Annotated in this window: 50 protein-coding genes, 2 tRNA genes, 1 other RNA gene and 1 other annotated feature (1 of these 54 only partly in view); of the genes, 27 read left to right on the top strand and 26 right to left on the bottom strand. The window is 44.5% G+C overall.

The genetic code is table 11. The annotated features are described in order from the left end of the window. Window positions 1–59: 59 nt before the first annotated feature. From F6X55_RS00260 to F6X55_RS00270, 3 genes are read right to left on the bottom strand one after another with little or no spacing between them, the layout of a single operon-like run. Complete coding sequence (locus tag F6X55_RS00260) at window positions 60–263, bottom strand: DUF951 domain-containing protein (protein ID WP_153461457.1); 204 nt, start codon at window positions 261–263, stop codon at window positions 60–62. Window positions 264–266: 3 nt separating this feature from the next. Beyond that, window positions 267–1,163 (bottom strand): mechanosensitive ion channel family protein, encoded by an 897-nt coding sequence (locus tag F6X55_RS00265; protein ID WP_337189808.1) that lies wholly within the window; start codon window positions 1,161–1,163, stop codon window positions 267–269. 44 nt (window positions 1,164–1,207) lie between these two features. Further along, window positions 1,208–2,227: a YkvI family membrane protein gene (locus tag F6X55_RS00270; RefSeq protein ID WP_026568908.1), complete on the bottom strand. Its 1,020-nt coding sequence runs from the start codon at window positions 2,225–2,227 to the stop codon at window positions 1,208–1,210. A gap of 134 nt (window positions 2,228–2,361) precedes the next feature. Between F6X55_RS00270 and yyaC the strand changes: the two genes are divergently transcribed. Further along, the gene (gene yyaC, locus F6X55_RS00275) at window positions 2,362–2,952 is read left to right on the top strand and encodes a spore protease YyaC (RefSeq protein ID WP_153461459.1); all 591 of its coding nucleotides are present in this window, start codon (window positions 2,362–2,364) and stop codon (window positions 2,950–2,952) included. Between the two features lie 133 nt (window positions 2,953–3,085). Here yyaC and F6X55_RS00280 read toward each other — a convergent pair whose 3' ends face one another. From F6X55_RS00280 to rpmH, 12 genes are all read right to left on the bottom strand, one after another. Continuing rightward, window positions 3,086–3,799, bottom strand: a complete 714-nt coding sequence (locus tag F6X55_RS00280; protein ID WP_153461461.1) for a DUF554 domain-containing protein — start codon at window positions 3,797–3,799, stop codon at window positions 3,086–3,088. A gap of 123 nt (window positions 3,800–3,922) precedes the next feature. Then, entirely contained in the window at window positions 3,923–4,759 is an 837-nt protein-coding gene (locus F6X55_RS00285) for a ParB/RepB/Spo0J family partition protein (protein ID WP_026568911.1), read from the bottom strand. Further along, window positions 4,731–5,513, bottom strand: a complete 783-nt coding sequence (locus F6X55_RS00290; RefSeq protein WP_153461463.1) for a ParA family protein — start codon at window positions 5,511–5,513, stop codon at window positions 4,731–4,733. The genes F6X55_RS00285 and F6X55_RS00290 overlap by 29 nt, the downstream gene beginning before the upstream one ends. Before the next feature lie 206 nt (window positions 5,514–5,719). Then, window positions 5,720–6,583 (bottom strand): nucleoid occlusion protein, encoded by an 864-nt coding sequence (gene noc / locus F6X55_RS00295; RefSeq protein WP_026568913.1) that lies wholly within the window; start codon window positions 6,581–6,583, stop codon window positions 5,720–5,722. Between the two features lie 583 nt (window positions 6,584–7,166). After that, entirely contained in the window at window positions 7,167–8,213 is a 1,047-nt protein-coding gene (locus F6X55_RS00300; protein ID WP_153461464.1) for an ATP-grasp domain-containing protein, read from the bottom strand. 744 nt (window positions 8,214–8,957) lie between these two features. Then, window positions 8,958–9,674, bottom strand: a complete 717-nt coding sequence (gene rsmG, locus F6X55_RS00305; protein ID WP_153461467.1) for a 16S rRNA (guanine(527)-N(7))-methyltransferase RsmG — start codon at window positions 9,672–9,674, stop codon at window positions 8,958–8,960. A gap of 26 nt (window positions 9,675–9,700) precedes the next feature. Further along, a complete protein-coding gene (mnmG, locus tag F6X55_RS00310) occupies window positions 9,701–11,590 on the bottom strand; it encodes a tRNA uridine-5-carboxymethylaminomethyl(34) synthesis enzyme MnmG (protein WP_153461468.1) in 1,890 nt (629 codons plus the stop codon). Between the two features lie 51 nt (window positions 11,591–11,641). Beyond that, entirely contained in the window at window positions 11,642–13,018 is a 1,377-nt protein-coding gene (mnmE, locus tag F6X55_RS00315; protein ID WP_153461471.1) for a tRNA uridine-5-carboxymethylaminomethyl(34) synthesis GTPase MnmE, read from the bottom strand. A gap of 461 nt (window positions 13,019–13,479) precedes the next feature. Then, the gene (gene jag, locus F6X55_RS00320; protein WP_026568919.1) at window positions 13,480–14,103 is read right to left on the bottom strand and encodes an RNA-binding cell elongation regulator Jag/EloR; all 624 of its coding nucleotides are present in this window, start codon (window positions 14,101–14,103) and stop codon (window positions 13,480–13,482) included. After that, window positions 14,103–14,885, bottom strand: coding sequence for a YidC family membrane integrase SpoIIIJ (gene spoIIIJ, locus F6X55_RS00325; protein ID WP_153461473.1), 783 nt, complete (start codon window positions 14,883–14,885; stop codon window positions 14,103–14,105). Before spoIIIJ ends, jag begins: the two co-directional genes overlap by 1 nt. A gap of 96 nt (window positions 14,886–14,981) precedes the next feature. Continuing rightward, complete coding sequence (gene rnpA / locus F6X55_RS00330; RefSeq protein WP_026568921.1) at window positions 14,982–15,323, bottom strand: ribonuclease P protein component; 342 nt, start codon at window positions 15,321–15,323, stop codon at window positions 14,982–14,984. Window positions 15,324–15,633: 310 nt separating this feature from the next. Next, window positions 15,634–15,768 carry a 50S ribosomal protein L34 gene (rpmH, locus tag F6X55_RS00335; RefSeq protein ID WP_019377820.1) on the bottom strand — a complete coding sequence of 45 codons (135 nt, stop codon included), beginning with the start codon at window positions 15,766–15,768 and terminating at the stop codon, window positions 15,634–15,636. Window positions 15,769–17,180: 1,412 nt separating this feature from the next. On the opposite strand from rpmH, the gene dnaA reads away from it, so the two are divergent. The 8 genes from dnaA (at window position 17,181) to F6X55_RS00375 (ending at window position 27,599) form a co-directional block, all read left to right on the top strand. After that, a complete protein-coding gene (gene dnaA, locus F6X55_RS00340; protein ID WP_026772081.1) occupies window positions 17,181–18,533 on the top strand; it encodes a chromosomal replication initiator protein DnaA in 1,353 nt (450 codons plus the stop codon). A 229-nt stretch (window positions 18,534–18,762) separates the two neighbouring features. Continuing rightward, on the top strand, window positions 18,763–19,905 hold the full coding sequence (gene dnaN / locus F6X55_RS00345) for a DNA polymerase III subunit beta (protein ID WP_153461475.1): 1,143 nt from the start codon (window positions 18,763–18,765) through the stop codon (window positions 19,903–19,905). Window positions 19,906–20,103: 198 nt separating this feature from the next. Beyond that, window positions 20,104–20,325: a S4 domain-containing protein YaaA gene (gene yaaA / locus F6X55_RS00350; protein ID WP_026568924.1), complete on the top strand. Its 222-nt coding sequence runs from the start codon at window positions 20,104–20,106 to the stop codon at window positions 20,323–20,325. 40 nt (window positions 20,326–20,365) lie between these two features. Next, window positions 20,366–21,478, top strand: a complete 1,113-nt coding sequence (gene recF, locus F6X55_RS00355; RefSeq protein ID WP_026568925.1) for a DNA replication/repair protein RecF — start codon at window positions 20,366–20,368, stop codon at window positions 21,476–21,478. Between the two features lie 15 nt (window positions 21,479–21,493). After that, the gene (gene remB, locus F6X55_RS00360; RefSeq protein WP_026568926.1) at window positions 21,494–21,778 is read left to right on the top strand and encodes an extracellular matrix regulator RemB; all 285 of its coding nucleotides are present in this window, start codon (window positions 21,494–21,496) and stop codon (window positions 21,776–21,778) included. A gap of 41 nt (window positions 21,779–21,819) precedes the next feature. Beyond that, window positions 21,820–23,736: a DNA topoisomerase (ATP-hydrolyzing) subunit B gene (gene gyrB / locus F6X55_RS00365; RefSeq protein ID WP_026568927.1), complete on the top strand. Its 1,917-nt coding sequence runs from the start codon at window positions 21,820–21,822 to the stop codon at window positions 23,734–23,736. A gap of 129 nt (window positions 23,737–23,865) precedes the next feature. Beyond that, complete coding sequence (gyrA, locus tag F6X55_RS00370; protein ID WP_035426417.1) at window positions 23,866–26,409, top strand: DNA gyrase subunit A; 2,544 nt, start codon at window positions 23,866–23,868, stop codon at window positions 26,407–26,409. 104 nt (window positions 26,410–26,513) lie between these two features. After that, a complete protein-coding gene (locus tag F6X55_RS00375) occupies window positions 26,514–27,599 on the top strand; it encodes an HD-GYP domain-containing protein (RefSeq protein WP_153461477.1) in 1,086 nt (361 codons plus the stop codon). A gap of 44 nt (window positions 27,600–27,643) precedes the next feature. Here the strand turns inward: F6X55_RS00375 and F6X55_RS00380 are convergent, their stop codons facing one another. Next, window positions 27,644–28,600 carry a YaaC family protein gene (locus tag F6X55_RS00380; RefSeq protein ID WP_153461480.1) on the bottom strand — a complete coding sequence of 319 codons (957 nt, stop codon included), beginning with the start codon at window positions 28,598–28,600 and terminating at the stop codon, window positions 27,644–27,646. Between the two features lie 236 nt (window positions 28,601–28,836). On the opposite strand from F6X55_RS00380, the gene guaB reads away from it, so the two are divergent. The 11 genes from guaB to proC all read left to right on the top strand — a co-directional run bounded on the left by guaB (window position 28,837) and on the right by proC (window position 42,181). Then, window positions 28,837–30,306 carry an IMP dehydrogenase gene (gene guaB / locus F6X55_RS00385; RefSeq protein ID WP_026568930.1) on the top strand — a complete coding sequence of 490 codons (1,470 nt, stop codon included), beginning with the start codon at window positions 28,837–28,839 and terminating at the stop codon, window positions 30,304–30,306. A 423-nt stretch (window positions 30,307–30,729) separates the two neighbouring features. Beyond that, a complete protein-coding gene (locus F6X55_RS00390; RefSeq protein ID WP_026568931.1) occupies window positions 30,730–31,740 on the top strand; it encodes a TAXI family TRAP transporter solute-binding subunit in 1,011 nt (336 codons plus the stop codon). Window positions 31,741–31,896: 156 nt separating this feature from the next. Further along, window positions 31,897–32,418 carry a DUF1850 domain-containing protein gene (locus tag F6X55_RS00395; RefSeq protein WP_153461482.1) on the top strand — a complete coding sequence of 174 codons (522 nt, stop codon included), beginning with the start codon at window positions 31,897–31,899 and terminating at the stop codon, window positions 32,416–32,418. Further along, complete coding sequence (locus F6X55_RS00400; RefSeq protein ID WP_153461484.1) at window positions 32,408–34,510, top strand: TRAP transporter permease; 2,103 nt, start codon at window positions 32,408–32,410, stop codon at window positions 34,508–34,510. Before F6X55_RS00395 ends, F6X55_RS00400 begins: the two co-directional genes overlap by 11 nt. Before the next feature lie 385 nt (window positions 34,511–34,895). Continuing rightward, complete coding sequence (locus F6X55_RS00405; protein WP_026568934.1) at window positions 34,896–35,579, top strand: uracil-DNA glycosylase; 684 nt, start codon at window positions 34,896–34,898, stop codon at window positions 35,577–35,579. A 179-nt stretch (window positions 35,580–35,758) separates the two neighbouring features. Then, on the top strand, window positions 35,759–37,096 hold the full coding sequence (locus tag F6X55_RS00410; protein ID WP_026568935.1) for a serine hydrolase: 1,338 nt from the start codon (window positions 35,759–35,761) through the stop codon (window positions 37,094–37,096). A 108-nt stretch (window positions 37,097–37,204) separates the two neighbouring features. After that, complete coding sequence (gene pdxS, locus F6X55_RS00415) at window positions 37,205–38,089, top strand: pyridoxal 5'-phosphate synthase lyase subunit PdxS (RefSeq protein ID WP_026568936.1); 885 nt, start codon at window positions 37,205–37,207, stop codon at window positions 38,087–38,089. Window positions 38,090–38,217: 128 nt separating this feature from the next. Next, on the top strand, window positions 38,218–38,808 hold the full coding sequence (pdxT, locus tag F6X55_RS00420) for a pyridoxal 5'-phosphate synthase glutaminase subunit PdxT (RefSeq protein WP_026568937.1): 591 nt from the start codon (window positions 38,218–38,220) through the stop codon (window positions 38,806–38,808). A 30-nt stretch (window positions 38,809–38,838) separates the two neighbouring features. Further along, window positions 38,839–39,046 (top strand) — a binding site (T-box leader). 280 nt (window positions 39,047–39,326) lie between these two features. After that, on the top strand, window positions 39,327–40,601 hold the full coding sequence (gene serS, locus F6X55_RS00425) for a serine--tRNA ligase (protein WP_026568938.1): 1,275 nt from the start codon (window positions 39,327–39,329) through the stop codon (window positions 40,599–40,601). Between the two features lie 117 nt (window positions 40,602–40,718). After that, window positions 40,719–40,811, top strand: a tRNA-Ser gene (locus tag F6X55_RS00430). A 527-nt stretch (window positions 40,812–41,338) separates the two neighbouring features. After that, complete coding sequence (gene proC / locus F6X55_RS00435; protein ID WP_153461485.1) at window positions 41,339–42,181, top strand: pyrroline-5-carboxylate reductase; 843 nt, start codon at window positions 41,339–41,341, stop codon at window positions 42,179–42,181. Between the two features lie 344 nt (window positions 42,182–42,525). Here the strand turns inward: proC and F6X55_RS00440 are convergent, their stop codons facing one another. Continuing rightward, on the bottom strand, window positions 42,526–43,206 hold the full coding sequence (locus tag F6X55_RS00440) for a deoxynucleoside kinase (RefSeq protein WP_026568940.1): 681 nt from the start codon (window positions 43,204–43,206) through the stop codon (window positions 42,526–42,528). Then, a complete protein-coding gene (locus F6X55_RS00445; protein WP_026568941.1) occupies window positions 43,203–43,844 on the bottom strand; it encodes a deoxynucleoside kinase in 642 nt (213 codons plus the stop codon). The genes F6X55_RS00440 and F6X55_RS00445 overlap by 4 nt, the downstream gene beginning before the upstream one ends. Window positions 43,845–44,060: 216 nt before the next feature. Between F6X55_RS00445 and F6X55_RS00450 the strand changes: the two genes are divergently transcribed. Then, a tRNA-Arg gene (locus tag F6X55_RS00450) sits at window positions 44,061–44,133 on the top strand. Window positions 44,134–44,180: 47 nt separating this feature from the next. On the opposite strand, the gene F6X55_RS00455 is transcribed toward F6X55_RS00450, so the two are convergent. The 5 genes from F6X55_RS00455 to F6X55_RS00475 form a co-directional block, all read right to left on the bottom strand. Then, window positions 44,181–44,342 carry a hypothetical protein gene (locus F6X55_RS00455; protein WP_153461486.1) on the bottom strand — a complete coding sequence of 54 codons (162 nt, stop codon included), beginning with the start codon at window positions 44,340–44,342 and terminating at the stop codon, window positions 44,181–44,183. A 1-nt stretch (window position 44,343) separates the two neighbouring features. After that, window positions 44,344–45,594 carry a Ger(x)C family spore germination protein gene (locus F6X55_RS00460; protein WP_153461487.1) on the bottom strand — a complete coding sequence of 417 codons (1,251 nt, stop codon included), beginning with the start codon at window positions 45,592–45,594 and terminating at the stop codon, window positions 44,344–44,346. After that, complete coding sequence (locus F6X55_RS00465) at window positions 45,591–46,688, bottom strand: GerAB/ArcD/ProY family transporter (RefSeq protein ID WP_237648566.1); 1,098 nt, start codon at window positions 46,686–46,688, stop codon at window positions 45,591–45,593. Before F6X55_RS00465 ends, F6X55_RS00460 begins: the two co-directional genes overlap by 4 nt. An 8-nt stretch (window positions 46,689–46,696) precedes the next feature. After that, complete coding sequence (locus F6X55_RS00470) at window positions 46,697–48,172, bottom strand: spore germination protein (protein WP_153461488.1); 1,476 nt, start codon at window positions 48,170–48,172, stop codon at window positions 46,697–46,699. A 314-nt stretch (window positions 48,173–48,486) separates the two neighbouring features. Beyond that, window positions 48,487–49,020, bottom strand: coding sequence for a YceI family protein (locus tag F6X55_RS00475; RefSeq protein WP_026568945.1), 534 nt, complete (start codon window positions 49,018–49,020; stop codon window positions 48,487–48,489). Window positions 49,021–49,365: 345 nt separating this feature from the next. Between F6X55_RS00475 and acsA the strand changes: the two genes are divergently transcribed. The 3 genes from acsA (at window position 49,366) to F6X55_RS00490 (ending at window position 52,713) form a co-directional block, all read left to right on the top strand. Then, window positions 49,366–51,081, top strand: coding sequence for an acetate--CoA ligase (acsA, locus tag F6X55_RS00480; RefSeq protein WP_153461492.1), 1,716 nt, complete (start codon window positions 49,366–49,368; stop codon window positions 51,079–51,081). Window positions 51,082–51,360: 279 nt separating this feature from the next. After that, window positions 51,361–51,873, top strand: coding sequence for a type 1 glutamine amidotransferase domain-containing protein (locus F6X55_RS00485; RefSeq protein WP_026568946.1), 513 nt, complete (start codon window positions 51,361–51,363; stop codon window positions 51,871–51,873). A gap of 81 nt (window positions 51,874–51,954) precedes the next feature. Beyond that, complete coding sequence (locus F6X55_RS00490) at window positions 51,955–52,713, top strand: DUF3891 family protein (RefSeq protein ID WP_153461494.1); 759 nt, start codon at window positions 51,955–51,957, stop codon at window positions 52,711–52,713. A gap of 1 nt (window position 52,714) precedes the next feature. On the opposite strand, the gene F6X55_RS00495 is transcribed toward F6X55_RS00490, so the two are convergent. The 3 genes from F6X55_RS00495 to F6X55_RS00505 form a co-directional block, all read right to left on the bottom strand. Then, complete coding sequence (locus F6X55_RS00495) at window positions 52,715–53,332, bottom strand: DUF421 domain-containing protein (RefSeq protein ID WP_237648567.1); 618 nt, start codon at window positions 53,330–53,332, stop codon at window positions 52,715–52,717. 126 nt (window positions 53,333–53,458) lie between these two features. Further along, window positions 53,459–54,748 (bottom strand): glycoside hydrolase family 18 protein, encoded by a 1,290-nt coding sequence (locus tag F6X55_RS00500; protein WP_026568948.1) that lies wholly within the window; start codon window positions 54,746–54,748, stop codon window positions 53,459–53,461. Window positions 54,749–54,819: 71 nt separating this feature from the next. Further along, window positions 54,820–55,353 carry a cysteine hydrolase family protein gene (locus F6X55_RS00505; protein ID WP_026772095.1) on the bottom strand — a complete coding sequence of 178 codons (534 nt, stop codon included), beginning with the start codon at window positions 55,351–55,353 and terminating at the stop codon, window positions 54,820–54,822. Window positions 55,354–55,429: 76 nt separating this feature from the next. On the opposite strand from F6X55_RS00505, the gene tadA reads away from it, so the two are divergent. The 3 genes from tadA to dnaX all read left to right on the top strand — a co-directional run. Continuing rightward, a complete protein-coding gene (tadA, locus tag F6X55_RS00510; RefSeq protein WP_026568949.1) occupies window positions 55,430–55,906 on the top strand; it encodes a tRNA adenosine(34) deaminase TadA in 477 nt (158 codons plus the stop codon). Between the two features lie 94 nt (window positions 55,907–56,000). Next, an RNA gene (gene ffs, locus F6X55_RS00515) (signal recognition particle sRNA large type) lies at window positions 56,001–56,266 on the top strand. Window positions 56,267–56,394: 128 nt separating this feature from the next. Continuing rightward, window positions 56,395–57,671, top strand: partial view of a DNA polymerase III subunit gamma/tau gene (dnaX, locus tag F6X55_RS00520; RefSeq protein WP_026568950.1) — the 5' portion only. It continues 415 nt past the right edge of the window; 1,277 of the gene's 1,692 nt are visible here — the first part of the coding sequence; its start codon is at window positions 56,395–56,397; the stop codon falls past the right edge of the window.

Raw genomic sequence — 57,671 nt, forward strand, 5'->3', positions numbered from 1 at the left:
TATACAAACAACAACCATCGTTTATCATCCGATTTTTGATTTGTTTCACGTGAAACAAATCATTCTGTTTCTTCCTGTCTTTCCAACACTTTTTTCATTTTGCTATTGAACTTCTTTCGGGGAATCATCACGCTGTGGCCGCAGCCTTCGCACTTAATCCGGATATCCATGCCCATTCTGATGATTTTCCAGCGATTTTCCCCACAAGGATGGGGCTTTTTCATCTGTACAACATCATGTAATTGATAGTCTTTTTCCTGCATCGTTTACTCCCCTCTTTCTCCTTGATTTTGATTGGAAGATTCCTGTTCCCGACTGTACATGACCATCCGTGGCAAAGGAATGTCAATTCCATGGCGTTCCAGCCTTCCTTTGATTTCCCTTCTCATCACTCTTGCGATCATCCAGTGCTCCATCGGCACCACTTCTGCAATCACCCGAATCACAACATGCGAAGTTTCCATTGTCTGTACGCCTAGCAACTCGGGCACTGTAATCATTTCCGGATATTGTGCCGGAAGTTCCGGAAGCAGCTGCTCAATGATTCTTTCCGCAGTCGGAATGTCCGCTTCATACGGGATATTGACATCCACTACTGCAATGCTGTTATGGATGGAATAGTTGGTCACCTGGTCGACGCTTCCATTGGGGACGATATGCAGCTCACCTGTCCAGCTCAAAATTTTTGTCGTCCTTAAGCCAATTTCTTCAACTGTCCCTTCTATCCCCGCAGTTTGTATATAATCGCCGACTGAAAATTGATCCTCGAAAATGATGAAAAAACCGGTAATCACGTCACGAACCAAGTTTTGCGTTCCAAACCCGATTGCCAATCCGGCGACACCGGCACCGGCCAACAGTGCGCCGATCGGAATGGTCATCGCGTCCAGAATCATGATGAAGGCCGTGAAATAGACAACATAGGTCAACGTGTTTTGGACTAGCTTTTTCAAAGTGTTTTCTCTTCGCTCGCTGATCCGGAACGGCCCTCGCTCCCGTTTACGGAAAATCCGGTTGATCAAAGTGGTACCGATCCGGATGATGAGTGCAGAGATAATCAGGATCATGATGATCTGCAGGATGACATATCCCACTTGCATCCAAAACTCCGGTCCCATCAGGCGTTTCACCCATTCAGCCCACTCTTGTTGTATTTGTTCCACTTTTTGTCCTCCAAAATTGATGGTAGTAATCATTTTACCATTTTTCATTCTATTTTGTACCTATTAACTATTGGATAGACGATAATACACGATAATACATAGAGATTGAGAACCCCATATAGTGGGTATAGGTATTCTATCAAGGTTGAGAAGCCTATGCTGGTCAGCGGAACCATAAGAAGCACGAGAATGGTAGCCAGCACCCAAAGCGGATAATTCAATTTGTCTCTCACTCTTGTAACCAGACCGAGTGTTCCGGAAACGGCAGTCGTGAAAATTGCCAGCCAGAGAAGCACCGAAATAAACAAAAACATGACATAAGGGTAATTCTTCAGTATTGCAAAAAGTGGAATTTCATAGAGCAAAACTTCGTCGGATATTTGGATGAGACTGTTGTTATAGATATAAGAAATAACACCGAGCACTATTCCGCTGCCGACGCTGGCGATCCATATCTCTCCCCTGCCCTTCATCTCGTTTCCGATGGCCCCGAGAACCGCAATGAGCGGCAGAATGTTAAGGGCGGTGAATGGAAAAGCTGCTGTCCAATTTCTTTGTTTCGATATGTCCGGCAAGAAGGAAAGTTGCTGATGAAAAGAAAAGATAAGCAATGTTGCTAATAGACCGGTAATCAACAATGGCAGGATGAAACTGTTCAAGGATAATACACCTTTTATGTCCCAAATAAAAACGCCAATCAACGGCAAAACGATCGCTGTGATGCCCCACCACGCCGGAAAACTGAAAGCATGCCAGGTAGCACCGCTGCCAGCCAGCATGATCACCGTGGTTGAAAATAAATAGACAATGATCATGCCATCGTACAAAAAAGACAGCTTTTTTCCGACGATGGTTTGCAGGACCGGCAAATAATGAGTCGATTGGCTTGTATAACTGATTTGCAGTACAACATAACAACTTATCGAGAAAAGAATCGTGAACAGCAGGATGGCTAGTCCACTTTCATGGCCAAAAAATTGCCAAAGCTCTCGTCCCGATGCATATCCTGCACCAATCATGGTGCCTACTATTAAAAACATCCATTTAAAACCTGATTTCCACATATTGATCTGCCACCTTTTCACCCGGTCAATGTTTGACAGGTTTTTTTACTGGACCTTTATGTAACACATTTGCACAGGTATAAAAGTATTAAAAATTCGTATACTAATACCAATATGTTTCTGGAGGAACAGCTATGAATCTAAAAAAGAGAATTTCCGGTAAAAAAGAAGGGCGTTTCCATTATGAAGATGTATTATTCTCCCAGAATATGCGGCAAGGTCTAACAGAATTACTGCCGTTTTATGCAAAGGAAATCGTTGTTGTCTGTATTGGCACGGATCGTTCAACGGGGGACTCGTTAGGACCTTTGACAGGCACCCTGTTAAACGAAAAAGCCAATCAAAGATTATCGGTATATGGCACTCTGTCAGATCCGATTCATGCCGTGAATTTGGAAGAAAAAATGGAAATGATCGAACAACGACACCCAGAAGCCTTTATTATCGCAATAGATGCCTGTCTGGGACGGATAGACTCTATCGGCACGGTAACCCTATCCCCTGGACCGTTAAAACCGGGAGCGGCTTTAAAAAAGCCCCTGCCGGATGTTGGAGATATACATCTGACAGGAGTAGTCAATATCAGCGGTTACATGGAGTTTTTAGTTTTGCAAAACACGAGACTGAACATTGTAATGCAAATGGCAAGAAAAATAACCGATTCCCTTCATCTTTTAGATTTGGAACTGTCAAAGCAGCAGGCTGTGCCCTTCCGGGTTAAGTAAGAACGATACTTAACATAGGGAAAAACAAAGAAACCCGTCCTTCATAACCGTGGACGGGTTTCTTTGCGATTCAATTGTCATTTCAAAAAATAAATCTCACAATCGCTGCCTTGACTGTATCGAGTGTGTCCATTCATCCTGCAATCAATCCATAAATGTAATATACAACGCCTACAGTCACCAGGGCAGGCAGCAGGTTGGCGACACGGATTTTTGTTAGTTTAAGCAGGTTCAAACCAATAGCAACAATCATCAGTCCTCCCACTGCCGTCATTTCAATGATAAATCCATCGAAAAACGATTGAGGGAACCAGCTGTCGATTTGTGTTGCCAAAAGCGCAATTCCTCCTTCATAAAACAAAACAGGTAAAACGGAAAATATGACACCCAACCCCATTGTAGTGGTCAGCACTAATGCGACAAATCCATCAATGAATGCTTTCGTGATCAATACGCCATGATCACCGCGTATGCCACTGTCCAATGCCCCGATGACAGACATGGCTCCGATGACAAATATCAAGGATGCGGTGATGAAGCCTTGTGCTACACTAGTCTTCCCCTTACCTTTTCCAGCAAACTTCCTTTCAATCCAGTAACCGGCATTGTTCAATTTTTCCTCAAGGTGCAGGGCTTCCCCTGCAATGGCCCCAGTAAGGAGTCCCAACAGGACCACGACAATGTTTTCGGAAGTCAAGGCCATTTGCAGCCCGATTAACAGGACCGCCAAGCCGATTCCATGCATGACGGTTTCTTTATATCTTTCAGGTATGTTCGCGAAAAACAAACCGATAAGTGATCCTATGATAATACAAATTACGTTTATCATCGTTCCAAGCAAAACCATATGTCCATCTCCACTCTTTTCCCTTGCGCTTCTTCTTTTTACCTTGTTTCACGTGAAACAAGATAAAAAATAAGCCCGGCCGTCAGGATGGGTATCCTGCTGGACCAGGCCTTGTTGGCACTGTTATTGAAATTTGCCAAGAATTCGATCTAAATCCTCATTCGAGAAAAATTCGATTTCTATTTTCCCTTTCCGCTTGCCACGGTGTATGGTGACACCTGTTCCCAAGTGGTCACGCAATTGGCTCTCCCTCTCCGAAATAAATATATCCTTTTTCGGCTTTTCCTTTTTCTTCTGGGGTGCCTTTTCGTTCAACTGGATAATCAGTTGTTCCACCTGCCGGACGTTTAAGCCTTCTTTTCGGATTTTATCAACCAGTGGATTCAGTTTTTGTTTATCCTTCAGGCCTAGTAAAGCACGTCCATGCCCCATTGTCAGTTCTCCATTGTTGATCAATGCGCTGATTTGGTCTGGCAAGCTTAACAGGCGGACCAAATTCGCAATGTGTGGCCTGCTTTTACCCAGCCTCCGAGCCAACTCTTCTTGGGTAATGTTTAATTCTTTCATCAAATTTGCATAAGCTGAAGCTTCTTCAATCGGAGATAAATCTTCCCGCTGCAGGTTTTCCAGAAGTGCCAGCTCCATCATTTTATCATCTGTCAACTCTTTGATGATGACAGGGATTGTTTTCAAGCCTGCTTCTTTGGCAGCCCGGAATCTCCTTTCGCCAACCACAATTTCATAGCCTTTGATGCTTTTTCTAACAATTAATGGCTGGAGAATACCATACTCCAAAATGGAATCCTTCAATTCTTCAATCGCATCTGCATGGAATGTTTTCCTTGGCTGATATGGATTCGGCCTGCATTCTTTCACCGAAATTTCCTGAACAGATTCCTCTTCCTTTGTTTCCAACTCAGGAAAAAAAGCATTAATACCTTTCCCCAACCCTCTCGCCATTAGCGATCACTTCCTTTGCTAAGTCTAGATAAACATCTGCGCCTCTAGATTTGGGATCATAAATGATAATCGGTTGTCCATGGCTGGGCGCTTCTCCAAGCCTGATATTTCTTGGAATGATGGATTGATAAACTTTATCCTGAAAGTACTTTTTGACTTCTTCGATTACCTGGATGCCTAAATTTGTTCTGGCATCAAGCATCGTCAACAACACACCTTCGATCATCAGTTCCTTGTTCAAATGTTTTTGCACAAGTCTGATGGTGTTTAACAGCTGACTTAAACCTTCCAAGGCATAATACTCACACTGTACAGGAATAAGGACAGTATCTGCTGCTGTCAGTGAGTTAATCGTCAATAATCCTAGAGATGGCGGGCAATCGATAATCACGTAATCATATTCATCCTTGACACTGTCGATTGCCTTTTTCAATCTGACTTCCCTGGATATAGTCGGTACCAGCTCTATTTCAGCGCCGGCAAGTTGTATGGTTGCGGGTATGATATCTAAATTTTCTACGGTTGTAGGAACACATACTTTTTCAGCTTCTAAATCTTCCACCAGCACATTATAGATGCACTGCTCCATATCCGCTTTATTTATTCCTACGCCACTCGTTGCGTTTCCTTGCGGGTCAATATCGACAAGCAGGACTTTATAGTTTAAGTATGCGAGACATGCACTAAGATTCACTGCTGATGTAGTTTTTCCTACGCCACCCTTCTGATTAGCAATGGCGATTACTTTTCCCATGGTGTCACCTACCTACTCTAAAACTTCTAACTCTTTTATTTTATCACTTATTTTACTCTATGAATGCGAAAAAAAGATAGTTTTTTAAAATGTTAGCTTTTTGTAATCATCTTATGAATCAACGCATCAACGATTCAACCGCCTGCGGTGTTCCACATGGAACAAAAGAGTGCTAAAAAACACCCATCTTTATTAAAAAGATGGGACTAGCCTTGATTATTCTTTTTCGGAATTTTAATCGTGATTTGATAGTAATTCTCATGGTCTTCTTCATCGGTTTCTAAATCGATTCCGGTATCAGAAACCATGGTCAGTGATTGGCGAATCGTATTCATTGCAATTCGCATATCTTTATTCACGCCTTTTAATTTTGCTTTCTTTTGCTTCGGTTTGTCGGCAGATAGTTTGGCGATCCGCTCTTCTGTTTGCTTGACATTCAAATCCTTTTCCAGGATTTCAGCGAGGATTTTTTCCTGTTTTTCAGGATCCTTTAAAACGATTAAGGCGCGTGCATGCCTTTCGGTGATATGTTTTTCAAGTAATGCCTGCTGAACGGATTCAGGCAGTTTCAACAGACGCATTTTGTTGGCTACAGTCGATTGGCTTTTCCCCAGGCGTTGGGCAAGCGCTTCCTGGGTAAGTCCATGCAACTCCAATAAGCGCTGATAAGCCATCGCTTCCTCGATGACAGTCAGCTCTTCTCTTTGTAAATTTTCTATTAAAGCAACAGAGGCTGTTTCTGTATCGTTCATTTCTCTAATGATGGCAGGAACATTTTCCCATTGTAAGTACTGTACCGCCCGCCATCTTCTTTCTCCCGCAATTAGCTCGTACCCTTCCTCTTCCTTGTCCAGTTTACGGACGACGATTGGTTGAATCATCCCGTGTGTATGTATCGTTTGGGCTAATTCTTCAATCTTTTCCTGTGTGAAAATGGATCTCGGCTGATAGCGGTTCGGTTCTATCTGATTGACAGGAATTTGGATTACTTCATCCGGATGATATTCCTCTTGGACTTCTGAGTCTGATTTCTCACCTAGGCCAAATATACGGCTGAACGGGTGTAACATAGTCAGACACACCACCTTTACTAAACGGTCATTGGCTATATCGTATCGATTCTATTTGCGATGTTCCACGTGAAACAGGGAAAAATAGAAAACAGAAAATGCGCTGCAGTGAGAAGCTGCTGCGCATTGATAGCCATTTCAGTTTCCAATTATTATTTTATCATAGATTTGGCAAGAAAAGTATCGTTCTGGATTGTTTATTTTATAAAAATTGTCTATTTGCCGGCTTATCGTCATAAACACGGGGCCGAGACAAAAGCATGGCCATCAAAACAAAAACCGAGCGAATTTGACTGATCAATCAAATTCGCTCGGTTTTTAATAGTTGTGTTTCTTAGAAAGACTTCTTATTACCCTGTTGTTTGATGCGTACTTGTATGTTACGGCAAGGTAAGCAGACTCCAGCGGTATTTAGCTGAAGCCATGCCCGCGGAAAGCGAAGTACCTTGCCGGAGTGGAGTGTGCTCTTTAGATAAGTGAATGTTAGAACGGTTTACTTTTTTAAACCAAAAAAACCGAACGAATGATGGAATCGTTCGGTTCTTGTTTTGACCACGATACGTTTGTCCCAGCCACACTTCCTTTACTCTGCCTGGTTATGCAGTTTTTCTTCATTGATTTTGGTGACCAAGTCATAACGTGCCAGTTCCATTTCCGGAGTCGATGTCAACCACTCAAAGTCAACCGGCTTTCCTGCTGCCAGAGCGATAAAGGCTGCCGGAATGTCGGCTCCAGCAGCGTGTGAAAAAGCATAACCGCCGCCAAACCGCGGGTTGATGTCAATGATATAATAATCCTTTCCATCATAAAACACATCGGTATTCAAATAGCCTTTATGCTTAAAGTGGTCTCCGATCTTTTTACCGATTTCCACCAAAGGCTTATCATGGCTGGTAATCGTACGATCGACATCTCCCCCACGCATAGCCAGCTGTTTTCTTGCCAGTGAAGTAAGGAATTTTCCTTCTAAATCGTTGACAATATCCAGACTGTATTTTTCTCCTTCAATGACTTCCTGGATGATGACATTGTCTTCCGGATCCTTTTCTGTATCGAAACGAAGCGGTGATTGCTCTATTTTATGGACTGCCAATTGGTATGCTGACTTCAACTCCTCCATATTGTTGACAATCTCTATCCCGATAGACGCAGAGCCATTGCGTGGTTTTACAATAAATGGAAAGTAGCTTTCCCCGTTATTTACACCTGCTTGGACGTCTTCAATCGTAAAGTATGAAACCGGGGCTTTTAAACCGATTTCGCCCAGCAGTTCTTGATATCTTCCTTTGTCCCTTACCTTGGTCACTACTTCAAGATCCGGGATGAACAACTTCACTCCTAGTTCATCAAAAGCAGCCTTGTTCTCAGCTAATTTCGGAACCTCCCAGTCATTCAAAGGAATCAACATTTCAATTTTATCTTCCTTGCAAATTTCCAGTATTTTTTCGGCATATTTATCATCGGTCTGATGCGGAATGATATAGGAACGGTCCGCTACCTGCAGCGATGGTGCGTTATAGTCCGGGTCTGCAACAATCACATTCCCCAGAATCCCCGCTTCTTTCAGTGCTTCTTGAAAAAAACCGATAAAATCTATTCTTCTCGCACCGGATGTCAGTAAAATATTCATATTTGCTCCTCCAAATCGCTGTATTTTTCTGCTTTCCATGGTGAGTAGTTGTTATATGCCCAGATAAGCCGCAGGACAAACCTATGTAACGTAATAGTTAATAAATTGTATTACTTTGGGATTGCCACCAAAACAAAAAAACCGAACGGATTCCAAAATCGTTCGGGGATGCTTGCCCCCTTGCCTTTGTCACAGCTACTGCATTATCCGTTGCTACTTTTCTTTTTATCTTTTTTATCAGACCACCAAAAGAGCAATGCAAAAACAAGGGCTATAATGCTGGTATAGGTGGTCAACTCCTCTCCTCCTGTAACTGTAAAGCAAAGCATTAGTATAGCGAAAAAAATCACTGTGAATTGGAAAATCCATGTTGTAGTTGAAATGAATATCACCTTCTTTTTTCTTTTGAGGGAGAGAGATAATTCATTTTGGTAGACGTTACTACAATGAATTTCTTCACATTTTCGTATTCTTCATTAGGTGATATTTCTCCTTTTTAAGAGTCAATCATTTTTCCCGGATTACGTTTCCTCTACTTTTTTAAGATGAAGAAAGACCGAGCGTTTAGACACAAAAAAGCTGTCCACAGCAAAGGGACAGCTTTTTTCAACAGAATGGAAACTATAAATTTCTGTGAGAGTCTGATTACAATGCCCTCCCCCTTGAGGTCTAAAGCAAAGCCTCTGTGGGGCAAAGACAGCCATCACGAGGTTTTGCTTAAAGCTTGGAGGGGCACCCTATTTTTCAGGAAATAGGAGTTCTGTTCGGAACCCCTGGCTTCCTCGGGTATTTGTTCGGCGTTTTTCTTTTCTTTTGAATAATGGCGATATTCCGTTCGCCATTGTCACCAGGTAATGCAAATGTATGCGTATCGACCGGTTCCCCGCCAAGTACCGTAATGGCCGTTCCCGCATCCGACATTTCCTCGGTCAGCTGAGGCCCCTTCATGGCAAGGAACGTACCACCCGTTTTGCAAAGCGGGAGGCACAACTCTGCCAATACCGACATACGTGCCACTGCCCTTGCTGTTACGACATCATACTGGCCGCGGAACTTATCGTTTTTCCCGAATGTTTCCGCCCGGTCATGATAGAATGCCACATCGCTCAAACCGAGTTGGTTTGCCAAGTGGTTCAAAAAAGTTATCCGCTTTTTCAACGAGTCGACGATGGTCACTTTCAATTCCGGAAAACATATTTTTAACGGCAGGCTCGGGAAACCTGCGCCGGCCCCGACATCACAAACGTGGAGCGGGCCAGTAAAGTCATGGTAGAAAGCGGCGGAAATGGAATCAAAAAAGTGCTTTGCATATACCTCTTCCCGGTCTGTAATGGCCGTCAGGTTCATTTTTTCATTCCATTCCACCAGCGTTTTAAAATACGTGTCAAATTGATCGATTTGACGATCGTTTAGCGTTATTCCATGTTTTTTTAATTCTGTTAGAAAGGTTTCCTGATTCATCGATAAATCCTTTCTTTTCCTATATTTTATTGATTGGCAACGCGGGAAACATTTCCTTGCTCGATATAGACTAGCAAGATGGAAACGTCAGCTGGATTGACTCCGGAAATACGGGAAGCCTGACCGACAGACAATGGTTTGACGCGCTTCAGTTTTTCTCTCGCTTCCGTCGCTATACCGCTGATCGCATCATAATCGATATTTTCCGGTATTTTTTTGTTTTCCATTTTTCTCATCCGCTCAACTTGTTGATTGGATTTGTCAATATAGCCTTGATACTTGGTCTGGATTTCGACTTGTTCTTTCACACCAGCCGGCAATTCTATGGCTGCAGGCGTTATTTTTTCCAACAGTTCGTACTTCATTTCCGGGCGTTTCAACAGATCAGCAGCTTTGACTGCCTCTTTTAAAGCAGTACCGCCCGCTTCCTCGATAATCTCCTGTACTTCTGCTTCTGGTTTTAAAATAACTTTGGACAGGCGTTTTCTTTCCTGTTCGATCAACTGCTTTTTCTCTGTGAATCGGTCATAGCGCTCCTGCTTGATGGTCCCTAGCTTATAGCCGATTTCCGTCAACCGCAAATCAGCGTTGTCATGACGGAGCAGAAGCCGATACTCGGCCCGGGAAGTCAACAGGCGGTAAGGCTCGTTTGTACCTTTTGTCACCAAATCATCGATCATGACACCGATATAAGCTTGTGACCGATCCAGAATCAATGAATCGACATCAAGTGCTTTGGCTGCCGCATTGATACCAGCCATGATTCCTTGCCCGGAAGCTTCTTCATAACCGGATGTACCATTGATTTGCCCAGCAGTGAACAATCCTGGAACAGCTTTGAGTTCCAGTGTCGGCCACAACTGTGTCGGTACGACCGCATCGTATTCAATGGCATAACCGGCCCGCATGATTTCCGCATTTTCCAAACCAGGAATGGTTTGCAGCATTTCTTTTTGAACGTATTCTGGAAGGGAAGTCGACAGTCCTTGGACATACACTTCTTCGGTGCTTCTTCCTTCCGGCTCCAGGAAAATCTGATGGCGCGGTTTGTCGTGGAAACGCACGACCTTGTCCTCAATGGACGGACAGTAGCGCGGACCTGTACCTTTGATCATTCCTGAGTACATGGCCGACAGACTTAAATTATCATCGATGACCTTATGGGTGAACTCATTCGTATAAGTCAACCAGCATGGAATTTGGTCGGTAATGATTTCTGTCGTTTCATAAGAAAAGCTTTGCGGGTTCTCATCCCCTGGCTGAATTTCCGTTTTCGAGTAATCGATCGAATGGCTGTTCACTCTTGGAGGGGTTCCTGTTTTGAAACGTACCAGTTCGATCCCGAGTTCTTCTAAATGCTCGGACAAAGATACAGAGGCACGCTGGTTGTTCGGTCCGCTTTCATAGGATAAATCCCCGATAATCACTCTTCCGCGCATGAACGTACCTGTCGTGATAACGACCGATTTCGCATAATAAGCTGCCTTGGTTTCGGTGACGACTCCCTTGCACTCGCCATCTTCGACGATCACTTTTTCGACCATGCCTTGGCGCATCGTCAGGTTTTCCTCATTTTCCAACATCCATTTCATTTCCTGAATATACAGCGGTTTATCCGCTTGAGCACGTAGAGCCCGTACAGCCGGGCCTTTTCCAGTATTCAACATACGCATTTGAATATATGTTTTATCGATGACCTGTCCCATTACACCCCCGAGGGCGTCGACTTCTCTCACCACTACACCTTTGGCAGGTCCGCCGACCGAGGGGTTGCAGGGCATGAAGGCAACCATGTCCAGGTTCATCGAAAGCATCAAGGTCTTTGCTCCCCGTCTCGCCGAAGCAATCGCAGCTTCACACCCCGCATGGCCGGCTCCTACTACGATCACATCATAATGTCCAGCATCATATGTCATTTGCTGTCTCTCCTTTTATAAAAAGCTGTCAGTACCAGCTATCTTTTATCATTATTTACCTAAGCAGAATTGGGAAAACAATTGGTCGATCAAGCTGTCATGGACAGTATCCCCGATTATCTCTCCAAGAATCTCCCACGTCCTCGTAACATCAATCTGGACCAAATCTATCGGCATTTGATTTTCCATGCCGTCCATCGCATCGGACAATGCTTGCAACGCTTGTTTTAGCAGCTGAATATGCCTTACATTGGACACATAAGTCAGATCGCCTGCATCCAAATCGCCTTCAAAGAACGTATCCGAAATTGCTTTTTCCAGATCATCGATGCCTTTTTCTTCTATCAAGGCTGTCGTAATCACAGAATGATCCTTCGCCAATTCTTTTACTTTCTCTATATCGATTTTTTGCGGCAAGTCGGTTTTATTTACAATCACGACAACTTCCAGACCTTCTACCGCTTTGAATAAATTGAGATCCTCCTGGGTCAGTTCTTCCCCATTGTTTAGCACAAGCAGAATCAAATCCGATTCTTTTAAAACCTGCCTTGATTTTTCCACCCCGATCCGCTCGACGATATCTTCTGTTTCCCGGATTCCCGCTGTGTCGACCAGACGCAAAGGAACTCCGCGTACGTTGACATATTCCTCGATGACATCCCTGGTCGTACCGGGGATTTCGGTAACGATTGCCTTATTTTCGTGGACCAGCGCATTCATCAACGAGGATTTACCGACATTCGGCCGGCCGATGATAGCAGTCGACAAGCCCTCACGTAAAATTTTGCCCTGCTTGGCAATTTCCAGCAGGCGCTCGATTTCACGATATACCTCTTTCGTTTTGCTGATCATCATTTGATGCGACATTTCTTCCACATCGTCATATTCAGGATAATCGATATTCACTTCTACATGCGCCACCGTTTCCAGCAGTTCCTGGCGCAGTTTTTGAATCAGCTGGGACAGACGACCATCCATTTGTTTGAGGGCCACGTTCATCGCTCTGTCGGTTTTTGCTCTGATTAAGTCCATCACCGCTTCTGCCTGTGACAAATCGATCCGGCCATTCAAGAAGGCGCGTTTAGTAAACTCTCCCGGTTCAGCAAGGCGTGCACCTTGGGCAAGGACTATTTCTAGCAAGCGATTCACCGAAACCAAGCCACCATGACAGTTAATCTCCACGACATCTTCCCTGGTAAATGTTTTGGGTCCTTTCATGACAGTCACCATTACTTCTTCTGCAACTTCGTTGGTAGACGGTTCGATGATTTTCCCGTAATGGATCGTATGGGACTCCACTTCAGTGAGTGGTTTTCCATCGAACAATTTGTTCGCAATCCCTATCGCTTCCGGTCCGCTCAATCGGACGATAGCGATGGCACCCTCCCCGATCGGTGTCGATATCGCGGTAATCGTATCTGTTTCCATCCGTTTCACCTCCAACTATTCTAAATTCCATCTATATATAGTGCCCATTAAATTTATCACCAATTAGCGACCGATTATTGCTGTAGTCACTAACTTATTAGCATATCATAATCTGACACATTTGAAAATATCCACAAGCGGTTTTCTCCAATTCGGTTATCCACATGTGTATAATTTCATTTTCTTCTGGCCTTGTGTTTTCTATCCACAGCCTTTTCCGAAAGCTTATTTTAACACTTATTGGGGATAATACCTAGAAGAATGGCTGATTTTCCTCTTATACAATTTAAAGATTTCTCCTTGATTGGCGGTACATCCTCATACGGGACGACGGAATTATCGAAAAAGATGGAGTGGCGGCGGATAGAAGGGAGCAAGCGGCAAAGAAAGGACGCCGCGTTTATTCCTGCAGGCAGCAAAAAATCCGGCTGTCGATGAAAGTTCCGACAGCCGGACTTGGATTAAGAGTATGATGGTTTGATGACTACGTGCCGGTTTGGTTCCACGCCGGCGGAAGTAGTGTTTACCTTTTTATGTTGTTGCAATGCTGTATGGATGATTTTCCTTTCATAAGAAGGCATCGGTTCCAGCGTGACTTCTCTATGAGTATTGATCGCTTTGTCTGCCATTCTTTCAGCAAGATTGATCAACGTTTCTCTACGTCGGCCCCGATATCCTTCCGCATCCACTACAACGGTAAAACGCTTGTCTGCGTAGCGATTCAACACGAGTTGAACCAAATACTGCAACGCATTCAACGTTTGTCCCCGTTTGCCGATTAATATTGCAATCTTATCGCCGGAAAGATCGAAGGTTACCTGTTTGTCTGTGACAATCGTCTCGACTTCTACAGATACTCCTAATTCTGCGATTATCTCCTTTAAATACGCTTCTGTTTTTTGTATCGGATTTTGTGCAACGGATACTTTGACAATTGCCGGTTTAGAACCGAAAATTCCCAGGATTCCTTTTTTTCCTTCATCAATAATATCCAAGTCAACTTGGTCCCTCGAGGTGTTTAACTGCTTCAATGCTGATTGGACCGCATCTTCAACTGTTTGTCCAGTAGCAGTTACTTGTCTCACTATTTCGTTCCTCCTGTTTGAGCATCCTTATCCTTCATCATCGGCTTTCTGATGAAAACTGTCTGGGCTACCATGAAGATGTTACCCACTACCCAGTACAACGCCAGCGCCGACGGGAAGAAAATAGCTACAACCCCAATCATGATCGGCATCATGTAAAGCATCATCGTCATCTGCGGCATCATCGCATTTTGACTTGTATTCGTACCTGCCATCATCAACTTTTGTTGTAGGAAGGTCGCTCCGGCAGCTACGATTGGCAGGATGTAGAAAGGATCCGGTTCGCCTAATTGGAACCAAAGAAAGCTATGCTCTTTGATTTCCGCCGTTCTCATGATCGCCTGGTAAAAGGCAATCAAAATCGGCATTTGGACGATCAACGGCAAACAGCCTGCTAGCGGATTGACGCCGTTTTTCTGGAACAATTCCATAGTCTCCTGCTGCAGCTTCTGCTGCGTATTGGCATCTTTCGAACTGTATTTTTCCCGGATTTTTTGCAATTCCGGCTGGATATCCTGCATCGCTTTCGAGCTTTTCAGCTGCTTGATATTCAGCGGCAGTAAAACCAATCTAATTAAAATAGTAACTAGAACGATCGAAAGACCGTAATTTTCATTAAACATGTTCGCTACATAGGTGATCAGCTGTGACAAAGGCCATACAAACCAGTTATTCCAAAAGCCTTCGCTGTCTGCTGTAATATCCTGGTTTACCTGTGTACAACCGGAAAGCAAGCCTAGTACCAGTGTCAAGGCCATTAGCAATAAGACCTTTTTACGCAATATACTTCCTCCTTACTTCTCTACCATCATCGATGTTAGTTATCTAATTGTATTCTACCATGTATTTTACAGGTGTTCTATATAAAATAGAGCAACCTACCTGGCAAGCAGTCTTGACTTGGACAACACATGCATCAAGCTTTTCTTGATCTGGTGAAAGTCCATGTCCTTCGCAGGTTTGCGAGCAATGACGATGATATCGTAGGTATCCGCCACCTGCTCGTCCAACTCCAAAAATGCCTGCCTCAGATAGCGCTTTATCCGATTGCGAACCACTGCATTACCGATTTTCTTGCTGACAGATAAACCGATGCGGTAATGCTCCTGACCTGTTTTAGCCAGATAATAAATAACCAGCTGCCTATTGGCAAATGATTTTCCTTTTTTAAATACAAGTTGAAATTCTTCATTTTTCTTCAAACGATACGCTTTTTTCATGTGAAATCTCCTCCAACTGAAGGTAAGCACGGTGCAGACCTCAGAGGATCAGTGAAGTAATCGGTAATCTGCAGGCAAATAAAAACTGCTGCCCTTATATGGAAGTGCAGCCGATCCTGTCTCCTATCGTTTCCGGAAAGACGGCAGAAAAAACGTGCTCCACATCATTATTCAGTAAAAGGCCGTGTTTATGTATGGCTAAAAATATCAAAAACAGGTGGTAAAGCCTTTTTTATCTGATTCTATTATAGATAGAGCTACGAATTTTCGGCCAAAAGTGGAAAAAAGACCACTGAAAATCTTCAGTGGCCTATGCAGATAATACTTTTCTTCCTTTACGGCGACGACGAGCTAGAACTTTGCGTCCGTTTTTCGTGCTCATGCGTGTACGAAAGCCGTGAACTTTTTTACGTTTACGATTATTTGGTTGAAATGTACGTTTCATCTATAACACACCTCCCTGAGGATGAAAAAATTCTTCTAATCAAGACAGTCCCATTCATTATACGGAATAGTGGTTTCATCTGTCAACTTGTTTTCAGACAATCCAGCCATCCAACCATTGCCAATTTTTCAAGATCCCCTTCCCCCGCTTTCCTCTCGTTTGAACACCCGCGCATTTAATATAAACTGCGACATAGTTTGGATGCGACTTCCTGAACTTACTTTTGTTGAGTTGGAATTCGACGCTGCGAAAATACCCTGCGCTTTCCGCGGGCGGCTGGTGAGCTTCCTCGAGCTGGCGCTCTGCGGGATCTCACCGAGGCCTTTCCTCCCGCAGGACAAGGAAGGCTGCGGCAGCGATGCATCGTACGAAGAAAATTGTTTTGTATTTTCGAGGAGTCTCCAGGTATTTTCTTCGCTAGGAACAGCTTTCTGTTAAAAAATGCGTGTACTAGACATTTTTTATCCATGTTACTCCAAGCATCGTATCATCAAAAGATTGCCGGAAAACAAGTAGAAAGTCCAAGAACAGGATAATAAATGGAACTTCAACTATCTATTTATGAAAAGAAGTACACATTTCCTGACAAAAGCTTTTAAGATGGCTTGTTGGAACTCAAAGAAAAAGTCTCTAGGTTTGCGATAACACCATGCTTCTTAGCGTAGGTAGCATGCGTAGACTCCAGCGGGAACAGCGCGAGCTGAAGATTCATTAGGTAAAGCGGTTTACTTTACCTAGTTAGCTGAGGCCGTGCCCGCGGAAAGCGAAGTATGCTACCGAAGCGTTGGTTAGCACGCTTTTTGAATAGAACATTACAGTTACTGCGCATTTTCTATCCACATCAAAGTAAGAGCACTCTACTAATATCAACCTAACTGTTATATCACAAGCTGTTATACCACAGCCCTTCTCAACAAAAAACCTTCCGCTCGGTCCCTATCCGAAAACAGACTTTGACAGTTATCCACATAGCCTGTACACTCTTTTTTCATGAACAAATCTTTTTCCACATCGGTTATCGACAAATTAATCACAAAATATAGTGCTGTGGATAGTTTTTGTCTACAACCTGTAGTTTTTGTGGATAACTGTCGAAAAACCATTGCGCCATCCCGATTTATTTGATATTATATTTGTGTTTTAACAGTTGAAAACTGACCGTGCATATTATTTTTATCCACAGATTGTGGATAGCGTGTGGACATTTACACACATTCTTGTTTTTAAAGTTATCAACAACATTGTGGAATACTTCGATAATCGGATCTATCCCCTGCAATGACCGTATCTTTTTATCCACATTTACTTCGTTATAATTCTCATACCTTTCGATCTTTCTCTCGACATAGATCCAAGAAAGATTGCGAGAGGTTTTTTATTTCTCTTAACTTACTGAAAGGGGTGACGACGGGTTGGAGAACATCCAAGAGTTATGGACAAACACGCTGAAATCCATCGAACAAAAAATTAGCAAACCAAGCTATGATACATGGTTGAAAAACACCAAGGCAGACCAACTGGACGATGATACGTTAGTCATTTCGGCCCCTAACGAATTCGCACGGGATTGGCTGGAGAGCCGTTATACCAATTTGATTTCCGATGCTTTATTCGAAGTTACCGGTGCCGAATTAAAAACAAAGTTCATTATTCCAGAAACGGTTCACGAGCCGGACGACGTCAAACCGCCTGTTAAGAAAGTCCCTGATATCAAAAACAACGATAATGGGGAATCACCGAAGTCGATGCTGAATTCGAAATACACCTTCGATACCTTTGTAATCGGATCAGGCAACCGTTTCGCCCATGCCGCTTCCCTCGCTGTGGCGGAAGCACCGGCCAAGGCCTACAACCCGTTATTTATCTACGGTGGTGTCGGATTAGGAAAAACCCACTTGATGCATGCGATCGGCCATTATGTATTGGATCATAATCCAGCAGCCAAAGTGGTCTATTTGTCTTCCGAAAAATTCACGAATGAATTCATCAATTCCATTCGTGACAACAAGGCAGTGAATTTCCGGAACAAGTACCGGAATGTCGATGTGCTATTAATCGATGATATTCAATTCCTGGCCGGAAAAGAACAAACCCAGGAAGAATTTTTCCATACTTTTAATACCTTGCATGAGGAAAGCAAGCAAATTGTCATTTCCAGCGATCGGCCGCCGAAGGAAATCCCGACATTGGAGGATCGTCTTCGTTCCCGATTTGAATGGGGGTTGATCACAGACATTACCCCGCCGGACTTGGAAACCAGAATTGCCATTTTGCGTAAAAAAGCAAAGGCAGAAGGTTTGGATATTCCGAACGAAGTCATGCTTTATATTGCCAATCAAATCGACACCAACATCCGTGAACTGGAAGGTGCATTAATCAGAGTGGTGGCCTATTCTTCATTGATCAACCAGGATATCGATGCTTCACTGGCTGCCGAGGCGCTGAAAGACATCATTCCGAGCTCGAAGCCCAAAGTCATTACGATTGACGGCATTCAGGAAATTGTAGGAGAACGTTATAACGTCAAGCTTGAGGATTTTGCGGCTAAAAAGCGGACAAAGTCGATTGCCTTTCCTAGACAAATTGCTATGTATTTAACAAGAGAATTGACCGACTATTCTTTGCCTAAAATCGGAGAAGAATTTGGCGGACGAGATCATACCACGGTTATCCATGCCCATGAAAAAATTTCAAAGATGATCAGCCAGGATAACCAGTTGCAAAAAGAAATCGAAGAAATAAAGGAACAGCTAAAATCCCTGTAAACAGCACTCTTCTCTTTTTATTTTCGGAAACGGGGGCTGTCCTTCTGTTTTTTCCACATGTGAATAACGTGAATAACCATACAAACTTACTAACACTCTATCCACAGCCAGATAAGCTTTACTTCCTGGGAAGAATTTGAGTTATCCACATAATCACATGCCCTATTACTATTACTACGATTTTTTATTAAAAAAAATATATAATATACTTCCCCTAGGAGGATTATTGATGAAATTTGTAATTCAGCGTGATGAATTGATGAATAGCGTACAACATGTCATGAAGGCTGTATCTTCCAGAACGACTATCCCGATATTGACAGGAATAAAGGTAGAAGCGGGAGAAGAAGGCATTAAATTGACGGGAAGTGATTCTGATATATCAATCGAATCCTTCATTCCCAAAGAAGAAGACGGAATTGTCTACGTGGAGCAAATAGAACAAGGCAGTGTTGTATTGCAGGCAAAATATTTTCCGGATATCGTCCGTAAACTTCCGGAAAAGACAGTGGAGATCGAAGCTGATAATCACTTGAAAGTCACCATCCGTTCTGGGGGATCGGAATTCCATTTGAACGGGCAAGATGCGCAAGAATATCCACAACTGCCCCAACTTCATACGGAAGACAGTTTTGAGTTACCCACAGATTTATTGAAAAACTTGATCAAACAAACTGTTTTCGCAGTATCCACAGTGGAAACCCGTCCGATTTTGACAGGTGTGAACATGAAGGTGGAAGAAGGTCACTTGAATTTTATCGCTACGGACAGTCATCGACTTGCGTCAAGAAGAATACCGTTGGAAGAAGCCAATTCCCAAGTGAAATTTTCCAGTGTCGTCATCCCGGGTAAAAGTTTGATTGAATTGAATAAAATTCTGGAAGGCAGCGAGGACTCGATTCAAATCAGTGTAACGGAAAATCAAGTATTATTCCGGACGAAGCATTTGTATTTCCTTTCCCGCCTGTTGGACGGAAATTATCCGGAGACATCCCGGTTGATTCCAGAACAAAGCAAAACAGTTGTCCACAGCGCCACTAAAGAACTGCTTCAATCGATTGACCGTGCTTCGCTGTTGGCAAAAGAAAGCAAGAACAATGTGGTTCGGCTCATGACAAAAGAAAACAATCAAGTTGAAATAAGCAGTAACTCCCCTGAGGTAGGAAATGTGACAGAGGAGGTTGCCGCCCAATCCATCGATGGGGAAGAGTTAAAAATCTCCTTCAGTGCCAAATATATGATGGATGCATTAAAAGCAGTCGACAATGAGCAGGTAAGAATCGAGTTCACCGGTGCTATGCGGCCATTCATCATCCGGCCGATCGACGATGACCAGATTCTGCAATTGATTTTGCCTGTAAGAACTTACTAAACGTTGGGAAAACAAACTTTTTAAACTCTTGCCGGAGTGTCCTGGCAAGAGTTTTCCCTTTTATAACAGTTTTTTGGCAGGATATGCTCTGCAAGGAGAAGGAATACTAACTGACAACGCTCTAGCTTTTGGATGGCGCTTTTCATATTCCGAAATGTTTAGTAAAATAAAAAGAAGGCATAAAAGTCAGGTGATAACATGAACGAAGAAATTGAAATCAATACTGCGTATATCCAACTAGGTCAGTTTTTGAAACTGGCCAATATTTTGGAAACCGGCGGTATGGTAAAATTGTTTCTGGCCGAGTATCACGTTTTGGTGAACGGCGAGCCGGAAAATCGCAGGGGTAGAAAACTATATCCCGGCGATACGGTTGAAATAGAGGAAGTTGGTTCTTTTACTGTGGCTAAGCAAAAGTGACGGTTTTTCCTCATGAACCAGGAAAAGAAAGGGAATTCGGATGCATATTAACCAACTAGCCCTTAAGAATTACCGGAATTATGAGCAAATGCAATTAACCTTTGATGATAAAATCAACGTCATAATCGGCGAAAATGCCCAAGGCAAAACGAATTTGATGGAGGCTATCTATGTACTTGCCTTCGCGAAATCACACCGGACGCCGAGAGACAAAGAACTTGTCCAATGGGAGAAAGAATATGCTAAAATAGAGGGGAATGTCTCAAAAAGAAACAGAAGCTTCCCCCTGGAAATCATCATCTCTTCCAAAGGCAAGAAAGCCAAACTGAATCATCTTGAGCAGCGGCGCTTGAGTGACTATATCGGAGCGATGAATGTAGTCATGTTCGCACCTGAAGACTTGAACCTGGTAAAAGGCAGTCCACAGGTCCGCAGGCGCTTTATCGATATGGAAATCGGACAAATTCAGCCCACCTATATCTATCATCTAGTTCAATACCAAAAAATCGTCAAACAACGGAATCATTTGTTGAAAGGTTTACAAAGAAAACAGCAGGCCGACCGGACGATGCTCCAAGTATTGACAGAGCAGCTGATTGAGCATGCTGCCTTTATCATAGAAAAACGATTTACCTTCCTGGAATTGTTAAGGAAGTGGGCGGATCCCATTCACCAGGGAATCAGCCGCGGGATTGAACGACTCGAAATTAACTACCAGGGCACGATTGAGGTATCAGAAGACAGTAATAGGGAAAAAATAACAAGTATGTACCAGCAGCGTTTTGCGGAAGTGGAGAACAAGGAAATCGATAGAGGGACGACGCTTGTCGGACCCCACCGCGACGATCTGCTGTTTCTTGTCAATGGCAAAGATGTGCAGACATATGGATCACAGGGGCAGCAGCGCACCACCGCTCTTTCGTTGAAGCTGGCTGAAATAGAGCTGATTTACAATGAAGTCGGTGAGTATCCTATCCTGCTGCTTGATGATGTGCTTAGCGAACTGGACGATTACCGACAATCTCACTTGCTGAACACGATACAGGGAAAAGTACAAACATTTGTATCGACCACCAGTGTGGACGGCATAAAACACGAAACACTGGAAAAGGCAGAACTATTCCACATAGAAAATGGAAAACTCGTCACGTAGAAATGGGGGAAAACGTTGTTTATTCATATTGGAGATGATAACGTCATTCGTTCAGAGGAAGTGGTCGCTATTATCGATCATCAGCTAGTAGCTTCCTCTACGATCAATGAGCAGATGCTTTTCAATCAGCGCAAAAACAAAAACGTGCTGGACCCCTCGGAGGAAGGGACGAAATCAATAGTCATCACAACAAATCATATTTATTACAGTCCCTTGTCCGTATTGACATTGAAAAAGCGTGCGAGCATGATTTCGACGATTAGTAAATTAGAAGACTATTCGGAGTCTTTTGAAGAATAGAACCCAAAGGATCAAACCCTTGAGAAGTGTAGGTGAAAGAGTTGGCAGATAATATAGTAAATGAGCAAACGTATGACGAAAGCCAAATTCAGGTGTTGGAAGGTTTAGAGGCTGTCAGGAAAAGACCTGGCATGTACATTGGATCCACGAATGAACGCGGCTTGCACCACTTGGTGTGGGAAATCGTCGATAACAGTATCGACGAGGCTCTTGCCGGTTACTGTGATACCATCCAAGTCTTCATTGAGAAGGATAACAGTATTACAGTGACGGATAATGGACGCGGAATTCCAGTCGGGATTCAGGAAAAAACGGGTCGTCCGGCAGTCGAAGTAATCATGACCGTGTTGCATGCCGGAGGAAAATTCGGCGGGGGCGGTTATAAGGTATCGGGCGGTCTCCATGGTGTAGGGGCATCGGTCGTAAATGCCTTGTCGACGGAATTGAATGTGTATGTGCACCGGGACGGTAAAATCCACCATCAAAGTTTCCGTCGCGGCGTACCGAATGGCGACTTGGAAGTTATCGGGGAAACGGAAACAACTGGTACCCGCACCCATTTCAAACCCGATCCGGAAATTTTCGATACTGTCAGATATAACTATGATACGCTGGCTCAGCGCCTTCGTGAATTGGCCTTTTTGAACAAAGGGCTTACCATCACCATCCAGGACAAGCGCGAGGACAGTGAACCGGAAACCTTTTTCTATGAAGGCGGAATAAAATCATATGTAGAGCATTTGAATAGATCCAGAGAAGTATTGCACGAACCTTTCTTTGCGGAAAAAGAAGAAGAAGAAATAACAGTGGAAGTGGCATTGCAATACAACGACGGCTTTGCCAGCAATATTTATTCCTATGCCAATAATATCCACACCTATGAGGGCGGAACCCACGAGTCCGGGTTCAAAACTGGTCTGACACGGGTGATCAACGACTATGCCCGTAAAAACAGCATGTTCAAAGAAAATGATCCGAATTTATCGGGAGATGACGTCAGGGAAGGTCTGACTGCCATCATTTCCATCAAGCACCCCGACCCTCAATTTGAAGGGCAGACGAAAACAAAATTGGGCAATGGCGAGGCAAGGGCGATCACCGACCAGGCCTTCAGCGAAATGTTCTCTAAGTTTTTGTTTGAAAACCCTGATTCAGCAAAGGCGATTGTCGAGAAGGGGTTGATGGCTTCACGAGCCAGAATAGCAGCCAAAAAAGCGAGAGAGCTGACCAGACGCAAAGGGGCGTTGGAAATTTCCAATCTGCCCGGAAAGCTGGCCGACTGCTCTTCTAAGGATGCCTCCATCAGCGAATTATATATCGTAGAGGGGGACTCTGCCGGAGGGTCTGCAAAACAGGGAAGAGATCGTCATTTCCAGGCAATCCTGCCTTTAAGGGGAAAGATCCTCAACGTAGAAAAAGCGCGTCTGGATAAAATCTTATCCAATAACGAAATCCGTACGATCATAACAGCACTTGGAACGGGAATCGGCGAAGACTTCGACATTTCCAAAGCGCGTTATCACAAAATCGTGATCATGACAGATGCAGATGTCGACGGTGCCCATATCCGTACGTTATTATTGACGTTCTTTTATCGTTATATGCGTCCGTTGATTGAAAATGGATATGTTTATATTGCCCAGCCGCCTTTATATAAAATCCAGCAAGGTAAAGCTGCATATTATGCTTACAACGATAAAGAAATGGAGCGTATCCTCAGCGAAATTCCAAAGGCCCCGAAACCTGGATTGCAGCGTTATAAAGGGTTGGGTGAAATGAACGCGACCCAGCTATGGGAAACGACCATGGATCCAGACAGTAGAACATTGCTTCAAGTAGGCTTGGAAGATGCAATGGATGCCGATCAGATTTTTGATGTATTAATGGGGGACAAGGTCGAACCGAGACGGAATTTCATCCAGGACAATGCCCAATACGTCAAGAATCTCGATGTCTGATATTGAACACTTCAGGTAGCCAGATAGAGAAACAATTTGCAGAGACGGATTTGTATTGGAAAGCAGCAACGACTTTTTTGTCTTTCCATATCCAGTCTCTCTTCCTCATTTTGATTAGGAGGTAATCCCATGGTGGATCAACAACGTCCGCAAGTTCAAGAAGTAAATATTAGCCAGGAGATGAGAACCTCATTTTTGGATTATGCCATGAGTGTTATTGTCTCACGCGCCCTTCCCGATGTCCGGGACGGTTTGAAACCAGTACACAGACGTATTTTATATGCGATGAATGATTTAGGCATGCACTCCGACAAGGCTTATAAAAAGTCGGCGAGAATCGTCGGGGAAGTTATCGGTAAGTACCATCCGCATGGTGACTCTGCCGTGTACGAAGCAATGGTAAGAATGGCACAGGATTTCAGCTATCGTTACATGCTCGTAGACGGACACGGCAACTTCGGGTCTGTCGATGGAGACTCTGCAGCTGCCATGCGTTACACAGAAGCAAGGATGTCAAAGATATCGATGGAGTTACTGCGGGATATTAACAAGGATACCATCGACTACAACGACAACTATGATGGATCAGAAAGAGAGCCAGCTGTCTTTCCAGCCCGTTTCCCCAATTTATTGGTAAACGGTGCTTCAGGGATTGCGGTGGGAATGGCGACTAATATCCCTCCCCACCATTTGGGTGAAACAATCGATGCAGTCCTTGCTGTCAGCCAGGATCCCGACATCACAATCGAAGAACTGATGGAAAACCATATATATGGGCCTGATTTTCCGACAGCAGGCCAAATTTTAGGCCGAAGCGGAATCAGAAAAGCATTTGAAACGGGTAAAGGCTCGATCACCATCCGGGCAAAAGCGACAATTGAAGAACATGCAAACGGAAAGTCCGATATTATTGTGACGGAATTGCCATACCAGGTGAACAAAGCCAAACTGGTCGAAAAAATCGCCGATTTAGTACGGGACAAGCGGTTGGAAGGTATCACCGACCTGCGCGATGAATCCGACCGGACAGGTATGCGTGTTGTCATAGAGCTGCGCCGGGACGCCAATCCGAACGTCATTTTAAACAATCTTTATAAACAGACGGCGCTGCAGACTTCTTTCGGCATCAACATGCTGGCTTTGGTGGATGGCCATCCAAAGGTTCTGAATCTGAAACAAACCCTTCAGCATTACCTGGAACATCAAAAAGTGGTTATCAAGCGCCGGACTGCTTATGAGCTGAAAAAGGCTGAAGCAAGAGCGCACATTTTGGAAGGTTTGCGGGTCGCACTTGATCATCTTGATGAAGTAATTACCCTGATCCGCCAATCTAAAACCACCGATATCGCAAGAGAAGGTTTGATGAATCAGTTCGAACTTACCGAAAAGCAAGCGCAAGCTATTTTGGATATGAGACTCCAGCGTTTGACCGGGCTGGAAAGAGAAAAAATCGAAGAAGAATACCAGGAACTGGTCAAGCTCATCGAAGAGCTGCGGGCAATCCTCGCCGATGATGAGAAAGTGCTGGAAATCATCCGGGAAGAGCTCACAGAAATCAAAGAACGTTTCAGCGATGAAAGACGGACCGAGATTGTTATTGGCGGAACGGATTTCATCGAGGATGAGGATCTCATTCCAGAAGAGAACATCGTCATCACCTTGACGCATCAAGGCTATGTCAAACGCTTGCCATCTTCCACTTACCGTGCACAAAAACGCGGAGGACGAGGCATCCAGGGCATGGGGACAAATGATGATGATTTCGTCGAGCATTTAGTTTCCGCCTCCACCCATAGCCGTATTCTCTTTTTCACGAACAAAGGGAAGGTCTACCGTTCCAAGGGCTATGAAGTCCCTGAATTCGGACGTACTGCCAAAGGAATACCGATCATCAACCTTTTGGAAATCGAAAAAGATGAATGGGTCAATGCTGTCATAACGGTGGATGAATTCAAAGACGATCATTACTTGTTCTTTACGACAAAACAAGGAATATCGAAACGGACCCAGCTGTCCCAATTCGCCAATATCCGAAAAGGCGGTCTGATCGCACTAAACCTACGTGAGGACGACGAATTGATTTCAGTGCGACTGACAGATGGAACGAAGCACATTATGATCGGTACTCAAAATGGATATTTGATCCGTTTTCCAGAAGATCAAATCCGTTCGATGGGCCGTACTGCCTCCGGGGTAAAAGGGATCTCTTTAAGAGGTGACGACAAGGTGGTTTCGATGGAAATCATCGAAGATGGCCTGCATGTCATGAACGTCACCAGCAAGGGATATGGCAAACGTACCCCTGCAGCCGAATACCGGATAACCAACCGGGGAGGAAAGGGTATCTTCACCTCCAACCTTACGGATAAGACCGGCAAGGTGGTAGCTGTCAAAGCGGTGACAGGCGAGGAAGATATCATGATCATCACCGAAGCAGGTGTGTTGATCAGGATGCCTGTCGAAGGAATTTCGATTACTGGACGTAATACACAGGGGGTACGCCTGATCAGAGTGCAGGAGGGCGAAGAAGTGGCGACGGTTGCCCGGATTGAAACAGAAGAAGAAATCGAAGAAGAATTGCCGCCGGAAACCGTCAATGAAAACGAACAAGTGCCGGTAGAGCCCGGTGAAATCGAAGAAGCTTTGGATGAAGCAGAGGAAGAAGAAGAGTAAGACAGGATAAATATAGGCGGAAACGGGCTGACTGATACATACAGATCAGCCCGTTCTGCCAATCAATAGAGTTATATACATACGGATAAAGAGGTGGAGAAAAGGTGAAAGTACACCCGTCTCAGTTGATTCCAGGCTGTGTGGTTGTCAAAGATCTCATCGGAAAAACCGGACGCCCGATCATGCATGGAAAAACTGTTTTAACTGATGATTTGATTGATATTTTACATCGTTTTCTTGTTGAAGAAGTCGAAGTGTTTTCCCGCCTGGAGGATGGAAAACCATATGTTCCCGGCAGGAAAGTAGTCGAGAAGGAACCAACCAGGGAAACTTCCACTCCTTCTGATCTGCCTTTTACCGAATTTTACATGTGGACGGTCAAGCAATACAAGCAGATGTTCCTTGATTGGAAAAACGGAAAAAATATGCAAATAAACCAAGTAAGAAAGCTGATTGTTCCTCTTCTCGAAAGAGTCGATGAAATCGGTTTGAAGCTTTATAATTTGCATAAGCTTTCTACTGCGAAGGATTATTTTTTCCACCATGCTGTCATGGTGGCACTGCTTTCTGCCTTTTTGGCAAAAAAAAGCAACTACAAGCATGAATGGATTCAAATCGGCATTGCAGGTTTTCTCGCGGACTGCGGCATGGTGAAAATAGACGAACATATTCTTTTTAAAGCAGGTCCACTCAGTTCGGCTGAATATGAAGAAATCAAAAAACATCCAGTTTATTCTTACCGCTTTGTAGAACCGGTCTCTTCCGTCTCCCAAGGAACGAAGTTGGCCATTTTGCAGCATCACGAAAGGTTGGACGGCAGTGGCTACCCACTAGGGGTGGGAGGAGAAAAAATCCATCCATATGCCAGGCTGATCGCCATCAGTGATATTTACCATGCAATGACTGCTGAGCGTGCTTACCAAAAGCCACAGTCTCCGTTCAAGGTTATCGAGGAAATGGTGTATGAACAATTCGGTAAATTGGACCATCCTCTCGTGGAGAACTTTGTCAGCAGTTTGACGAACTTCGGAACGGGTACTAAGGTGGTTTTGTCCAATAAGCAAAAGGCAGAAATCGTGTTTATCGAATCACAGCATCCGACAAGGCCGATGGTACGGCTCCTATCCGGACAGCAGGTCATTTCCTTGAAAGATGACCGATCACTCTACATAGAAGAAATTTTATCCTGAATTTTGAAAGGTTTGAAAGGCTTTCCCGGCTTTTCGAGCCTTTTTTATTGTTGATCATATAAGTACCAGCCTAGCAAAAAAGGTACTTTATCGGCAGTGACTTGTAGAAAATGAACAATAAAAGGATGATCCTCATTTGGGAGAGTATGCAGTAAGTCCCCCCACCACTCCGTTTCATACCGACAAATCATGCTTAAGTTGTAAAGAAGTAAATAATGTGCCATGATTTCATGCCAATCCGTGAAGTGATCTCTGCCAGATGGAAAATAAATCGCCTCCTCTTCCAAATTGAAAAAAACCGGTCCTTGGGAATGTGGCGAAACGGGTCCTGGTAAGTCGACGACCAGGTGGTTTCCGGTCGCTTTTTTTTCGAGGAAAGGCGGAAAAAAGGCGGCCATTTTCGATAAAAAACTGGTTTCTGTCATATGGTACGTATCCAGACAAGAAAGAGGAAAGCGCAGCTGTCGCTTCTCATAATCGCCAATCTTCACAAGGGGGATGTTTCCATGATGATACCGGATCAGTCTGCTTACTTCCGGAATATGTGCGAACAGACGGTTCATGGCAATCTTTCCCGCCTTGAGAGGATCGATATGGAATAAAACCTGGGAAAAATAAGGGAACAATCCGTTATGTTGGATTTTCACCTCGTCGTTCCAAAAAGAATACTGTTGTTTTTTTCTTTTTCTCGTTGACACGCCATGGGCCAGCAAGGTGGTGTTTTCCGGATAGTCCGGTCTTTTGGTAAGCAGGCAGGCCTTTAATAGATGAACCATGCCGTAAAAAAGCAGGATCGGCTTCACCATAAGAGGGGCATTTCTGCTAGTCTCGTAAAAGGTCCGGCCGTGTTCCAAGTAATAAAGAAAACGATAGCAGTTCTGGTAGCTTTTCGCTTCTGCTTGTTCAAGTTGAATGGTTTGATAGCAACGTAGCAAATAGTTTTGAGATGTCTCTGCTGATTTCAGGTACGTAAGAAAGTCGTTCACTTCTTTTTTCCACATGAGTAAGACCCTTTCCGACTGCTTTTTAAAAGACTGATTATTTAAACTTTTTCATTTGAAATCCCTTCCTTTTCCGTATCTGCGCTGTTAAGATTTTCCGCCGCCGGATTTTGTTCATAAATGCTTGAAAAAGCAGAAGGGTTGTCGTATTGTAAATAACAATAAGTTTTTGCTGTACGCTTATGATAACCAAATTTTCATAAACAATAAGATGATATCAAAGGGAGGATCCAGCAATGAGGGAGGACAAGTTTGCCAAGGAAGGACTAACGTTCGACGATGTATTGTTAGTGCCTGCCAAATCCGAAGTACTGCCAAGAGACGTATCTTTGGATACCGTATTATCATCCAATATCGAGTTGAAGATGCCGTTGATAAGCGCAGGGATGGATACAGTAACGGAAGCGGCCATGGCTATTTCCATGGCACGACAAGGCGGTTTGGGAGTCATCCATAAAAATATGTCGATCGAGGAACAAGCTGAAAATGTGGATATGGTAAAACGTTCGGAAAGCGGCGTAATCACCAATCCTTTTTTCCTGCTTCCCGAGAACCAGGTGTTCGATGCTGAACACTTGATGGGCAAGTTCCGCATCTCCGGCGTTCCGATCGTCAACAACAAAGAGGAGCAAGTCCTTGTCGGTATCATCACGAACAGGGATCTTCGCTTCATCCAGGACTATTCCATCAAGATTTCAGAAGTAATGACGAGCGAGCATCTTGTAACAGCTCCTGTAGGTACGACCCTGACTGAAGCAGAAGAAATCTTGCAAAAGTACAAGATCGAGAAGCTGCCGCTTGTCGATGACCACGGTGTGCTGAAAGGATTGATCACCATCAAAGATATCGAAAAGGTGATCGAATTCCCTAATGCAGCCAAGGACAGCCAAGGCAGACTGCTGGTAGGAGCAGCTGTAGGCGTAACGGCAGACGCAATGACCAGGATAGCCAAGCTCGTCGAAGCGGGTGTCGATGTCCTTGTCATCGATACGGCGCACGGCCATTCAAAAGGTGTGATCGAGCAGGTGCGAAAGGTGAGGGAAAACTATCCGGGTATTGATATCATTGCTGGTAATGTAGCCACTCCTGATGCAACAAAAGAGCTGATTGATGCCGGGGCCAATATCATCAAAGTCGGTATCGGACCAGGTTCTATCTGTACGACTCGTGTCGTAGCCGGTGTCGGGGTTCCGCAAATCACCGCAATCAATGATTGTGCCGAGGAAGCCCATAAGCACGGGGTTCCGGTGATCGCAGATGGAGGAATCAAGTATTCAGGCGATATTGCCAAGGCAATGGCAGCCGGGGCACATGCAGTCATGATCGGCAGTCTGTTTGCCGGTGTCTCGGAAAGCCCGGGTGAAACGGAAATTTTCCAAGGCAGAAGGTATAAAGTTTACCGCGGCATGGGTTCTGTATCCGCCATGAAGTCCGGATCGAAGGATCGTTACTTCCAGGAGAGCGAGGAAACCAAAAAGTTGGTACCCGAAGGAATCGAGGGCCGGGTTGCTTATAAAGGACCGCTGGCCGATACGGTTCACCAGCTGCTCGGCGGATTGCGATCAGGCATGGGGTACTGTGGAGCCGGAAATCTAGAAGTGTTCCGGAACGAAGCCAGGTTCATCCGTATGACAGGTGCCGGTCTTCGGGAAAGCCACCCGCATGACGTGCAAATCACCAAAGAGTCTCCGAATTATTCCGTATAATATCAAAAAGAGGCTGTAAAAAGCATCGAGACCTAAACAAAAACCGAGCGAATTCGTTCGGTTTTTTTGATGAGCAAAAAACAAACTATTCGATGCTATGAAAAGTGCAACGCTCCACTCCGGCAAGGTACTTCGCTTTCCTCGGGCCCGGTAGTATCTTGCCGTAGCGGTTCAAAGCACACATCAAACAACAGGATATATCAAGAATACGCAACTAAAAAAGAATAGAAAAAAGTAAACCGTTCTTCCCTTCTCTTACTGTGTTCTATCCAGCTGAGATTTTTGCTTCCCTTACTTTATGGAATCGAAGGAGTAGGAAAGGAACCGAGAATAACTTCGAAGTTTGTCGAGGAAACAAATAACATTTGAATTTAAAATATCCTGTTTGCTATAATGAAGTATATTTTATAAGGGGGGAAGACTATGGAAAAGAAAAAATGGTTGCCTATATTGATTTTAACGTTTGCTTTATCCATGCTGTTGGCCGCGTGTGGCGGCGGAGAAGCCGATCCGGATTCCGGCGGCGATAGTGGAGAAGGAGACAGCGCCGACAGTGGCGAAACTCAATTTCTCAGCATTTTGACAGGTGGTACAGAAGGTACATACTACCCGCTTGGCGGTACTTTTGCCCAAATTATCAATGATAATCTTGATAATGCCGAGGCAAACGCACAATCAACGGGTGCTTCTGTCGAGAACATGAAGACAATGAGAGACGGAGATGCCGAGCTTGCCTTCACTCAAACCGACATTGCTGCTTACGCGGCAGAAGGTTCTGTCATGTTCGAGGGTGATCAGATTGATAATATCCAGGCAATTGGAACCCTTTATCCAGAAACGATTCAAATTGTCACCACAGCAGACTCCGGCATTGAAACCGTTGCCGACCTGGAAGGGAAAGTTGTTTCTGTAGGTGCTCCTGGTTCCGGAACGAATGCCAGTGCAACCGATATCTTGGAAGTTTACGGCCTTTCCATGGATGATATCGAAGCACGTGATTTAGACTTTGGTGATTCCACCTCAGGCATTCAGGACGGCACCATCGATGCTGCTTTCATCACTTCCGGTACTCCGACTGGAGCGGTCGAGAGCCTGGCTGCTACGACCGACGTCAACATCGTGCGTTTCGATGAGGAAAAAATCCAGGAATTGATCGATGCGCATCCTTATTATGCAGAGGACACAATCAAAGAAGGGACTTACAGTCTCGAAGAAGATGTGAAAACAGTTGCCGTCCAGGCCATGCTGGTGACCTCTGCCGATTTAAGCGAAGATCTTGTTTATAATGTTACCAAAGCCATTTTTGAAAACACCGATCAAATCAGCCATCCTAAAGGGGAATTTATTTCTGCGGAATCTGCACTTGACGGAGTAGGCATTGATTTGCATCCAGGTGCTAAAAAGTATTTTGATGAAAAAGGAATCGAACAGTAAAACAAGACGATGACGAGTAATGATGAGGATGTCCCGCTCCACAGGCCTGCTTTTTTCTGCAGCGGCCCCAGGCTTTCTGGAAGGCTTGCTGCCCAAGGGGAGAGAAAGCCGGCCTGCGTGGACTCCCTCATCTTTTTATGTTAGAAGGGATAATGTATGCTATTGAAAAAAAGATGGCTATTCACAGGTGGGATTTTCCTGCTTGCCGCAGCTGCCATATTATTGTTTTATCCTTATCGATACGTCCTGGCAATGCAAGATCCATTTACCGATGAAATATTAGCTTATTTCCCTATCAAAGACACCGACCATTTTCAAATAAAGTTTACCCACTCTGTCCATCTTTCCGATGTCATCGAAGAGTATGAAATCAACCATGAAATGATTTATCCCTATCAACTGGTATATGAAGACACTGCCATTGGCATGCCCTCGAATGCAGGCGAAGGGGAAACGTTCGAGATGAAGGATGGGAAATACTATATTTCCGATTTGCAGGGGTCTTTTTCGGAGATCAACCTTGCAGTCGGCCAGGTACGGGCAAATCATACCATCATCTATCAAAACCAAAGCTATTTACTTAAAGACTACGTAGGGGAAGGTACCTCCATTACCATAACCCCCACTCATGAAAGTAACTGGCATCTTTTAAAAGGGGTGAATATTCATGAGCGCTAATAATGAAACGCTTACAGAACAACAACAACAAGAATTGATGCAGCAATATGATCAGGAATCATCTTATCGGTTCCTGACTGGAACGATGGCCAAAGTGGTCTTTTTGGGTCTGTTGGCCTTTTCTTTATATCAAATCTTTGCCACTACTATTTATCCTCTACCTGCGCAAATGCATCGTTCCATCCATATCGGATTCGGCTTAGTGCTCATCTTCCTGTTATTCCCGGCAACAAAAAAAGGAAGAACAAGCGGAAAAGTCGCCTGGTATGATTACATCCTTGCTCTGCTTGGATTTGGAGTAGGGGCCTACTGGCCATTGATGTACGAGGAGATTGTAAGAAGAGCAGGCGATATCAACCAAATGGATATGATTGTCGGAGCGATCGCCGTGATCCTGGTTTTGGAAGCAACCCGGCGTTCTGTCGGTCTACCGATCACCATCATTGCGATAGCCTTTTTGGCTTATGCTTACTGGGGACGCCAAATGCCCGGGTTTCTTATCCACCGCGGTGTCAACGTAGATAATCTGGTTCAATCGATGTTTTTCACAACAGAAGGCATTCTCGGTACGCCGATTGCTGTTTCTTCTACGTTCATCTTCCTGTTCCTGTTATTTGGCTCTTTCTTGGTGAAAACGGGGGTCGGCCAATACTTCAACGATCTGGCCGTATCTCTTGCCGGGAAAAGAACCGGCGGGCCTGCTAAAGTGGCGATTTTTTCCAGTGCTTTGCAAGGTACCATCAGTGGAAGTTCGGTTGCCAATGTGGTGACCTCAGGTTCCTTCACCATTCCCATGATGAAGAGACTGGGCTACCGCCGTGAGTTTGCGGGGGGCGTAGAAGCGGCCGCTTCGACAGGCGGTCAGTTGATGCCGCCTATAATGGGTGCTGCGGCCTTCTTGATGATAGAGTTTATCGGAATTGATTACTGGACGATTGCAAAAGCGGCTGCCATCCCAGCCCTGCTTTATTTTACCGGTGTTTGGATCATGACTCATTTTGAAGCGAAGCGGACGGGATTGAAAGGCTTGTCTGATGAAGAAATCCCTGATCGCAAGGAAGTGTTGAAGAAGATCTACCTTCTGCTTCCTATCGTAGCGATTGTCTTTTTCTTAAGCAGCGGTTTAAGTGTCATGCGGGCAGCTATTTATGGAATTTTGACGACGATTTTGGTCGGCGTACTGCGCGAAGACCGTTTTCGTAAAATTTATCCGATCGTATTCGGATCAGTGTTCGTGTTATATCTGATATATGGCTTCATCACAGCCGGACCGTCTGTTGTCCAAAGTCTGATAGCAGCTGCTATCGCCACCATCATCGTGAGCTACTTCTTTGACGGTAATTTCAAAGAGTCAGTCGATGCATTGGTTGACGGGGCACGGACGGCATTGGCTGTAGTGGCAGCAACGGCTGCGGCCGGTATAATCGTCGGTGTCGTGACCAAGACAGGCTTAGGACTGAAGCTTGCCAACAGTCTTGTTTCGTTGGCAAATGAGCAAATTTTGCTGACCCTTTTCTTCACGATGGTGGCGGCAATCATTCTCGGGATGGGGTCGCCTACTACAGCCAACTATGTCATCACATCAACGATCGCTGCACCTGCGATTATTTTGTTAGGGATTGCAGATTTGCCTGCTCATCTGTTTGTGTTTTACTTCGGAATCGTAGCGGACATCACGCCACCCGTGGCGCTGGCAGCTTTTGCCGCGGCGGGGATTGCTTCAGGAGAACCGATACGGACAGGACTCAATGCAGCGAAAATTGCGATTGCTGCTTTCATCATTCCCTATATGTTTGTCTTGCAGCCGGAATTGTTGATGATCGATACAAACATCCTGGAGCTTATCTGGATTCTGTTTACTGCTGTGGCAGGAATGATTGCCATAGGAGCCGGATTGATCGGGTACTGGTATCGGAAAGTTTACTGGCCTGAACGATTGTTTGCTGTAGCAGGCGGGCTGACATTGATTTATCCGGGAACTTATTCCGATGTCATCGGTTTGTCGGTGTTCGGCATCCTGCTGGCATTACAATTTTTCATGAAACGCAACCAGTTAGGTGTACCGGAAACAAAAGCAAAAGCAAAAGCATAAATCAGAAAAACTGTCCCGCCACTTAAGCGGGGCAGTTTTTTTATCGATTGAGGGAAATATCGTCAAATGGGGCAGGGCTCACTTCTCAAGTGGCTGGAAATCAGATGGAATTAGAAAGAAGCCGGAGCAGTGAAAAGGAAAAAGAACGTGAAGAACGGACAAATAACCTTCACGGAATTCAAACAGAGGCAAAAGACTGCTAAAATATATCAATCTGCTAGTTCTTCCCGCTTGCTTGGCATGACTTTTTGCCAAGGGATGTGAACGGGACACTTGCTATCCTTTGTTACACTAAAATAGAATTTTCATAGAGAAAAGTTTGATCCACGTTTTTCAAAAAACATGGAGAGGTAATCGTATCAATAAAACATAGAGGAGGAGAAAAATGGCCAAACAAATACTGAAAAATGATTGGAATGAAAAACTACAGGAAGAGTTTGAACAGGATTATTACCTGGAGCTTCGAGAGTTTTTGAAACAGGAATATGACCAAACAACGGTATACCCTGCCATGGATCACATATACGAAGCACTCCAGTTGACTTCTTATGCGAATACAAAAGTAGTCATCCTCGGACAAGATCCTTATCATGGGCCGAACCAGGCACATGGATTGAGTTTTTCTGTGCAGCCGGGCGTCACGCCTCCCCCTTCCTTGAAAAATATCTTCAAAGAATTGAATGATGACATGGGCTGTCCCATTCCGGAGCATGGTCATTTGAAAAAGTGGGCAGAACAGGGCGTCCTTATGCTGAATACGGTATTGACGGTACGGAAAGGCCAGGCAGCTTCCCATCGTGGAAAAGGGTGGGAACATTTCACCAACAGGGTGATCGAAGTATTGAATGAGCGGGAAAGACCGGTCGTTTTCCTGTTATGGGGTCGTCATGCCCAAGAAAAACAAGCTCTTTTGGATACGGATAAACACCGGGTGATCACCTCTCCCCATCCGAGCCCGTTTTCCGCCAATAAAGGGTTTTTTGGAAGCAAACCGTTTTCTCGGGCCAATTCCTACTTGAAAGAATTGGGTGAAGCGCCAATAGACTGGTGTTTACCGGAGAAGGAGTAAAGACTATCTATCACTGTGCAGTAATCGATAGAGAAAAATGGGATAGTCAACCATGTTTATAGGTACATTTGAGCATCTGCCCCATGATTGCCAAAAGGCTTTGGAAAAGCAGTTTCGCTTTCCTTCCACCTGTGATAAAATGTGAAAGATGCATACTATTTTCGTGGAGGTAGAGAAAGTTGAAACATAATTTAAAAGCATCCTTTTTTCTATTAATGGCGGTGCTGCTCGCATGTACTTCGCTGATCGCCAAGCCTGGAAAGGCAAATGCCGCTGAGTCGCTTGATTTGAAAGCAGAGTCTGCGATTCTGGTAGATGCTGAAACGGGGAAGATTTTATATGCGAAACAGCCTGATATAAAATTACCTCCAGCTAGTATGACCAAAATGATGACAGAATATCTTGTATTGGAAGCCATCGACGAAGGTCAAATCAGCTGGGACACGACAACACAGATTAGTGATTACCCTTATGAAATTTCTGCAAGCAGTATATCTTCAGGGGTGGGTCTGACGCAGGATAAAGATTATACAGTGCGAGAGCTGTACGAAGCGATGGCAATCATTTCCGATAATGGAACGACCATTGCGCTCGCAGAGTTGATTGCCGGATCTGAAGGCGAATTCGTAAAAATGATGAATGAAAAAGCAGAGGAAATGGGCTTGCCGGATTATCAGTTCGTGAATGCTACCGGTCTTTCCAACTCCGACTTGGGTGAGAACCATCCGGAAGGTACGGAGCCAGATGCCAATGACTTGCTCTCGGCGGAGTCAACGGCCCTGCTCGCTTACCACTTAGTGAATGACTATCCGGAAGCATTGGATATATCGAGTAAAATGACAACGGAATTTGAAGGAAAGACGCTGGAAAACTTGAACTGGATGCTGCCTTGGGACAATGTCAACTTCAAACAGTTCGGTTTTGAAGGTGTCGATGGATTGAAAACAGGCTGGACAGATCTTGCCGGCTATTGTTTTACAGGTACAGCAGAACGTGACGGCAGAAGGCTTATCTCTGTTGTCATGAAAACAGAAAGCAAGGAAGCCCGTTTTGAAGAAACGGCAAAACTGCTTGATTACGGCTTCTCTAAATTTGAAAACAAAGAAGTATTCGCGGAAGGATATCAGAAGGAAGACCAAAAAAGCCTGCCCGTTACAAAAGGAAAGCAGGATGAGGTAGGAATCGCTTCTAGTGCAGCGATTCAAGCCCCTGTGAAAAATGGGGAAGAAGAGAGCTATGATGTCACCTTGAATGTAGATGAAGACAAGCTGAATGAGGATGGCGAACTGGTTGCTCCGCTTGAAAAAGGTGAAAAAGTAGGGACAATGGAGCTTACTTACAAAGGAGAAGCAGATTATGGTTATATCACCGGAGAAAAACAAGCACAAACCGTTGATGTAGTCACAACCGCTGCTGTTGAAAAAGCCAACTGGTTTTCCTTATCGATGAGTGCTGTCGGCAATTTCTTCAGTAATATTTTTTCTTCTGTATCAGATACTGTGAAGGGTTGGTTCTAATTCTTACCGGTACATTCTGGTTGGGGTTTTCGGGAAAATAAGGTAGAATATTGGATAACCAATGAAAGAAAATAACAAATGAGAGCTTATATATGGGAGGAATACTGAATGTCTAATTTGGGTACTGATCGGGTTAAACGTGGAATGGCAGAAATGCAAAAAGGCGGCGTCATCATGGATGTTGTCAACGCAGAGCAGGCAAAACTTGCGGAAGAAGCCGGTGCTGTAGCAGTTATGGCTTTGGAAAGAGTTCCATCCGACATCCGTGCAGCCGGTGGTGTTGCAAGAATGGCTGACCCTACAATAGTAGAAGAAGTGATGAATGCTGTTTCCATTCCGGTTATGGCAAAAGCAAGAATCGGCCATATCGTCGAAGCACGGGTACTGGAAGCAATGGGAGTAGACTACATCGATGAGAGCGAAGTATTGACTCCAGCAGATGAAGTATTCCACATCAACAAATCAGACTACACAGTTCCTTTCGTTTGTGGCTGCCGTGATTTGGGAGAAGCTACCCGCCGTATCGGGGAAGGTGCTTCCATGCTGCGTACCAAAGGAGAGCCTGGCACTGGCAACATAGTCGAAGCAGTTCGTCATATGCGTGAAGTTCAATCCCAAATTCGTAAACTGATCGGCATGTCGGACGATGAGGTCATGACTTTTGCAAAAGAGCTCGGTGCTCCATACAATGTCCTGCTTGAAATCAAAGAAAAGGGCCGTTTGCCGGTCGTGAACTTTGCAGCCGGCGGTGTCGCCACTCCAGCCGATGCAGCATTGATGATGCAATTGGGAGCGGATGGCGTGTTTGTCGGGTCCGGTATTTTCAAGTCAGATAATCCAGAAAAATATGCCCGTGCCATTGTAGAAGCTACAACACATTACCAGGATTACGAAATGATCGGGAAGATTTCCAAAGGTCTTGGAACTGCCATGAAAGGTATCGAAATTGGAACGCTTGCTCCGGAAAACCGCATGCAGGAGCGCGGCTGGTAAGCCGCAAAATCAAATGTTATGGAGGAGATAGACTGCCGATAGGTGCTTCTACTCCTTTATATTGCCTAAAGGCATGTCAGCAGGCACGGTAACAATAGATAATCAGCCTCTAAAAGGAGAAATGCAGCATGATAAAAATAGGGGTATTAGGCCTTCAAGGTGCAGTAAGGGAACATATTGATTCCATTCAAGCATCTGGAGCCGAAGGCATCATTATCAAGAAAAAAGAACAGCTGGAAGAAATCGATGGCTTGGTTCTACCGGGCGGCGAGAGTACGACAATGCGCCGTCTCATTGATAAATATGACTTTTTTGACGCTTTAGTCGCCTTTGGAAAACAAGGCAAGCCCATTTTTGGCACGTGTGCTGGACTGATTTTATTAGCCGGGGAAGTTGTCGGCCAGGAAAAAGCCCATTTACAGTTGATGGATATGAAGGTAGAACGAAATGCTTTCGGACGCCAGAAGGAAAGCTTCGAGGCTGAACTCCCGATTAAAGGGGTAGCAGAGGATTTCAATGCCGTCTTCATCCGTGCGCCGTTCATCCGTGAAGTGGGGGAAGATGTCGAAGTGCTGGCTGTCTATAACGAGGCCATTGTGGCTGCGAGACAGGGACATTTCCTTTGCAGTGCTTTCCATCCAGAACTGACCGATGACCATCGCATGGCGGCTTATTTTGTCACCATGGTGGAAGAATCGATGAAAGAACTTGCATCTTAACGAGTTTTTCGCTATTCTAAACTATAATATTGCAATGTAATGACAGGAAATAGTAACAAGATGTCCTTTCTTCAGAGAGCCGGTGGCTGGTGAAAACCGGTGTGGGTCCTTGTGAATCCATCCTTGAACAGGTATGCCGCAATGCATACCCGGTAAACGCCGTTATCGTAAGTGAGCCGGAAGAAATGTATGTTTCTTCAATAAGGGTGGTATCGCGGGATCAACTCCCGTCCCTGTAATAAAGCAGGGACGGGAGTTTTTTAATGTTCCGGTTTTTAAAATCATGAACCATTTAACACCTTGTTAAGTGAATGTATGCTAATCGAACGCTGCGTAAACACCCTGCGCTTTCCGCGGGCGGCTGGTGAGCTTCCTCGAGCTAATGCTCTGCGGGATCTCACATTAGGCCTTTCCTCCCGCAGGACCAGGAAGGCTGTGGCAGCGATGCATCTTTGCACAAAAACACAAATCTTTTAACAACACCCATAGCAAATGACTATATGAAGGAGGATTAACTTATGTTGGACATGAAATACTTACGAAACAATTTTGCAGAGGTAAAGGATAAACTGAAACACCGGGGAGAGGATTTATCGGAGTTAGATAAATTCGGTGACCTGGATGCCAGGAGAAGAGAACTGATCGCTGGCACAGAAGAACTGAAAGCAAAGCGGAATGATGTATCGAAGCAAATTGCCGAGCTGAAAAAACAAAAGCAGGATGCAGATCCCTACATCAAAGAAATGCGGGAAGTGGGCGACAAGATCAAAGCCTACGATACAGAACTGAAAGAAGTCGAGGAAAAATTACAATCCTTGTTGCTGTCGATTCCGAACATCCCGCATGAAAGCGTCCCTGTCGGCGAAGATGAAGAAGACAATGTCGAAGACAGAAAGTGGGGCGAGGTACCTTCCTTTGCATTTGACGCAAAGGCGCACTGGGATATTGCCACCGACTTGGACATCCTTGATTTCGAACGGGCGGCAAAGGTGACGGGAAGCCGCTTTGTATTCTATAAAGGCCTCGGTGCCCGTCTAGAACGTGCGTTGATTAACTTCATGATGGATTTGCATGCAGAAGAGCATGGCTACGAGGAAATGCTTCCTCCATACATGGCCAACCGTACCAGCATGACAGGAACTGGTCAGCTGCCGAAATTCGAAGAAGATGCTTTTAAAGTTGCTGATACCGACTACTTCTTAATCCCGACAGCGGAAGTGCCGGTAACGAATTACCATCGGGACGATATTTTGTCGATGGAAGACTTGCCAAGGAAATATGTAGCTTACAGTGCGTCTTTCCGTTCTGAAGCCGGATCTGCCGGAAGGGATACAAGAGGGCTGATCCGTCAACACCAGTTCAACAAGGTGGAATTGGTACAGTTCGTAAAACCGGAAGATTCTTATCAAATACTGGAAGAACTGACGGGAAATGCTGAAAAAGTGCTGCAGCTGTTGAAGCTTCCATACCGGGTGATGAGCATGTGTACAGGTGACCTCGGTTTTACTGCTGCCAAAAAGTATGACATCGAAGTATGGCTGCCTAGTTATGACGATTACAAAGAAATTTCGTCTTGTTCTAATTTTGAGGACTTTCAAGCAAGAAGAGCCGGCATCCGTTTCAGGAGAGAGGAAAAAGCAAAACCGGAATTCGTCCATACGTTGAACGGATCTGGTCTTGCAATCGGCAGAACCGTTTCGGCCATCCTGGAAAATTACCAGCAGGAAGATGGGACGGTAGTGATTCCGGAAGTATTGCGGCCTTATATGGGCGGAAAAGAAGTAATCCAGTAAGCAAACAATAAGATGCCGGGAAACCGATGGTCAGAAAGGTTTCCCGGCTATAAGCAAAATTCTGTTTTGATGGTTGACATCAATTTAGTCAGATGGTATATTAATTGATGTCGACACGGAGGATTACCCAAGTCTGGCTGAAGGGAGCGGTCTTGAAAACCGCCAGGGGCTTCATCGCCCGCGGGGGTTCGAATCCCTCATCCTCCTCCATAATTACACGCAAACAAATTGGAGATTATACAGAAAAAGTCGTTACAACATGTAGCGACTTTTTTATTTTGACCATTTAACAGCAGCGTCGATTGGCATTTTTTTCGGTATGGGTTTGCTCTCTTCTGGGAAGAATACCATTCAGAACAGACCGACTTCTCGGCAATCCAAATTTTTGGTTGTAATATACCTTGACAGAAAACGTTTTTCCAATCATAATACATAAAAATAAACCATTGCGAAGAACAGGCCAGTAAATAGTGACAGGCGTCAGAGATTGGAATCCACCGGCTGAAAGATTCCATCGCTAAGGCATTATTGAAACCTACCTGGGAGCAGTCAGGCTAGAAAACTGACCGTAGCCGGCGTTAACGGTCCGAGCGGGCATTCTGTTTCACATGGAACAATGCCAACCAAGGTGGTACCGCGGATGACAACCCTCATTCCGTCCTTATGATACAGAGGACGGGGCGGGGGTTTTATTATTGGTTAAAATAAAATGGCATTTACTCAAGGAGGAGATAGGCATGTTCAATAAAATTGCGTTCATCGGGGCAGGTTCGATGGCCGAGGCAATCATGACCGGTATATTGGCCAAAGGATTTTTACAAGCGGATCAAATCTGGGTGACCAATAAAGAAAACAAGGAGCGTTTGGAACGGCTGAAAAACATCTACCATGTCCGTTGTTCCAATGATAAGCAGGAGGTTGTCCAGGGAGCGGATGTCATCATTCTGTCTATGAAACCGAAGGATATCACGGAAGCGCTGGAAGGCATCAAAAAATATGTGACGGATGAACAGATAGTGGTATCTGTGCTGGCAGGTGTTTCGACGGGTTACATCGCGGAACAGTTGGAAAAGAATTGTCCGGTAGTGCGGGCGATGCCGAATACGTCTGCCACCATCGGCTATTCCGCAACAGCTATAGCAGGAGGAGAGCAGGCCGGACCGGAGCACATTCGTTTGGTGAAAACCTTGTTTCAAACAATCGGCACAACGACCGTTGTCGAGGAGGAAGACGATCTCCATACGATAACGGGATTATCCGGAAGCGGCCCGGCATATATTTATTATTTTGTCGAGGCGATGGAGGATGCAGCCGCTGAAGCGGGACTGAAGCCTGAAATTGCCAAGGAATTGATTATCCAGACGCTTGTCGGTGCTGCAGAAATGCTGAAGAATTCAGATGAACAGCCGTCCGCGCTGCGCGAAAAAATCACCAGTCCTGGTGGAACGACACAAGCCGGGCTGGAGACATTGGAAAAGTATAAATATCAAGAAGCATTGATGGCTTGTATCAAACAGGCGGCAGCCCGTTCAATCGAGCTGGGGAGCCCGTATCAGGCAAAAAATGATGCGAATAAATGAAAGTAAAGGGGCTTGCCTTAAAAGAATATAAAATAAAAAGGAGCATGGGACAAAAGTATCGTGACCAAAATGACGAACGACCCATCACTCGTTCGGTTTTTATGATGAGCAAAAAGCAAAACATTCGATGCTATGAAAAGTGCAACGTTCCACTCCGGCAAGGTACTTCGCTTTCCGCGGGGACGGTAGTAGCTTGCCGTAGCGATCGAGCACGCATCAAACACCTGGATAACAAGAATGCTATCTAAGGAAAACAAAAATTAAAAACCGAACGGATTTGATTTATATATCAAATCCGTTCGGTTATTTGCGGGCATGATTTGGTCCCGGCTACTTTCTTCCATTTAGGTTAATTGCCCTGACTTCCACTTGCGGGACTGCTGGATGAAGTGGCCGATTTTCTCCAGCACAGGTTCGATCGAGCTTTCATCATTCATCAAGTCGTAATCCGCAATGTTGATCCTCAGAATCGGACAGGAATTGAAGTTGTTGATCCAATTTTCATAGCGCTTGAACATTTCTTCCCAATAAGCGATTGGAGTTTGCTGTTCCATCGGGCGACCGCGCTCTTTGATTCTTCCAAGTATGTCATCGAAGGACCCCTCTAGATAGATCAGTAAATCAGGATGCGGGAAGTAAGGCGTCATGACCATCGCGTCAAACAAACTTTTATAGGTCTCATAGTCAACCTGCGACATGGTACCTTTATCATAATGCATCTTTGCAAAAATACCGGTATCTTCATAAATGGAACGGTCTTGGATGAAGCCGCCTCCGTATTCAAATATCCGTTTCTGTTCCTTGAAGCGTTCGGCCAGAAAATAGATTTGTAAATGGAAGCTCCAGCGCTCAAAATCGGCATAAAACTTATCCAGGTATGGGTTGGTATCCACTTTTTCCAAAGACGTCCGGAAATTCAGGGCGTCCGCCAAAGCGTTGGTCATCGTCGATTTTCCCACTCCAACCGTCCCGGCTATCGTAATGACACTGTCATTCGGAATGTTATAACGTTCTCTTAAGTTCATTTGACTACTTCCCCTTTTCTCAAGTGCTCTTCAACTGTATGGATAATCCGGTCCAGATCATCCTGGTATTTTACAAAATCGAGATGGTCCCCATTCAATCGGATGACCGGGATGGACGGATTCATTTTTTCAAACTGATCCATGAAGTCATTGTAATCCTGTGAAAGCTGCTCCAGGTATGCCGGTTGAATATTCTGCTCTACTTCCCGTCCGCGCATTCTTATCCGCTCCAACAAGGTGTCCAGGCTGGCGTCCAGGTAAACCATCATATTTGGCTGCGGCATATCCGCCGTCAAGATATCATAAATTTTCGCATACTTATCAAATTGCTTCTCTTTCAACGTCCGCTTGGCAAAAATCATATTCTTGGAAATATGATAATCAGCGATCACGGGCTTATCCTGGTTTAAGTATTTGGTTTCAATATCCTCCAGTTGTTTGTACCGATTGCATAAGAAAAACATTTCTGTCTGGAAGCTCCATTCTTCTATGTCATCATAAAATTTACCCAGGAATGGATTTTCTTCCACTATTTCTTTCAACAAATGCAACTCGAAATGCGCAGCAAGTTTTTTAGCAAGCGATGTTTTGCCCACCCCGATGGGTCCTTCTACCGCAATAAAAGGAAGTTGTCCCATTTCTCCTCCTCCAATCATCAAGCAAGATGCTCATCTATATTCAGTATAAAAAAGTACACTTTTCATTATCATTCGACAGACAGATACCATTTTATCATATCAGCCACAGTCTGGAATAGTCTTCAGTAAAATTGTCATGTTTTTCCCTTTTCAAGTGGAGAAGTATTTTGTATAATAAGTAGTGCTTTCCTTTTTGGAGAAGCAAATTGAACTTCTGGCTCCATAGCTCAGGGGATAGAGCAATGGTTTCCTAAACCATGTGTCGCAGGTTCGAATCCTGCTGGGGCCATCATACAAAAAAGACAAAGGAGTATTTCCTTTGTCTTTTTATATCTCTTACTGAAAAAGCAGGCTGAAAGGCGCTGCCAGACATAAAATGCTGAAGACGACCAGTGCGATGCCGCCAGGTTTGTTGTCTTCTTTAAAGGTCCGTTTTGCGTAAGAAGCAATGTAGCCGGAAATGAAGATCCCCAGCCCAATAATAATGACATTTTCCATATCAATCCCTCACTGCATCCAAATCGGAATCATTTAGCATTTTCCCGAACTCTATCTGGGTAAGCTGGAAGTCGAGTTTGACGTCGGCATTAGGAAAAATATCGTGATTCCAATCTGCTTTTTCGTATTCTTTGATGGTCCGAAAGTATTTTCGGACGTAGATCGACCAATAAAAAGGATCGCTGCGATACTCTTGCTGAGCTTTTTTGACCAATTGTTCGGCTCGCTTGTTGATGTCATCGGTAATGGTTTTACGCAGGATTTTTTGGTTTTCACTATTCTCTGCGTAATCCACCAGACTGGGAATGGCCAGTATCTCTAGGGAAAAAGGTACCGTAACGGTGATTTTAGACGGCTGGTTTTTTTTATAATCGATATCGACCTTGGTTTTTTCTTTTTTGATGAAGCTGGCTGCAATCCGGTAACCTTTTTTTATAGGGTCCGGATAGGTTGCCAATAAATCATCCATATCGATGGTATTATCGAAAATCAAACACAGCCTTGTCTCTTGTCCTGTGAGTACGTCGATCATCTTCCCTTCTTTGAACACGGCTGAACCCATGAATTGCGTGGCATTGCTCCCGATTTGCGGGATTTGGCCGGCGATGTATTGATCTTCATACCCCTGACTCTTTTCTTCGATTTTTTCCGTAGTGGCATAAATTGCCAGGAACAGGTCTGCGTCTCCTTCAGTAATTTGAAAAAAACGATGGACGTCCGCGTCTGGAATGATGCCTGTTTCGGTCGCGCGGTTAAGCATGAATTGATAATATTTGTGGGGGCGCGTTTCCAATGTCGGCTTGTTGTTGTTTAAAAAGTCACTGGCATCTTCCCTGGAAACGACAATCTGAACACCGCGACGCAACTGGGTGGTCCGGGATGCAGATTGAACGACTCGGAGAAAATCACCAGATCGGGCCAATTCCTCGGAAATTACCAACACCTTGGTATGATCAAGCACAATTTCTTTGGTGACAATCGAGTTGGCGGTATTGGTGGCGGTAATAAAATCCGATCCCTCCACGGTGATGGTTTGTTGGGGGTCTTCATCACTTCCCCCGCTGCTGATGGAAGAGCCCACTTCGGGATTTGCTATTTGAAATGTGATTTTAAACAAGCCTTTCTCGTCATTGTCTGCTTTATCAATCCCGATACCGATGACATAGGACTGTTCCTCCAATTCAATACGATCATAGCATCCGCTCAGCAGGAACAGAAGACCGACAGCCAAGAAAAAAAATACTGGTCTCATTTTTTAAATTCCCCCCGTAATTTCGCGGTAGTCCATAGAAGAAACGGCAAAATCAAAAAGAATGGTGTAATCATATCGAGATAGTTTTCCCGGAAGAGCAATTCATTTTGAATGGCGTTTTTCGGCATCAGCCCCAAAATCACGACGAAATATCCAAAAGGTAATAGCAATGGCTCAAACTCCTTGATATTGAATACTGCGCCGAAAATCCATGCAGTGAAGTACAAGTACAGGATAAAACGGATAAAAGCCGCCAAAAGCCAGAAAATCATAAAGAAGGTTTCAATGTTGGTAAAAAAACTGCCGATATTCACATACTGTGTAATTTCATGGAAAGGGAACGCCACTTTCTCAATAGAGTTATAATCGAACATGGTGCAGTACAGTAAAAAAAAGAAAGTGATTTCCACTATCACGATCAAAGCGCCGAAGAGGGCGCCTTTGTGAAACATGCTGGTTTTGCGAAGGGATGTGTAAGCCATTGTCAAAATGATCAGCTGGGAAAAAATCGATGATTTTTTCATCCCTTCCATCACGATTTGACCTAGACCTGTACCCCAAATGGGGAAAACACGCTGCCAGACCACTTCTTCCAAAATAAGAATCACCAGGAGAATGAAAGTGATTTTTATATAGGGGAATAGAACCCAAGCGGTGGAGCCTATCGTTTCGAACCCCTTCTTTGCACCAAAAAAACATACACCCATGAAGATGATAAAAACAAGACTGGTAGTCGCTTCTGGAAAATATAATAGCTTGATTTCTTCCACGTAATTCCGTGTATCGATGGTCATGGAAAAAAAAGTGATCAAGAACAGGGCCAATCCGACCAACTTCCCTGCTCTTTTTCCAAGGATATGCTCAATCAGTTCCACCAAGTTTTTATCCTTATATTTTTTTAACAAATGCATCAAGAGCAAATAGGACGGCAGAATGGTGAAAAACGCGATGGGGGCCATCAGCCAAAACGCGTTTTTACCATGCTGTGCAAGTAAGGAAGGGGTCGTGTCGCCGATTTTGACAGCTATCATCAATACGGTGATCGCAAATAGTTCTTTTGCTGTCAGTCTCTCTTTTCCTTGCAAAGTCGTCACCTACTTCCTTACTTTTTTTTCATGTCTTGTGGCTTGACGAACCCGGGGCGCAACATCTCTTTAATAGCTGTTTTACGGAATATCGTATCTCGGGCAGACGGATATCTCGGGCTTAAAGGTGCCAAGAAAGGTGTCCCGAATGATTTCAGTGACGCCAGATACATCAGCCATAACAGAAAGGCCCCCATAAGAGAGAACATTCCGAAGAAACTTGCGGCCATGATAAAGATAAAGCGGGTGATCCGGATGGTATAGTTTAAGCTGATATTGGCCATTGCAAAAGATGAAAGGCCCGACAAGGCGACAATGATGACAATGATCGGACTCACGATATTTGCTTCCACCGCTGCCTGTCCCAAAATCAAAGCACCGACAATCCCGATTGTCGGCCCCAAAGGATTCGGGATACGAAGGCCTGCTTCCCGGATTAACTCAAAAGAAATTTCCATCAGCAACACTTCAAAAACGCCTGGGAACGGAACACGTTCTCTGGCACTGGTAATGGCCAGCAATAAATCCGGCGGGATCATTTCACTATGATAATTGGTGATCGCTACATAGACAGCAGAGATGAACAATGTGATAATCAACGCCAGAAAGCGGATGATTCTGGAGAAATTCCCGAATAAAAATCGTAGGTACCGGTCTTCCGGTGTATGAAAAAAAGACCAAAACGTCACCGGGAGAATTAAACAGGCAGAAGAGTTATTCATCATTAACACGATAAAACCTTCTTCTAAAAAAGATGCAGCCCTGTCAGATCGTTCTGTGTACAAAAGGGTAGGAATGATGGAATAAGGGCGCTCTTCAATATGTTGTTCCAGTATTTCAATATTGCGGACATTATCAACCGAGATGGAATTCAGCCGCTCGCGGACATTTTTCAGTGTATCCTGATTGACTAAATCGCTGACATACATGACTGTCACTGCCTGTTTGGCCCGCTCGCCGATTTCTACTGTTTCCGCTATAAGCTGTTTGTCATGGATTTTTTTCCTGATCAATGAAAGATTGACACTGACCGATTCCGTAAAGGCTTCCTGAGGCCCCTTGACGACACTTTCATTCTCAGGCTTTTCCACTGCGCGATGTTGGAATTCGGCAACATCGACAGCATAGGCCCTGTCACTGTTTTCTTCGAAAATGACGGCTTTTCCGCTATTGATGTCACTTTCTACCTGGTCGAAATCATAGGATTCAGCTAAATCTTCAAGGATAATCACCGAACGTAGATTTTCCTTTTCCGACTCAAATAACGGTTTGATGATTCCATCGTAGATTTTCTGGCTATTGACAATGGATGCATAGAAAAAAATACTTACTTCCTTGTTAGTGTTGGATGTCACTTTGCGGTAGACAAAGTCAGAGTTAACACCATGGCTGAACAGCTTTTTAACTTCTTCCGTATTCTTTTTCAAGTCCTTATATAGAGGACGTTTCGATTCTTCTTTGGAGGAATTTCCCCGTTTAAAAAGACCGAACATGCTGCATGACTCCTTCCTTATCTATTTGCCTAGCTTCTGCAAAAACCTCCTATTTTATGTCCGTAAAATGGGATAAGGGAAATTAGAAGGGAAGAATTATGAAAGGTGGTAATCGGAATTTCCGGAAAAGAAAGGAAAACAAGGAACACAGTTTCGAACTTTTCTCAAGTATGACTTCCGAGCAAGAAAGATAAAAAAGGCAGGCAGGAGGGATTGAAGTTGATATGGAGAAAGTCGGAAGGGTCGGACTAGACAAAAAGAAACTCACCAGCACGATGCTGATGAGTTCTTTTGGTTGAAGAGATATCTTTTGTTTATGCTTGAGTAGTCGCTTCCAATTCGATGGAAACTTTGATTTCGTCGCCGATTAAAACGCCGCCGGTTTCAAGGGTTGCATTGTAAGTCAAACCATAGTTGCTGCGATTTATTTTTCCTTCACCGCTAAAACCATATACTTGGTTGCCCCATGGGTCTTTGCCGCTGCCTTCGAATTCCACTTTGAACGTTTCTTGACGAGTCGTACCGCGGATTGTCATATCGCCAGTGACTTCATATTCATCATCTCCGACTTTTTTCACGTCTGTAGACTTAAATGTAATCTTCGGATTGTTTTCGATATCGAAAAAGTCCCCTGACCGCAAGTGCGTGTCACGCTGTTCGTTGCGGGTGTCGACACTGTTTACATCAATGAAAAATTCGACATCGGCAGTAGTCAAGTCCTCTGGATCAGCAGCAATTGTTGCTTCAAAGTCATGAAAAGTACCTTTCACTTTTGATACCATCATATGTTTTACCGAAAAATCAATGCTTGTGTGGGTTGGATCCACATTAAAAGTTTGTTTTGCCATTTTCCTATTCCCTCCGTTTTTAAATTTAAAGCTTTTTGTTCGTTATTTTTAATGATTAACTTACTTTATGTAAGTAAGTATATATTAGTAAATCATAAACGTCAACCTATTTTATTTCGAAACTAGGATAATTTTATCGAATGGGTTGACCTTGCTTAAGCGGCACGGTTGAAAACAGGTTTGAGGTTTTCTCTTTAAATTATTCACCAAATCGTCTAAAATAGGTAGTAATTAAAGGAATTTTTCAAAAATTTAATAAACAAAACAGAAGCGACATAAGGTGTAGGAGTAGTAGTAGAAGTATTTTTGAAATCGTTTGCAAAAAATTTCGGATGAGGTGATCTAATGGATATGCAACCTATTGCAGCTCGGGAAGGGAATCACAATTTAAAGGATTACGAGAAAACAAGACAGTCGTTCGACTGGGAAGACGTGAAAAAAGAATTTAGCTGGAATGAAACCGGCAAAGTGAATGCCGCCTATGAAACGATCGACCGACATGCTGAAAATCCTGCGAAGAAAGACCAGACTGCTTTGATATACTCCTCACCAGACAGGGAAGAGACATTGACTTTCCATGAATTAAAAACAATGAGTAACAAATTCGCCAACGTACTTAAAAAGCATGACGTGCAAAAGGGGGACAGAGTCTTTTTGTTTATGCCGAGAAGCCCGGAATTTTATGCGAGCTTTTTCGGTATTCTGAAGGTTGGAGCCATTGCAGGTCCTTTATTTGAAGCCTTTATGGAACAAGCGGTTCGTGACAGACTCGATGACAGCGGCGCTTCGATGTTGATCACGACCCCGGAATTGCTCGAACGTGTTCCTCAGGATGAACTCCCGGAGCTCAAGAAAATTGTGCTTGTCGGGTACCATGAGGAATCGGATGATAAGTACATCGATTACTTCCATGAGATGGAGCAAGCTTCCGAGGAGTTTGACATTGAATGGGTAGACCTCGAAGATGGCATGCTGCTGCATTATACTTCCGGATCAACCGGAAAACCGAAAGGGGTCTACCATGTTCACAATGCGATGATCCAACATTATGCGACAGGGCACTGGGTGCTTGATTTGAAGGAAGACGATGTTTATTGGTGTACGGCGGATCCCGGCTGGGTCACCGGAACAAGCTATGGAATTTTTGCTCCATGGCTGAACGGGGTGACGAACGTGATACGGGGCGGCCGTTTCACGGCGGATTCTTGGTATGAAACAATTGCTAAAAACAACGTTACCGTTTGGTACACGGCTCCGACTGCGCTCCGGAAGCTGGTAAGCGCTGGAGAACAGACAGCGAAAAAATACGATCTTTCTTCGCTGCGGCATGTCCTGAGTGTTGGCGAACCGTTGAATCCGGAAGTGATTACCTGGGGCGTCAAGGCGTTTGATTTGAGAATCCATGATACCTGGTGGATGACGGAAACTGGTGCGATGTTGATCGTCAACCTTCCAGATATGGATATTCGCCCTGGATCAATGGGTAAACCGATTCCAGGAATTGACGCAGCGATCATCGATAATGAAGGAAACGAACTTCCGCCCAATCAAATGGGAAATCTGGCAATAAGGCAGGGATGGCCATCCATGATGCGTGCGATATGGCAAAACCCTGGAAAATATGAAAGTTATTTCATCAATGGCTGGTATGTGTCAGGGGACAGTGCCTATAAGGATGAAGACGGTTATTTTTGGTTCCAGGGAAGACTGGACGATGTCATCAATACATCCGGAGAACGGGTTGGACCGTTCGAAGTGGAAAGCAAGCTGATTGAACATCCAGCTGTTTCGGAAGCCGGTGTCATCGGGAAACCGGATCCGGAACGAGGAGAAATCATCAAAGCTTTCATCACCCTGAATGATGGCTATCAGTCAAGCGATGAATTGGTCGAAGATATCCGGAAGTTTGTAAAAACCGGCTTGAGCGCCCATGCTGCACCACGGGAAATTGAAATCAAGGATACGATTCCAAAGACAAGGAGCGGGAAAATCATGCGCCGGCTTTTGAAATCCTGGGAATTGGGACTGCCGACCGGAGATACCTCTACATTAGAAGAGTAGGCTAAGGAAGCTTGAACAAAAGCATAGCGGCCAACATAAAAACCGAACGATAATTCGTTCGGTTTTTATATCCTTAATAACTTGACTTCACGCTCTTTCACTGAAGTCTGCATATCCTGCCTCCGTTGGATGGAGATACTTCCTCCTTCTTGCTGGTACGTGTGGAGGGGAAACTTCAATGTATTTAAATCTTCCATATTATGTTTAAACTCCAAAGGCGAGGGTACATTATCGATGTAACCGTAAAACCCTATAGTTTTTCAAAGGAGTGTTGTTACGATGAGTAAGATTGCTTGTGTATTGACAGATATGTTTGAAGATGTGGAATATACAGATCCTGCCAAAGCATTTAAGGATGAAGGACACGAAGTGGTAACCATTGAAAAGGAAGCTGGTAAACAAGTCACTGGAAAACAAGGTGAAGCAAAAGTGACGATTGATAAAGGCATCGATGATGTCAATCCTTCTGACTTCGATGCTCTGTTTATCCCCGGCGGATTTTCACCAGACCAATTGCGCGCAGATGAACGGTTTGTTTCTTTTGCAAAACACTTTATGGACGAGAAAAAACCAGTAATGGCCATTTGTCATGGGCCGCAGCTGTTGATTACGGCTAAAAAACTGGAAGGACGCCAGGCAACTGGGTTCAAATCGATTCAAGTGGATATGGAGTACGCCGGCGCCGACTTAAAAGACCAAGAAGTCGTCGTTTGCCAAAATCAGCTGGTAACCAGCCGTCAACCAGATGATATTCCAGCTTTCAACCGTGAATCATTAAAAGTATTGGCATAAACCAATGAAAAAGAGGTTGTCCACATAAGGGCAGCCTCTTCTTTAGCTTGCAACGATCCTGACAAAAGGGGGAAAAGATTAATGATAGTTAGAAAAAACGGTGATCGATGGGAAATCATTAAACAGCATGATCATGCATACTTATCCTTTCAACTTGCATGCCATTGGAGACGTGATGCTTTTCCCTATCCAGCATTAAAACAGGATGTTTTATATGCAATCCGTCATCATGATCGGGCCTGGATTCCGCTTGATCAACAGATTGTTTGGAATGTTGCTGAGCAGAAGCCATATGATTTTATTGACTACCCCTTACAGGAAAAACTTCAAGCATACAGTCGCGGTATTGATCAGGTTGAGGAACAAACTTCTTATGGTGCTATCCTTTGCAGCATGCATTATGTTTCTTTTTTCTCGTCTGACAAAGGTAATGATCCCGACATTTCGTCATTCTTGCTTCATGAACAAGAGCGAAGACGCCGGCTGATCTCTTCTTTAACGATAGATTCGCTGGAGGATGCTATGACCTGTCATTATCGCATCCTGCAATTTTGTGATGATTTATCCTTATATGCGACATTGAATCCTCCCGGTGTGAAGAAATCGGAAGAAATAGACTGGTTCAAGGATGGATTTCGTCAGGAATTTTGCTTTGCACCAAGAGGAATGACAGCGGAGTGGCTGACAGACATGGACATACAGGTTAAACCATTTCCTTTCTCTACGGAATTTGAAGTAGAGATACAGGTCTTGCGTGTTGCTCCTGAATCCTCACAATCATCGGTTGAATGGAAAAGCGTCTCAAATAAAAACCGGATTTTCCGTTTCGCTCCAGGTTAAGTCACTTAAGTTTTTTTGAATGGTCTGTTTGATGGTTGGCAGTGATTTCTTCAAAAAGATTTTGCTGTTGTTGAGATGTCTGTTTTGGTTGCTGTGTATTATCCATCACTGCCGGGTTCAGCATGCTTGGATGAATCATTTTTTTAAATTCCCCTACGGTGAGTGGACGGGCATCCTCCGTCAATTCATATCCAAGCTGCCCATTCGGTTCGATTGTTGCCGTTTTGAGATCGGAAAGCTTGGAAATCCCTTGCTGCCGGAGAAACATTTCGAGTTGGTCGACAGTAAGCCGGTTCTTGTTAAAGTTTTTCGTTTCCAGCTGTCCGTTTTGAATGAGGATTTTTGATTTACCAGTAATAAACTTTTCCACAACGTTGAATTTAAGTTGAAGCCACTCGATAACGATCAGGGTGAAAACAAAAATGGCGGCAACAATAATCGTTCGGATTACGCTCCTTTCCACGATTGGTTGAATGATAACCGAACCAATCGAAATCATCACTACGGTCTGTGCCAATGTCATTTGTGAAATGGATTTTCTTCCGGAAATACGCAACAATAATACTCCCGATAGCACCAAAATCACCGATTTAAATACAAACTGGAAGTCCAAATTCACGTCATCACCTTCTCTTTCTGCCTTCTATTTTCTTTTAGTTTGAGCTGCTTCCAGCCAATTTAACAATGGTATCAAAAGGTAAATCAATCGGAACGGTTATATAAACAAAAAAAACCAGGATGCAGATTATCCTGGTTTTACTATGTCAAAGTTTGCGTCAAGCAGCTGCCAGTTTTGAGGAAAGGCCAATCCCAGTTTCCAATAGCTAATCCCCCGAAGTCCTAATTCTTTAATCAAGTCGAACTTGGCTTGGATGGAGCGGGCGTCTTCAAACCATACTTCATGCCGGTTTCCTTCGTCGTCCGTATAATGAAAAAATGGAGCTTGGTCGGTCTCATCGTACTCAATGGCAACATTTTCGTTTCGGGCCAGGGTGATTGCCTGTTGAGGGCTTAGCGCCTGGGCATAATCTCCGCCTGGTTCGAATGGCAGCGTCCAGTCATATCCGTAGAGGTTTTGACCAAGCAAAATTTTTTCAGCAGGCATTTCGGTCAATGCATATTCTACCACTTCCCGCACCGGCCCGATCGGTGACACAGCCATAGGCGGACCGCCGCTATATCCCCATTCATAGGTCATCAACACAACAAAATCTGCGATTTCCCCGTGGGCAGCATAGTCATGGGCCTCATACCACGCTCCGGTTTGTTCGGCACTTGTTTTCGGAGCGAGAGCAGTGGACATCAATAATCCTGCTTCACTCAAACGTTGCTTGGCTCTTCTTAGAAAATTGTTGTAGTCTTCACGAGTATCCGGTGGAAGAAATTCAAAATCGAAATGGACGTCTCGATAACCGCCGGCTTCGGCTGTGCTTACAATTTCATTCAAAAGCGTGTTTTCTACTTGCCGGTTCGTTATGATTTCCCTGCCTAATTCTGCGCTAAATGCTCCCTCTTCCAAATTGGTAACTACCAGGACCAGACCGGCATTGTTGTTTGCGGCAATTTGCCGGAAGTTATCTAACGGTGGAGGAATCAAGGTGCCGTCACGATTTATCCGATAACTGAAAGGGGACAAGTAAGTAAGATACTGTGTATTCTTCTCCGCCGCATTGATCAAGGTCTCGGAGACTGTTTCGCCGTACGGTTCGATATAGGCATTAACTTCCGTCCTGGTCTTGGGCTGCTGGGGGATAAATAGAGGAAATCCAACTTGAAGTTCAAGATTGGGGGAAATATTGTTGGCATTGGCAAGTTGTTGTACAGACACTCCGAATCGCTGGCCGATCGAATATAAACTGTCCCCGGGCTGGACACGGTAAATATTCCCCTGGAGCGGAACAACCAACGTCTGTCCGACAACTAAATTGCCGGGAGCATCCAGTTCATTTACGGCCTGCAATGACGCCACGGTGGTGCCGTACATCATCGCTATCGCATATAAGGACTCTCCCGGCGCAACTACATGGATTTGCACATTCCTTCCTCCTCTGAAAATAACATTTTTCTCCGTTATCATCTTATGTGCAGAGGAAGGAACATATGCTTTTAAACAGGATCAATATCTGCGCCAAGTTTTTCAGCCATCAGCGCGAGGGCCCGGTCGTTCTGTTGCTCCTCGTTGGAGGCGATACAGTTTTTTGGTACACTGATACTATACTCACGCATATGAGCATCGTTGGCCGTGAACAGTACACAAAAGTCACCAGCGATACCGGCGATGATGATATGGTTTACGTTTAATTCTTTCAATAAAGATTCGAGCGCTGTACCATAGAATCCAGAATGTTTTGGTTTTATCAGGAAATAATCATCGGATGCAGGCTGCATTTGATCGATGATTTGTTTGTTTTGTTCATTGCGGCAGTAATCACTGACTTTTTGAAAGTCCGATTGCCAGATGCCATAATGGTCATTTACATAAATAATAGGAATAGACTGCTGATACGCAAACTCTTTCAATTTTTTCAGGTTGGGGAGGATCTTCTTGGTGTTTTCCAACAACTGTGGACCCTCCGGAAAATCAAAGTCATTGATGATGTCTACAATGACCACGGCCGCATCATTTCTGTCTGTTTCCATGACTTCACTCCTCTCTTCCTTATTATTTATCTTTTTCTTGATGTTTGAAACCTTCGAATGAAAAGTGGGATGATTAATGAACGATCAATATTATATGGAACTGGCCATTATGGAAGCAAAAAAAGCAGGACAACTGGGAGAAGTGCCGATCGGGGCGGTCATTGTCCACGAAGAGCAAGTGATCGCCGCATCCTTCAATTTACGGGAGTCGCTTCAAACAACCGCCTCTCATGCTGAGCTGATTGCGATTGACAAAGCAAATGAATCAATAGGAAGCTGGCGGCTCGAAAATTGTACCCTTTATGTTACGTTGGAGCCTTGCCCGATGTGTGCGGGAGCAATCATTCAATCCAGAATCCCCCGGGTCGTTTTCGGGGCCTACGATCCCAAAGCGGGTTGTGCAGGCACCTTGATGAATCTTCTCGAAGACAGCCGGTTCAATCATGTGGCGGAAGTCCGTGGAGGAGTATTGGAAGAAGCATGCGGACAACTGTTGACTGATTTTTTCCGTACCCTCAGGCAGCAAAGGAAGAGAAAGCCCGGAGACAAATGAGGCTTCCAGTCTCTACCTATTGCATTTTTGGATGAAAGTCGTTATACTATGAATTGCGCTATTAAAGCGCCACAAATAATTGTTAGCAAATTTGTCGTGCTAGGCGGGGAGGTAGCGGTGCCCTGTACTCGCAATCCGCTATAGCGAGGCTGAATCCCCATCCGAGGTAGTATGACATTAAGGTCTGCCTCAAGGGATTGGTGCTGACACCCGGGTCCTGCGCAACGGGAACCCGTGAACCCTGTCAGGTCCGGAAGGAAGCAGCAGTAAGCGGTCCTTCTTGTGTGCCGCGGGGAAGCCCGGGTCGAGCCATGAACTTGAGTAACGCTTAGGGTCGTACTATCGACGATGGGTGCACGGCTTTACTTATTGAATACATGCTAGTGAACCTCTTGTCTCAGGGCAAGAGGTTTTTCGTATAGAAGGTTTCCAACCGCAACATAATTCAGTTATAATTAAGAGAGCAATCAAAAAGGGGCAAGTATTGAATGAGCTATCAGGCACTGTATCGAGTCTGGCGTCCAAGGAGCTTTTCTGATGTCGTCGGACAAACCCATATTACCCGTACATTGCAAAATGCCATCGTCCAGCAGAAGTTTTCGCATGCCTATTTGTTTTCAGGACCTCGGGGTACAGGCAAGACCAGTGCTGCCAAGATATTTGCGAAAACCGTAAACTGTGAACATGCACCAGTGAAGGAACCGTGTAACGAATGCGCGGCATGTCTGGGAATACAGGACGGCTCCATTTCCGATGTAATCGAAATCGATGCCGCATCCAACAATGGAGTGGAACAGATCCGGGATATCCGGGACAAAGTGAAGTATGCACCAAGTGCAGTCGCTTACAAAGTCTATATTATCGATGAAGTCCACATGCTGTCGATGGGCGCTTTTAATGCCTTGTTGAAAACATTGGAGGAGCCGCCCAAGCATGTCATTTTTATTCTGGCGACCACGGAACCGCATAAAATACCATTAACGATCATTTCCCGCTGTCAGCGATTTGACTTTAAACGGATCACTCCTTCATCGATCGTCGAGCGTATGCAGACAATCGTCGAAGCAGAAGGTATCAAGACAACCAGGGAAGCTCTTGAATCTGTGGCACTTTCTGCTGAAGGAGGGATGCGGGATGCGCTCAGCTTGTTGGATCAGGCGATATCTTACAGTGAAGATGAGGTAAGTCTGGAGGATGTCCTGGCCGTTACCGGGTCGGTCTCACAGGAAAAACTGACGCTTGTGACCGAGGCGATGTATCGACAGGAAATTCAACAGGCGTTGCGTTATGTGGATGATTTGATCCAGGAAGGAAAGGATCCGGGACGCTTTGTATTTGACTTGATTTACTATTTGCGTGATTTACTGCTATACCAAAGTGCGCCAGATCTGGAGAATATTTTGGAACGTGCTTTGCTGACTGACAGTTTCAAACAGCTTGCCGCGGAAGTCAATGCTGACTGGATCCAGGAAGCAATCAGGCAGCTGAATGAATGTCAACAGGAAATAAAGTGGACAAATAGTCCCAAGGTATTCATTGAAATAGCCGTATTAAATATCTCTGATCAGCAAAAAGCTTCCAGTGGAACGTCCGCTGAAGCCGTTGACAAGTTGACAAGAAAATTGGCCCAACTGGAAAAAGAAATGCAGGAAGTAAAGAAAAATGGTGTGGCGGTCCAGCATGCTGATGCTCCTTCGCCAGCACAACCGCGTCCGCAGCAACGGGCAACAAAAAACAGTTATAAAATTCCGTTTGAACGAATACG

Origin of the sequence: Sediminibacillus terrae (assembly GCF_009602435.1) — a bacterium.
GTDB lineage: Bacteria > Bacillota > Bacilli > Bacillales > Amphibacillaceae > Sediminibacillus > Sediminibacillus terrae.

Coding starts and splice junctions, on each gene's coding strand:
- F6X55_RS00395 (WP_153461482.1), top strand. CDS start 31,897: ATGCTATTGAAAAAAAGATGGCTATTCACAGGTGGGATTTTCCTGCTT.
- F6X55_RS00470 (WP_153461488.1), bottom strand. CDS start 48,172: ATGTTCGGTCTTTTTAAACGGGGAAATTCCTCCAAAGAAGAATCGAAA.
- F6X55_RS00455 (WP_153461486.1), bottom strand. CDS start 44,342: ATGGAAAATGTCATTATTATTGGGCTGGGGATCTTCATTTCCGGCTAC.
- rpmH (WP_019377820.1), bottom strand. CDS start 15,768: ATGAAACGTACATTTCAACCAAATAATCGTAAACGTAAAAAAGTTCAC.
- yaaA (WP_026568924.1), top strand. CDS start 20,104: ATGAACGAAGAAATTGAAATCAATACTGCGTATATCCAACTAGGTCAG.
- tadA (WP_026568949.1), top strand. CDS start 55,430: ATGAACGATCAATATTATATGGAACTGGCCATTATGGAAGCAAAAAAA.
- mnmE (WP_153461471.1), bottom strand. CDS start 13,018: ATGGAAACAGATACGATTACCGCGATATCGACACCGATCGGGGAGGGT.
- F6X55_RS00285 (WP_026568911.1), bottom strand. CDS start 4,759: ATGGCGAGAGGGTTGGGGAAAGGTATTAATGCTTTTTTTCCTGAGTTG.
- F6X55_RS00485 (WP_026568946.1), top strand. CDS start 51,361: ATGAGTAAGATTGCTTGTGTATTGACAGATATGTTTGAAGATGTGGAA.
- F6X55_RS00505 (WP_026772095.1), bottom strand. CDS start 55,353: ATGGAAACAGACAGAAATGATGCGGCCGTGGTCATTGTAGACATCATC.
- F6X55_RS00460 (WP_153461487.1), bottom strand. CDS start 45,594: ATGAGACCAGTATTTTTTTTCTTGGCTGTCGGTCTTCTGTTCCTGCTG.
- serS (WP_026568938.1), top strand. CDS start 39,327: ATGTTGGACATGAAATACTTACGAAACAATTTTGCAGAGGTAAAGGAT.
- F6X55_RS00290 (WP_153461463.1), bottom strand. CDS start 5,513: ATGGGAAAAGTAATCGCCATTGCTAATCAGAAGGGTGGCGTAGGAAAA.
- yyaC (WP_153461459.1), top strand. CDS start 2,362: ATGAATCTAAAAAAGAGAATTTCCGGTAAAAAAGAAGGGCGTTTCCAT.
- acsA (WP_153461492.1), top strand. CDS start 49,366: ATGGATATGCAACCTATTGCAGCTCGGGAAGGGAATCACAATTTAAAG.
- F6X55_RS00300 (WP_153461464.1), bottom strand. CDS start 8,213: ATGAATATTTTACTGACATCCGGTGCGAGAAGAATAGATTTTATCGGT.
- F6X55_RS00405 (WP_026568934.1), top strand. CDS start 34,896: ATGGCCAAACAAATACTGAAAAATGATTGGAATGAAAAACTACAGGAA.
- proC (WP_153461485.1), top strand. CDS start 41,339: ATGTTCAATAAAATTGCGTTCATCGGGGCAGGTTCGATGGCCGAGGCA.
- pdxT (WP_026568937.1), top strand. CDS start 38,218: ATGATAAAAATAGGGGTATTAGGCCTTCAAGGTGCAGTAAGGGAACAT.
- F6X55_RS00440 (WP_026568940.1), bottom strand. CDS start 43,206: ATGAACTTAAGAGAACGTTATAACATTCCGAATGACAGTGTCATTACG.
- recF (WP_026568925.1), top strand. CDS start 20,366: ATGCATATTAACCAACTAGCCCTTAAGAATTACCGGAATTATGAGCAA.
- F6X55_RS00445 (WP_026568941.1), bottom strand. CDS start 43,844: ATGGGACAACTTCCTTTTATTGCGGTAGAAGGACCCATCGGGGTGGGC.
- F6X55_RS00475 (WP_026568945.1), bottom strand. CDS start 49,020: ATGGCAAAACAAACTTTTAATGTGGATCCAACCCACACAAGCATTGAT.
- F6X55_RS00400 (WP_153461484.1), top strand. CDS start 32,408: ATGAGCGCTAATAATGAAACGCTTACAGAACAACAACAACAAGAATTG.
- pdxS (WP_026568936.1), top strand. CDS start 37,205: ATGTCTAATTTGGGTACTGATCGGGTTAAACGTGGAATGGCAGAAATG.
- gyrA (WP_035426417.1), top strand. CDS start 23,866: ATGGTGGATCAACAACGTCCGCAAGTTCAAGAAGTAAATATTAGCCAG.
- F6X55_RS00270 (WP_026568908.1), bottom strand. CDS start 2,227: ATGTGGAAATCAGGTTTTAAATGGATGTTTTTAATAGTAGGCACCATG.
- F6X55_RS00380 (WP_153461480.1), bottom strand. CDS start 28,600: ATGTGGAAAAAAGAAGTGAACGACTTTCTTACGTACCTGAAATCAGCA.
- F6X55_RS00490 (WP_153461494.1), top strand. CDS start 51,955: ATGATAGTTAGAAAAAACGGTGATCGATGGGAAATCATTAAACAGCAT.
- noc (WP_026568913.1), bottom strand. CDS start 6,583: ATGTTACACCCGTTCAGCCGTATATTTGGCCTAGGTGAGAAATCAGAC.
- F6X55_RS00280 (WP_153461461.1), bottom strand. CDS start 3,799: ATGGTTTTGCTTGGAACGATGATAAACGTAATTTGTATTATCATAGGA.
- rnpA (WP_026568921.1), bottom strand. CDS start 15,323: ATGAAAAAAGCGTATCGTTTGAAGAAAAATGAAGAATTTCAACTTGTA.
- F6X55_RS00390 (WP_026568931.1), top strand. CDS start 30,730: ATGGAAAAGAAAAAATGGTTGCCTATATTGATTTTAACGTTTGCTTTA.
- F6X55_RS00260 (WP_153461457.1), bottom strand. CDS start 263: ATGCAGGAAAAAGACTATCAATTACATGATGTTGTACAGATGAAAAAG.
- rsmG (WP_153461467.1), bottom strand. CDS start 9,674: ATGAATCAGGAAACCTTTCTAACAGAATTAAAAAAACATGGAATAACG.
- guaB (WP_026568930.1), top strand. CDS start 28,837: ATGAGGGAGGACAAGTTTGCCAAGGAAGGACTAACGTTCGACGATGTA.
- mnmG (WP_153461468.1), bottom strand. CDS start 11,590: ATGACATATGATGCTGGACATTATGATGTGATCGTAGTAGGAGCCGGC.
- dnaN (WP_153461475.1), top strand. CDS start 18,763: ATGAAATTTGTAATTCAGCGTGATGAATTGATGAATAGCGTACAACAT.